A 41684-nucleotide genomic window follows, 5' to 3' on the forward strand; every position below is an offset into this window, starting at 1 on the left:
GGGGGGGGGCGCCCCCCCCCCGCCCCCCCCACGTCTCGCGCTTCGTGCATCCGGCCGTGGCGGAGGCGTTGCGCCTGCGCGTCCGCCGCGTTCCCTGACCCGACCCTGCAAGGAGGGCGTCATGGCCTGGTCGTGGTTCAAGCCGCTGGTCTACGACAACAGCGTACTCGAGGCGGCCCAGCTGCTGCAGATCTCCGAGTACGACTTCTTCGCCCTCGCCCACTGGCACCAGTTCCGGCGCATTGCCCGGCGCGAGGACCTGGACCGTCTCTTCGGGCTATACATGCGCGATCAGGACTGCACCCCACCGTGGGCGCGGGAACTGGCCCGGGAGATCATCGCCCGGGCCGACGAAGGGACCCTCGACCCACGGGACTACGGGGTGCGGGCCCCGGTCCCCAAGCTCGACGACCTGTTCCGGATGCTGCGCGACGTGTTCATCATCCTGCTGTTCATGACCCTGTTCGCCATCGGCCTGTGGCTGGGGCAGCCGGCGCTCTGAGCACGCTCAGCGCTGGCAGCGGGGGCAGAACCAGGTCCCGCGCTGCGCCACCCGGAGCTGGCGCAGCGCGCTGGCGCAGGACGGGCAGCTGGAGCCGCCGTAGACCGACAGATCGACGGCGAAATACCCCGGCCGCCCCGCGCCGTCGGTGAAGTCGCGCAGGGTGGTGCCACCGGCCGCCAGCGCCGCCTCCAGAACCTCCCGCACGGCCCCGGCCAGGCGCTCGTACCGCACCCGCGCGATGCGCCCGGCGGCGCGATCCGGGCGGATCCCGGCACGAAAGAGCGCCTCGTTGGCGTAGATGTTCCCGACCCCGACCACCACGGTGGCATCCATCAGGAAGGCCTTCACCGCCACCCGGCGCCCCCGGGCGGCGCGGTGCAGATACGCGCCGTCGAACGCCGGCCCCAACGGTTCGGGCCCCAGGCGGGAGAGCAGCCGATGGGCCTCGGGGTCGCCCTCGCCGAGGAGCAGGCAGCCGAAACGCCGCGGGTCGGTCAGCCGCAGGGCGCGGCCGTCGTCGAGCACCAGATCGACGTGGTCATGCCGCCCGGGCGCATCGGTCGCCGCCACCAAGCGCAGGCTCCCGGACATGCCCAGGTGCAGCAGCAGCCAGGGACCGCCCTCGAGCCGGATGAGCAGGTACTTGGCGCGACGCTCCAGGGCCACCACCCGGCACCCGGCCACCGCCACCTCCAGCCCCTCCGGCACGGGATAACGCAGCTGCGGCTGGCGCACCACGACGCGCCGCAGCACCCGGCCGACCAGGTGCTCCTGCAGGCCACGGCGGGTGGTCTCCACCTCGGGCAGCTCAGGCACGCGGCGGCTCCACCCGGATCAAGACGATGACGGCGGGCTGCGCCGGCGCAGGGAAGGGTGCCGATCGGCGTGCTCGGCCCGGGAGAGATGGGCCAGCCAGGCCCACTGGGCGTCCGCCCAGCGCAGCGCCTCAAGGTAGTGGTGATTGACCTGCAGCGGCTCGATACCGCTTCCGGCCAGGCGCTCCCAGTCGCCGCGCTCCTGGGCCAGCACCGCCGCGAGGATGCCGCCGTAAGGGCCTTCAAGCTCGAGCAGAGCCTGACGCACCTCGGTGCTCAGCGGCAACTCGGCACAGATGACCGACAGCGGCGCATCGAGCACCGCATCGAGCCCCGAGAACAGACCGACGGTGAACGCCGCTCCGGGGTCCGAGCCACCGTGGCGGTGCCGGACGAGCTGCTCGCAGGTGCGCGCACGCACCAGTAGGGCCACGATGCGCTCGGAGGGTTGATCGCCGTAGGAGGTCATGGCCAGCAGCACGGCCCAGTTGGCCAGCTGCCGCCGCCCCAGATAGAGCACGGCGGCACGGATGCTGTCGATATCCCGCGTGGGGAACAGCGGCGAGGCCAGGTAACGCAGGATCTTGTACGACAGCGAGACGTCCTGGCCGATGATCCGCTCGATCTCGCGGACATCCAGCTCCGGGCGCTGCAGCGAGGCGATCAGGCGCAGCAATGGCAGGCGGTTGTGCGGCACCGAGCGCCGCGAGAGGGTCGACGGCCGCGACAGGAAGAAGCCCTGGAAGTAATCGAACCCCGCGGCGCGGCAGAGCTCCATAACCTCCTGGCTCTCGATCTTCTCGGCGAGCAGGGCGGGCACCCCCTGGCGCTGCAGAGTCCGAGCGTGGCGGACGATCTCCTGCGGCGCCATACCGAGCACGTCCACCTTGACCATGTCCACGCAGGGCAGCAGGCGCTCCCGCCCCGAGCCGTCGAGCAAATAGTCATCCAGGGCAATGCGGTAGCCCTGCCGTGACAGCCGGCACAGCGCCCCCCTCAGCTCGGCGTCCGGCTCAATGTCCTCCAGGACCTCAAGGACCACCTCGTGCTGCGGGAACGGGACGGGCTGCTGCAGGAGGAATCGACGGGTGAGGTTGAGATACGCCGGCTGCCCGCCGGTGACCGCGCGGAGCCCGATCTCCATGAAGGCGTTGAGGATGACCGTGGCAGTGGCGGCGTCGCCGTCGACAAAACGGGCCGAGTCCTCGCGCCCGCCGCGGTAGAGGAGTTCGTAGCCGCAGACTCGCAGTTCGCGGTCGAACACCGGCTGACGAGCCAGGAAGACCTCCGACATGGCAGGGACTCTCCACGATGCAGCGTTGGGGGGCTGGCTGCAAGGGTCTTCGAGCCAGGCGGACCGGTCAAGCGCGATCGGAACCCCGAAACGACACGGGCCCGGTGCCGAAGGCAGCCGGGCCCGTTCGCCACACGGCGCATGGGGACGCCGTCGGTGTTACTTGAGCTTGGTCTCGCGGTAGGTCACGTGCTTGCGCACCACCGGATCGTACTTCTTCATCTCAAGCTTGTGCGGGGTGTTCCGCTTGTTCTTGTCGGTGGTGTAGAAGTGGCCCGTGCCGGCGCTCGACACCAGCTTGATCTTTTCGCGTGCGCTCTTCCCGGCCATTAGACCCTCTCCCCACGGGCCCGCATGTCGGCGAGCACCGCGTCAATGCCGCGTTTATCGATGATCCGCATGCCCTTGGCGGAGACACGCAGCCGTACCCAGCGATTCTCGCTCTCCACCCAGTAGCGGTGATCGTGCAGGTTGGGCAGAAAACGCCGGCGCGTCTTGTTGTTGGCGTGGGAAACGTTGTTTCCCGTACCCGGACGCTTGCCGGTGACTTGGCAGACCTTGGACATAACTACGCTCCTCAATCCCAGCTCGCCGGCAGCCGCCGGAAAAGGCGGTTTTTATACCAGCATCCGGCGGCCAACGCAAGGAGTGCTTGCCGCGCCCGACCAGACCCCCTACGATTGCCCTGCCCATCGCTCCAGGGATGAGGGGAGGAGATTATAATGACACAAAGCGTGACTGATTCGGCACGCGACAACATGATCCGCCGCCAGATCCGCCCGTGGAACGTGCTCGAGCCGCGGGTGCTGGAGGTGCTGGAGGAGATCCCCCGAGAAGCGTTCGTGCCGGAGCACCTGCGCGGGATGGCGTACAGCGACCTGCAGCTGCCACTGGGCAACGGCGAGGTCATGATGGAGCCCCGCCTGGAGGGGCGGATGCTCCAGGAACTGGACCCGGCCCCGGGCGAGAAGGCGCTGGAGATCGGCACCGGCAGCGGCTACGTCACCGCCTGTCTGGCCCACCTGTGCGGCCACGTAACCAGCGTCGAGCTCCAAGCCGACCTGCACCGGCAGGCGCAGCAGCGGCTCGGGGCCGCCGGGCTGGGCGAGCAGATCGAGCTGGCCCAGGGCGACGCTGCCAGCGGCTGGCACGATGGCCAGCACTACGACGTGATCGCCGTCACTGGCTCCCTGCCGGAGCTCCACGACGGCTTCCACAGCTCGCTGACCATCGGCGGGCGTCTGTTCGTCATCGTCGGCAGCGGCCCGATGATGGAGGCCCTGCGCATCACGCGCACCGGGCCCAACGCCTGGTCCACCCAGAGCGTCTTCGATACCGCGGTACCGCCGCTGCGCGGCCTGACCAAGAGGAACCCATTCAAGCTTTGAGCGACACCGTGACCGCCCCCAAGGGCCGACGCCGCGGGGCCCGGCCCACCCCGAAGGACGACCGCCTGCTGCAGCTGCGCTTCCTCCATCCGCGCTTCTGGGGGGTGTGGCTGCAGCTGGGTCTGCTGCGGGGCGTGGTGGCCCTGCCCCACCGGGCGCGCATGGCCATCGGCGCCGCGATCGGCGAACTCGCCTGGCATCTGGCGGGGGAGCGGCGCCGGCTGGCCCTGCGCAACCTGGAGCTGAGCTTCCCGGAACTCTCCGCCCAGCGCCGGCAGACCATCGCCCGGGAGAACTTCCGGCTGATGGGCATAGGCGTGGTGGAGACGGCCATGGGCTGGTGGCTGCCCATGGAGCGCATCGCCGAGCTCTTCGAGGTCCACGGCCAAGAGCATCTCGAGGCCGCACGCGACAGCGGTCGCGGCGTCCTGCTGCTGACCTGCCACATGCTTGGCCTGGAGCTCAGCGGCGCCCGGGTGCGTCAGATCACGCCGTTCAAGGCCCTTTACCGCGAGGACCGCAACCCGCTGGTGGCCACCCTGATCCGGCGCAATCGGCGCCGCCGCATCGAGGATGTGATCTCCAACCAAGACATGCGCGGCATGATCCGCGCGCTCAAGGGCGGCGACATCATCTGGTACGCGCCGGACGAGAACATCGCCCCGCGGCGCGGCGGCATCTTCGCGCCGTTTTTCGGCATCCAGGCGGCCACCACACCAGCCACCGCGCGACTGGCCGAGCGCACCGACTGCATCGTGCTGCCCTACTACCCGCAGCGGCTGCCGGGTGGGCGCTACCGGCTGGTCTTTGAGCCGCCACTGGAGGCCTTCCCCAGCGGCGACATCCACGCCGACACCGCGCGCATCAACCAACTGATCGAGCGATGGATCCGGCATCAGCCGGAGCAGTACTTCTGGGTACGTAAACGCTTCAAATCCCGACCCGAGGGTGAGCCCCCGCGCTACTGAACCGATGCTCAAACCCGTCTATACCGCCCTGCTCTACGGCCTGTCACCGCTGATCTGGCTGTGGCTGGTGCGCAGCACTCGCCAGCGCGGCGGCGCCCGCATGCGCCGCGAGCGCCGCGGATACTACGGACTGACCGAGGCGGACCAGCCGCTGTGGCTGCACTGCGCCTCGGTGGGCGAGGTGCGCACCGCAGCCCCGCTGGTCCACGCCCTCGCCGCGCGCCGACCCGGGCTGCCACTGCTGGTCACCACGGCCACCGCCACCGGCGCCGAGACCGCTGCCCACGTACTGCCCGCCGCCACCCGCCACGCCTACCTGCCACTGGACTGGCCCGGGGCGGTGCGCCGCTTTCTGGACACCTTCCAGCCGCGCGCGGCGGTGATCCTGGAGACGGAGATCTGGCCGAATCTCTATGCCGCCACCGCACGGCGAAGCATCCCGCTGCTGCTGGCCAACGCCCGGCTCTCCGATCGCACCGTCGAGGGGGCCGCGGTGATCCGGCGGCTGCAGGGCAAGGCCCTAGCCCACGTCGATCTCATCCTGGCCCGCAGCACCCTGGACGCCCGGCGCTTCGCCGGCTTCGGCGTCCCCGCCGAGCGTCTGCACACCCTCGGCAGCCTGAAACTGGCCCCGCCGATCACCCCACCCCCGGAGCCGTTCGCCTTCCGGCGCCCGGCGCTGGTGGCCGCCTCGACCCATGATGATGAGGAGATCCGCATCGCCAATTGCTGGGCCGAGGCGCGCAGGGAGCGGGACGTGCCGCAGCTGCTGGTCATCGTCCCGCGCCACCCAGAGCGCGGGCCGGCGATCCGTCAGTCGCTGCAGCAGGCCGGTTTCCGGGTGGCGCTGCGCTCGGCCGGCGAGGACTGGCAGTGGGCCGACATCTACGTAGCCGACACCCTGGGGGAGCTGGAGGCCTTTATGGCCGGCGCGGAGACGGTGATCATCGGCGGCTCGCTGATCCGCCGCGGCGGGCAGAACCTGGTGGAGCCGGCCCGGCTGGGCAAGCCCATCCTGTTCGGGCCGCACATGAGCAACTTTGCCGAAGAGTCGGAGCGGTTGCTGGCCGCCGGCGGGGCGCAGCGGTTCTTCGATGAGACCGACCTGCGCCACGCCATCGCCGAGCTGGCACAGGATCCCCGGACCCGCCGGGAGATGGGCGAGCAGGCGGCAGCCACGGTGCAGGCGGCGCAGGACACCGCCGGCCTCTACGCCGACGCCATCCTCGCCCACGTTGAGTCGCGCGCCGGAGCGCCGCCGACCGGGGACTAACCCGGCGGTTCGGCGCGGAACGGCGGGCAGCGCTGGGGGCGTAGTACCCCGCGGATACGCGGATAGCAGGGCAGTCCGCGCTCGAACGGCGGATAGTCCTCGCCCTCGATCAGCGGTCGCAGGTAGTCGCGACAGGCGGCGGTGATGCCGTAGCCGTCCGGCGAGATGAACGAGGGCGGCAACCCGCGCTCGATGCTCGCCACCTCCTCGAGCGGTACCCGGTCGATGGACCAGCGATACGGCTGGTCCGATTCACGGCGGATCACCGGCATGAAGCCATGCCGGCCGGCCACCACCCCTTCCACGGCAGCCCGCCCGACGGCGTAGGCCTGCTCGACATCGGTGCGCGAGGCCAGATGCCGGGCCGCCCGCTGAATGTAGTCCACCACCGACCAGTGCAGCTTGTGCCCCGTCTCCTGGCGGATGATCTCGGCGAGCCGCGGCGCCACGCCGCCGAGCTGCGTATAGGCGTAGATGTCATGGCTCTGCGCCACCGAGAACAGGGAGCCATCCGGGTTCTTCAGCCCCTCCGAGGCAACCACCACGCAGTAGCCGTGGGTGCGGATCGCCATCTGCAGCTGGGTCAGGAAGTCGCCCAGATCGAAGGGGCTCTCGGGGAAGAGGATCAGCATTGGCGGCCGGCCGTCATACTCCTGAGCCAGTGCCGCCGCCGCCGCCAACCACCCGGCGTGACGCCCCATCACCTCGAGGATGAAGACCCGGGTCGAGGTGGTGTGGGCCGACTCGACGTCGAGGCTTGCCTCGCGGACCACGGTGGCGATGAACTTCGCCGCCGACCCGAACCCAGGGCTGGTATCCGTCATGCCCAGGTCATTGTCGATGGTCTTGGGCACACCGACGGCGGTGATGGGGTAACCGAGTTCGTCGCCGATGCGCGCGACCTTGTGGGCGGTATCCATGGAGCCGCCACCGCCGTTGTAGAAGAAGTAGCCGATGTCGTGGGCGTGGAAGACCTCCACCAGGCGCTCGTACTGCGCCCGGTCCGCGTGGAGATCGCCGAGGTCGAAGCGGCACGACCCGAACGCGCCACCGGGCGTGTGGCGCAGCGCGGCGAGAGTCAGCGGATCCTCCTCGTCGAGGTCGATGATCTCCTCCTCGAGCACCCCGAGGATCCCGTTGCGGGCCGCATAGCAGGTGCCGAAATGGGCCGGATGGCCGCGCACCGCCTCGATGACGCCCCAGGCGCTGGCGTTGATGACCGCCGAGACGCCGCCGGACTGAGCATATAGTGCGTTCTTTGGCATGCGATCAGACTTGTGTGTTGACGCTTATGGGCTTGCGCACCAATGTACCGGAGGAATGCGCCGAACGCTTGCCGCCGCCGCGCCATCGGCGGCGGATGTCCTCGGTTGATATTAAAGAAGCCATGGAAACCGCACGCCAGGGGAGAAAACCATGCACATCGGTACGACTCTGACCAACTACATCATCGAGACGCAGCGCAACCTGCCGGAGGCCACCGGCGAATTCACCGGCCTGCTCAACGACATCTCCGTCGCCTGCAAGCGCATCGCGGACCTGGTCAACAAGGGCGACCTGGTCGGCATGCTTGGGTCGGCGGACTCGGAGAACGTCCAGGGCGAGACCCAGAAGAAGCTCGACGTGGTCACCAACGAGGTCTTCATCGAGGCCCTGACCCAGAACGGCCACATCGCCGGGCTCGTCTCCGAGGAGATGGACGACATCTACCCCCTGCCCAACCCGTCCCAGCGGGGCCGCTACCTGCTGCTGTGCGATCCGCTCGACGGCTCGTCGAACATCGACGTGAACGTCTCCGTGGGCACGATCTTCTCCATCGTCCGCGCCCCGCAGGGCAGCGAAAAGCCCTCGACCGGGGACTTCCTCCAGCGCGGCACGGAGCAGGTGGCCGCCGGCTACTGCCTCTACGGGCCGTCAACGATCCTGGTGCTCGCGGTCAAGGGCCAGGGCGTGCAGATGTTCACGCTCAACCGCGACTTCGGCGAGTTCATCCTTACCCGCAAGGACGTGCAGATCCCGGAGGACACCAAGGAATTCGCCATCAACGTCTCCAACCAGCGTCACTGGGAGGAACCGGTCCAGCGCTACATCGATGAGTGCCTCCAGGGCAAGGAGGGGCCGCGGGGCAAGGACTTCAACATGCGCTGGGTGGCCTCGATGGTCGCCGAGGTCCACCGCATCCTCTGCCGCGGGGGGGTGTTCATGTACCCGCTCGACGCCAAGATCAAGGCCAAGGGACAAAGCGGCCGCCTGCGCCTGATGTACGAGGCCAATCCCATGAGCCTCATCGTCGAGCAGGCCGGCGGCGCCGCGACCACCGGCCGGCAGCGGATCCTTGAGCTCGATCCGACCGACATCCACGAGCGGGCACCGGTGGTCCTCGGCTCCAAAAACGAGGTGGAGCAGGTTACCAGCTACCACCGGGAGGGCTGACGCGCGCCCGAACCGGACGCCCTGCGCCCCGCCCGGGGGCGCAGGGCGTTCACGCCCAGTCGCGGGGGACCAGATACGCCTCCGTCAGACGGGCCTCCGGGCTCCCGGGTTCTGGCTCAAAGCCGTACTCCCAGCGCACCCGGGGCGGCAGCGACATCAGGATCGATTCGGTCCGCCCCTCCGACTGGATCCCGAACCGGGTCCCGCGATCCTGCAGGAGGTTGAACTCCACGTACCGGCCCCGCCGGTAGAGCTGGAACTCCCGCTCGCGCTCACCGTAGGGATGGTCGCGGCGGGACTCGACGATGGGACCGTAGGCGTCCAGGAACGCCCCACCTACCGCCTGCACGAAGCGGAAGCTCGCCTCGAACCCCCAGTCGTTGAGATCGTCGAAGAACAGCCCGCCGATGCCGCGCTGCTCATCGCGGTGGGGCAGCCGGAAGTACTCGTCGCACCAGCGCTTGAACGTCGGATAGACGGTTTCGCCGAACGGCTCGCAGGCCGCCCGGGCCTGGCGGTGGAAGTGGCGGCAGTCGTCGTCGAAGGGGTAGTACGGGGTCAGATCGAAGCCGCCGCCGAACCACCACTGGGCGCCGCAACCCGGCTCGCCGGCGACGAACAGGCGCAGGTTAGCGTGGGTGGTCGGCACATACGGGTTCCACGGGTGCAGCACCAGCGATACACCCACCGCCTCGTAGGGCTGGCCGGCCAGATCAGCGCGTCGCTCGGTGGCCGTATCGGGCAGCGCATCGCCCCGGACGTGGGAGAAATTCACCCCACCCTGCTCGATCACCCGCCCGCCCTTGAGCACGCGGCTCTCGCCGCCACCGCCTCCGGGGCGCTGCCAGCGGTCGGCGTGGAAGGCACCGCGTCCGTCCCAGCTCTCGATGGCTCTGCAGACCCGCCCCTGCCAGGTCACCAGCCAATCGTGCACACGCTGCAGGCCGTCAGCCGGCATCGCATCCGTCATTCCACGCTCCGTTCCAGGCAGGCGTAGAAGAAACCGTCCATGCCCTGTTCGCCGGGCAGGATCTGGCACCCGGCGCCGGTGCGGCGGCCAACCGCCGGCAACGGCCCCCGCGAGGCGTCGGGCTGCTCGGCCAGGAACCCGGCCACCACCGCTTCGTTCTCTTCGGGAAAGATCGAGCAGGTGGCGTAGACCAGCCGCCCGCCCGGCGCCAGGACCCGCCAAAGGGCGTCGAGCAGCTGGCGCTGCGCCGGGGCCATGCGCGCCGGATCGTCGGCCCGGCGCAGCCATTTGATATCGGGGTGGCGGCGGATCACGCCGCTGCCCGTACACGGAGCGTCGAGGAGGATGCGCTGAAACGGCTCGCCGTCCCACCAGGCATCGGGATTGGCGGCGTCGGCGGCCACGCAGTGGGCCTCGTGGCCGGCGCGGGCGAGGTTGTCGCGCACCTGCCGCAGCCGGCGCACCGAGCGGTCGAGTGCGGTCACCGTCGCCGCCGGGGCGTGTTCGAGCAGGTGCACCGTCTTGCCGCCGGGGGCGGCACAGGCGTCGAGCACGCGATCGCCGGGCTGCGGGTCGAGCAGGGGGGCAGCGAGCTGCGCGGCCTCGTCCTGCACCGATAGCCACCCCTCGGCGAACCCGGGCAGGCGGGCCACAGGTACCGGATCGTCGAGAATCACCGCGGTGGGTGCGACGGCCCCGGGCTGTGCCGCGACCCCGCGCTCGGCCAGCGCTTCCAGGCACGCCGGGCGGGGGATACGGGCGCGGTCCACGCGCAGGGTCATCGGCGGGTGGGCATTGCCGGCCTCGGCCACCGCGGGCCAATCCTCCGGCCAGGCGCCACGCAGGTGCTCGGCCAGCCAGCCCGGGAGTGCGTACCGCGTGGCCTCGTCCGTCGGCAGGGGCGGAGTGGCCTTGTGCAGCTTGCGCAGTATGGCATTCACCATGCCGGCGGCCCGGGCCCGACGCAGCCTGCGCGCCGCGTCGACGGACTCCGAGACCGCCGCGTGGGCCGGTGTGGCAAGCCCCTGGGCCTCCCACGCACCAAGCACCAGCAGAGCGCGCAGCAGCGGATCCCGTCGCCAGTCATCGCGGGGGGTGAGGGTGGCCACCTGGGCCTCCAGCCGGGTCAGCCAGCGCAGCGCCCCGTAGACCAGCGCCTGGAGCAGCGGCCGGTCGCGCTCGGCAACGCGGGTGAACTGCCCCTCAAGGGCCTCGTCCAGGGTCTCGCCGCGCTCCAGAACCCGCTCGAGGACGTGCACCGCGGCCACCCGCGGAGGGGTACTCACTGAACGCGCTCTCCCGGCGCCAGGCGACGCCCGTTGAGGTAATCGGCAGCGCTCTGCTCACGGCCACCGGCTGGCTTAAGCCGCGTGATACACAGCCGCCCCTCGCCGGTGGCGACCTCGATGCCACTGCCACTGGCCGCCGCCACGGTACCGGCCTGATCGTCGGGGCGGCCGGGGCAAGCCCGCGCCGCCAGCACCCGCACCTGCGTCCCCCCCAGATGGATCCGCGCCCCGGGCACCGGCGCCAGTGCGCGCACGCGGCGTTCCAGCTGTTCCGCTGGCTCGGCGGGGTCGAGCCAGCTCTCGGCCTGGGTCAGCTTGGCGGCGTAGGTGGCGCCCTCCTCGGATTGGGGCTCCGGGGTGATGGCTCCGGCCAGGATGTCCGCCAGGTGCGCGACCAGCAGGTCGGCGCCGATCCGGGCCAGTCGATCGTGGAGGGACCCGGCGGTCTCGTCGGCGCTGATGGGAGTCCCCTCGCGGGCGAGCATCGGTCCGGTATCCAGGCCCTCGTCCATCTGCATCAGGGTCACGCCGGTCTGCTCGTCGCCGGCGAGCAGGGCGCGCTGGATGGGCGCCGCCCCCCGCCAGCGCGGCAGCAGCGAGGCGTGGACATTCACGCACCCGCAGCGTGGTGCATCCAGCACGTTGCGCCGCAGGATCTGGCCGTAGGCCACCACCACCATCAGGTCGGGTGCCAGCTCACGGATCCGCGCTGCCTCCTCGTAGCCGAGGCGCTCGGGCTGGTGAACGGTCAGCCCGTGCCGGTCGGCGGCACGCCTGACCGGCGGCGGCGTCAGCCGGCGTCCCCGACCGGCGGGGCGATCAGGCTGGGTGAAAACAGCCACCGGCGGCACGCCGGCCTCGACCAGAGCATCGAGGCCGGGCACCGCGAACTCCGGCGTTCCCGCAAAGATGATCCGTGCCGCCATCAGCCCGCCGCGCTGAACCGCTCACGCTTCTCCATACGCTTGCGCACCCGCTTGCGCTTGAGCTCGGAGAGGTAATCGATGAACAGCCGACCTTCGAGGTGGTCGATCTCGTGCTGCAGGCAGACGGCCAGGGTGCCCTCAGCCTCGTCCTCGACCACCCGGCCATCGCGCTCCAGCGCCCGGTAACGCACCCGCGTTGCCCGCGCAACGTCGTCGTAGTAGCCCGGAATGGACAGGCACCCCTCCTCGCCACTGGCCTCACCGGTGGCCTCGAGGATTTCCGGATTGACCAGCACCCGCGGCTCGTCGCGCTCCTCGGAGACGTCGATCACCACCACCCGCCGGCGGTCCCCCACCTGCGTGGCGGCCAGCCCGATGCCGCGAGCCTCGTACATGGTTTCAAGCATGTCGTCTGCCAGACGGCGGACGGCGTCATCGACCTCCGCGACGGGCTCGGCCCGCTCGCGGAGGCGGGGGTCGGGGTAAACAAGGATATCGAGGAGGGCCATGAGCGATGCTGCGCCTATTGTTGAGTGACGCATCGATTGTAACGCACCGGCGCTCGGAGGGCAGCCACAACCTGGAATGCTTCTACGGCGCATCCGAGAGCCGCTTCCGCAGCAACCCCGCCCTTGCGCCCGCCCGCCGCCGCCGGGCAACGTATCGGTCCCTTGCCAAGGACGGTGAGCAACGACATGGACGACGACACCTACCACGCCCTCGCCCTGGCGCGGGTTCCCGGCGTGGGCCCGCGCACCTGGTCCCGGCTGATGGCGGCCTTCGGCGGGCCGGAGGCGGTCTTCCGGGCCGGGCGCAGCGCCCTGCGCAGTCTGGGTCTCGACGCCACCACGGAGGCCGGTATCCTCGCCCCGGACTGGGCCGCCGCCCGGGCCGATGCCCGCTGGCTGGACGGCCCGGGGGCGCGCCACCTACTGCGCCTGGCGCGGCCGGGCTACCCGGGGCAGCTAGCCGAGATCCCCGACCCGCCACCGCTACTGTTCGTCGCCGGCGACCCGGCGACCCTGCACCACCCTCAGGTGGCCATCGTCGGCAGCCGCCACGCCACCGCCGCCGGGCGCGACCTGGCCCACGACCTGGCCGCAGGCCTGGCACGAGCCGGGGTCGCCACCACCAGTGGCCTGGCCACAGGCATCGATGCCGCTGCCCACCGCGGTGCCCTGGAGGCTGGCGGCACCACGCTGGCGGTCGTCGGCACCGGCCCGGACCGGATCTATCCGGCCCGCCACCGCCGCCTCCACGCCAGGATCCTCGCCTCCGGCGCCGTCCTCGGCGAGCTGCCCCCCGGCTGCGGACCGCTGGCGGCCCACTTCCCGCGGCGCAACCGCATCGTCAGCGGCCTGTCGCTGGGGGTGGTGGTCGTTCAGGCCGGCCGCCACAGCGGCTCGCTGATCACCGCCCGGCTCGCCGCCGAACAGGGCCGCGAGGTCTTCGCCGTACCCGGATCCATCCACGACCCGTTGGCCCGCGGGTGCCATGCGCTTCTGCGGGAGGGTGCCAAGCTGGTAGAATCGGTGGACGATATCCTGGAAGAACTCCCGGGCACGGTCGGCAGCGCCCCCGTGAACGCCCCCTCGGATTCGACCAGTCCAGCCGCGGATCCGGACGAGGCGCGCATCCTCGCGGCCCTCGGCCACGATCCGCTCACCCTCGACACCCTCCAGCAGCGGTCTGGATTGACGCTCGATAGGCTTTCATCCATTCTGCTAACCATGGAGCTGAAAGGCCTGGTGACTGCGATACCCGGGGGCCGGTATCAGCGGCGCGGGCCAGAGGGCTGAAGATGAAGCAGAACGTTTTCGAAGTCCTGATGTACCTGTTCGAGAACTACCTCTACAACGACGAGGAACCCGGCGATCGGGACTCGCTCGAGAGCGAGCTCCACGAGGCCGGCTTCAGCGCGATGGAGATCCGCAAGGCGTTCGAGTGGCTCGACGCCCTGGCCGACTCCCGCGTACTGCCGGCCGCCCCGTCGGGCAAGTCGTCGATCCGGTTGTTCGGCGAGCCCGAGCTGGCGCGCCTGGACACCGAGACGCGCGGGTTCATTCTCTACCTGGAGCAGGTCGGCATTCTCACCGCGGAAAGTCGCGAGCTGGTGCTCGACCGGATCCTGGCGCTGGATGACCACGAGGTGGATCTCGATACGGTCAAATGGGTCATCCTCATGGTCCTGTTCAATCGCCCCGGCGAGGAAGAGGCGTACAACTGGATGGAGAACCTGATGTTCGACGTCCCGACGCACCTCGTCCACTGACGACGGGTGGCCGCCGCGCCCCGGCGCGGCGGCCGGTTCCACGGCCCGGCACCGCCCTTCGGTCGCCACCCGACCGCCCTCCTCTACATACACGAACGGCTCTGCATGGGTAAAAGCCTCGTCATCGTCGAGTCGCCTGCCAAGGCGCGCACGATCAACAAATACCTGGGTTCCGATTACGAGGTCATGGCCTCCTACGGCCACGTGCGTGACCTCGTCCCCAAGGAGGGGGCGGTGGATCCGTCCAGCGGCTTCGCCATGAAGTACGCGCCCATCGACAAGAACCAGAAACACGTCGATGCCATCGCCAAGGCGGCCCGGAAAGCCGATGCCCTCTACCTGGCCACCGACCCGGACCGCGAGGGCGAGGCCATCTCCTGGCACCTGGTGGAGCTGCTCCGCGACAAGGGGATCCTGGACGGCAAGCCGGTCTACCGGGTGGTCTTTCACGAGATCACCAAGGGCGCCATCCAGGAGGCCATGGACCACCCGCGGGACATCTCCGAGGAGCTGGTCAACGCCCAGCAGGCCCGCCGCGCCCTGGACTACCTGGTCGGGTTCAACCTCTCGCCGCTGCTCTGGCGCAAGATCACCAGCGGCCTCTCCGCCGGGCGTGTGCAAAGCCCCGCGCTGCGCATGATCTGCGAGCGTGAGACCGAGATCGAGCAGTTCGAGCCCCAGGAGTACTGGAGCGTCGAGGCGGATGCGGCCAAGGCGCAGCAGCCCTTCGTGGCCAAGCTCTCGCAACTCCACGGCGAGAAGGTTCGCCAGTTCACCATCACCGACGAGGCCCACGCGCAGGAAGTGGACCGCACGCTGCGCGAGGCGGCCCGGGCCCAGGCGGACCCGTCCCGGCTGGGCCCCGTCGGCGATGGCGACACCGAGGTCATCGGGACGCTGCGGGTCGCCTCGGTGGAGCGCAAGCAGCGCCGCCGCAATCCGGCAGCACCGTTCATCACTTCGACCCTGCAGCAGGAGGCATCGCGCAAGCTCGGCTTCACCGCCAGCCGGACCATGCGCATCGCCCAGCAGCTCTACGAGGGCATCGACGTCGGCGAGGGCAGCGCCGTCGGCCTGATCACCTACATGCGGACCGACTCCGTGAACCTCTCCGGCGAGGCGATCACCGAGATGCGCCAGGCGATCACGGATCGCTACGGGGCCGACAGGCTCCCGGACAAGGCGCAGGTCTACAAGACCCGCTCGAAGAATGCCCAGGAGGCCCACGAGGCCATCCGGCCCACGTCGGCGGCACGCCACCCGGACGATGTGCGTGCCTACCTCAACGACGAGCAGCGCAAGCTCTACGACCTCATCTGGAAGCGGGCGGTCGCCTCGCAGATGAAGCACGCCACCATCCACACGGTGGCCGTCGACCTGGCCGCGGACGCCGACGCCCGCCACCTGCTGCGGGCCACCGGCTCCACGGTGGCCGATCCGGGCTTCATGGTCGTCTACCGCGAGGGCAGTGACGACGGCAAGGACGACTCCGGCGAGAAGTTCCTCCCGGAGCTCGAGGAAGGCGAGCAGGTGGAGCTACACGCCATCCGCGCCGAGCAGCACTTCACTGAGCCGCCGCCGCGCTACACCGAGGCGAGCCTGGTGCGCGCCCTGGAGGAGTACGGCATCGGCCGGCCGTCCACCTACGCCTCGATCATCTCCACGCTGCAGAACCGCAACTACGTGGAGATGGACGGCAAGCGCTTCATCCCCACCGACATCGGGCGCACGGTCAACAAGTTCCTCACCGAGCACTTTGACCGTTACGTCGACTACGACTTCACCGCCCGGCTCGAGGACGACCTGGACGCCATCTCCCGCGGCGAGCAGGACTGGGTGCCGGTCCTCGAGGCGTTCTGGGAGCCCTTCCGCGAGCGGGTCGAGGAGAAGAAGAACGTCTCGCGCCAGGAGGCGGTGCAGGCTCGCGAGCTCGGTACCGATCCGAAGACCGGCAAGCCGGTGACCGTGCGCATCGGCCGTTACGGGCCGTTCGCCCAACTCGGCTCCCGGGACGACGATGAGAAGCCGCGCTTTGCCGGCCTGCGCCCCGGCCAGAGCATCGACACGATCACCCTCGATGAGGCCCTGCAGCTGTTCAAACTGCCGCGGGATATGGGCGAGACCGAGGAGGGTGAGGACGTTCAGGTCAGCATCGGCCGCTTCGGACCCTACGTGCGCTACGGCAAGAAGTTCGTCTCCATCCCCAAGGACGAGGACCCGTACACCATCACCAAGGAGCGGGCCCACGAGCTGGTGCGCGAGAAGAAGCAGGCCGACGCCAACCGCATCATCCACGACTTCGGCGACGGGATTCAGATCCTGCGCGGGCGCTACGGCCCCTACATCACCAACGGCGAGAAGAACGCCAAGGTGCCCAAGGACCGCGAGCCGGACTCCCTCACCCACGAGGAGTGCCAGGAGCTGATCGCCAAGGCACCGGCCCGCAAGGGGCGCCGCGGCGGCGCCTCCAAGGGCGGCGGCCGCGGCCGCAGCAAGGCGACTACCTGAGCTCGGCCAGCGGCCAGCGCGGGCGCACGCTGAAGTCGAGGTCGTCGCGGTGGCCGGCCTCGAGCCGGCGTAGACCGGTGTAGGCGATCATCGCGGCATTGTCGGTACACAGCTCCAAGCGCGGGTAGTGGGCGGTGAAACCGTTCGCCTCGCCGGCCTCCGCCAGCCGCTCGCGCAGCCGGGCGTTGGCGCCGACCCCACCCGAGACCACCAGCCGACGCGCCCCCGTCTGCTCAATGGCCCGGCGGCACTTGATCACCAGGGTATCCACCACCGCCTCCTGGAAACCGTGGGCAATGTCCGCCCGCCCCTGGGGGTCGTCCCCGGCAGCCTCGACGGCATGCAGGACGGCGGTCTTCAGCCCGCTGAAGCTGAAATCGAGCCCCGGGCGGTCGGTCATCGGCCGCGGCAGGCGCACCGCGCCCGGGGTCCCTTCGGCGGCCAGGCGGGCGATGGACGGCCCCCCGGGATAGGGCAGGCCGAGCAGCCGCGCCGTCTTGTCAAAGGCCTCGCCGGCGGCGTCGTCCACCGACTCCCCGAGGACCCGGTAACGACCGAAGTCGGCCACCTGGACCAGCATGGTATGCCCCCCGGAGACCAACAGCGCGACCAGCGGCATGGCCGGCGGATCCGGCTCGAGCAGCGGCGCCAGCAGATGGCCCTCCATGTGGTGGACACCGATCGCCGGCAGCCCCCGGGCCCAGGCGAAGGTACGCGCGTAGGCGGCACCGACCATCAGCGCCCCGGGCAGGCCGGGACCGCGGGTCCAGGCGACGCCGCCCAGGTCCTGCGGCTCCAGCCCGGCGTCGCGCAACACACCGCTGACCAGCCCCGGGAGCTTGCGCACATGATCCCGCGAGGCCAGCTCCGGGACCACGCCGCCGTAGGCGGCGTGATCGGCCACCTGGCTGTGCACGGCGTGGGCCAGCAGCCCCTCGCGGCGGCAGTGGACCGCCGCGGCGGTCTCGTCACAGGAACTCTCGATACCTAATACACGCACCCGGGCAGTCTCCGATCCAGGGGATTGGTAAGCGTCGGCTCAGCAGCTCAGCGCCTCAGGAAGGCCCCGTTGCGACCGTCGCGGATGGGCGTCGGGCGCTCCAGCTCACCCAGACGACCGGGCACGAGGGCATCGATCCGCGTGCCGAAGTAACGGCGCACCTGGGAGGCGCTGCGCGCCGGCCGCCCCGCCGAGGGGTTGGCGCTGGTCGAGACCAGCGCCCCACCGAAGGCGCGGCACAGCTCGGCCGCCACCGGATGGGCGGTCACCCGCACGGCCAGGGTATCGCGCCCGCCGCTGACCCAGCCCGGTGCCTGCGCCGAGGCGGGCAACACCCAGGTCATCGGCCCCGGCCAGCTGGCGTGGATCGCCTCGGCCCAGGCTTGGGGCAACGGTGCCAGGAACGGCTCCAGCTGCTCCACCCCGGCGGCGATGAGGATGAGGCCCTGGCGCTCGGGCCGGCCCTTGAGGGTCAGCAGCCGGGCCACGGCCTCGCGCCGGCGCGGATCGCAACCCAGCCCCCAGACCGCCTCCGTGGGATAGGCCACCACCCCGCCGTCGCGCAGCATCGCAGCCGCGTGCCGGATCCGATAGGCGCTGGCCCCGGTCGGGCGCCGGCTCATGAATCCGAGGAACCGATGCGGTTTTCCTCCCCGGCGGCCAGGCGGACGATGTTCTCCCGATGGCGCCAGACGATGGCCACCGTGAGGATGGCGGTGGCCGCGGTGAGCACCGGCGAGGCCGACAGCCAGAGCATGTAGATCGGCGCCATGGCGAAGGCCACCACCGCCGCCAGCGACGAGTAGCGGAAGGCGCCGGCCACCGCCAGCCAGGTGACGGCGGTTGCCAGCAGCGCCAGCGGCGACCAGGCCAGGATCACGCCCAGCCCCGTGGCCACGCCCTTGCCACCCTGGAAGCGGAAATAGACCGGGAAGAGGTGGCCGAAGAAGGCCGCCAGGCCCGTTGCACTGGCCACCACCGGATCCTCGGTGGCCAGCCAGGCGAGCAGGACCGGGAAGGTGCCCTTGAACCAGTCACCGACCAGGGTGATGCCGGCCGGCCCCTTGCCGGCCAGGCGCAGGACGTTGGTCGCCCCGGGGTTGCCGGAACCGCCCTGGCGCGGATCGCCCAGGTTCATGACCCGGCAGACGACGATGGCCGAGGAGACCGAACCGATGAGATAACCGATGATGACGAGGATGACATCGAGCATGGCGCAAGTCTCTGTTGATCCTTCAGGCGTTGCAAGGGTCAGGCGGCGCGGCCGCCCCCCACCGTATACCGGAAACGCCGCGCCGACGATACGGCTTGTCACGCGGCGCATTGCCCCTGACACTCTCGGCCATGAGCCGATACGACCCCGACGACCTGGACCCGGCGGCCCGGGAGGCCAGCCGCCGCCTGTGTGAGCGCCTGCGCGCGGCCATGAACGAGTCCGGCGGCGCAATGCCCTTCGAGGCGTTCATGGACCGGGCCCTCTACGAACCGGGCCTCGGCTACTACCGCGGCGGTGCCGCGCGTTTCGGCGCCGGCGGCGACTTCGCCACCGCCCCGGAACTCAGCGCGCTGTTCTCCCGCACCCTGGCCCGGCAGGCCGCGGAAATCCTCGACCACCTGGGTGGCGGCGACGTCATCGAGCTCGGCCCCGGCACCGGACGGCTGGCCGCCGACGCGCTGGCCGAGCTCGAGCAGCTCGATCGCCTGCCCCGGCGCTGGCGCATGCTCGAGGTCAGCGCCGCCCTGCGCCAGGAACAGGAGCAGGCCCTGGCCTGCCGCGTCCCCCACCTGCTCGGGCGCGTCGAGTGGCTCGAGCGCCTCCCCGCCGATCCCCAACCGGCGGTGTGGATCGCCAACGAGGTCCTCGACGCCCTGCCGGTGCGCCGCTTCGTCAAGCGCGGCGACGGGGTCCGCGAATTGGGGGTGCGCCCCACCGGCGACGGCTTCACCTGGACCGAGTTGCCCGCCGACGACGGACTGCAGCAGGCCGTCGCCGGCATCGAGGCGCGCCTGGATGCGCCCCTGCCCGAGGGCTATGTCTCAGAGGTCTGCACCCGGCTCACGCCGTTCCTGCGGGGACTGGCGGACGCCCTGCCGCAGGGGGTGATGCTCTGGCTCGACTACGGTTACCCGCGCCGCGAGTACTACCTGAGCGAGCGCCACCGCGGCACCCTGCTCTGCCACTTCCGCCACCGCGCCCACGACGACCCGTTCTTCCTGCCGGGGCTGCAGGATATCACCGCTTTCGTCGACTTCACCGCCGTGGCCGATGCGGCCCTGGCCGGCGGCCTGGAGGTCCTCGGCTATACCCCCCAGGGGCCGTTCCTCATGGCAGCGGGCCTGGACCAACTCGCCGAGACAGAACTCGCCGGTGCCGATGCCGCCGGCCAGCTGGCGATCAGCAACCAGGTCCAGCGCCTGACCCACCCCGGCGACATGGGCGAGCGCTTCAAGGTGCTCGCCCTCGGCCGCGGCTACCAGGGCCCGCTGAGCGGGTTCACCCTGGCCGACCGGCGCGGCACGCTCTAGTCCCCCGCGGGGCCGGTGTGTACGCCACCCCGTCCCGGGCGGGGCACGCCGGCCACTGCCCTGCAGCGCGCCTCGCGCACGGCCTCGCCCACCTGCGGCCCACGCAGCCCCTGATCGACAAAGGCGCGCGCCGACACCCCACGACACGCCTCGAAGGCGGCGCGCAGGAAATCACCGGCAGGCCACGTCGCGCCCTCCCGCCCGGGGCGTCCACGCGCATCCGCCCGACAGGCGTCGAGGAACGGCTCCAGTCGCTCCGGGCGACGGAACAGATCCAGGCCCTCGAAGAGCTCCACCACGGTGCCCGGACGGAGCTCCAGGGCCCGGTGGGCGTGCAGGTGCCAGCGAGTGACCAGGATGGCGAGATCACGGCATGCCCGGGGGGCCTTCAGGCGTTCGCTGGCCTGCCGTGCCGCGGGTACCCCCGCCTCCTCATGCCCCGGGTGGTGGGGCAGCGCCTCCGCCGGGGTGAGGGCCTTGCCCACATCGTGGAGCAGCACGGCGAACCGTGCCTCCAGCGGCGCGCCGAGGGCCGCGGCGGCGTCCAGCGCCAGCAGGGTGTGGAGACCGGCATCCTCCTCCGGGTGGTAGGCGGTCGGCTGCGGCACGCCGAACAGCGCGTCCACCTCAGGCAGGACCCGGGCCAGCGCGCCGGCCTCGCGCAGGACCTCGATCATGCGCCGCGGCGCGGGCTCCATCAGGCCCCGAGCCAGCTCCTGCCACACCCGCTCCGGGACCAGGGCGTCAACCTCGCCAGCATCGACCATGCGCTGGCACAAGGCCATGGTGTCTTCGGCGACGACGAAACCCGCATCGGCGAAACGCGCCGCGAAACGCGCCAGGCGCAGGATGCGCACCGGGTCCTCGGCAAAGGCTTCGGTGACATGGCGCAGGCGCCGGGCCTCCAGATCCGCCCGGCCACCGAAGGGGTCGATCAGGTTGCCCGCGTCATCCTCGGCCATGGCGTTGATGGTCAGATCGCGCCGGGCCAGGTCCTGCTCCAGGGTCACATCCGGTGCCGCGTGGAACTCGAAGCCGTGGTAGCCGACCGCCGTCTTGCGCTCGGTGCGCGCCAGCGCATACTCCTCACCGGTCTGCGGGTGAAGGAAGACCGGGAACTCCTTGCCCACGGGCCGGTAGCCGGCAGCCTCCATGGCCGCCGGGGTGCTCCCCACGACCACCCAGTCGACTTCCTCCACCGGTCGCCCGAGCAACCGGTCACGGACCGCACCACCGACGCGATAGCATTCCACGGGCTAGCGGCCGGCCTCGCGCCGGGCCTGCTGGTACTGCGCCTGGCGCCCGGCCGTGCCCAGATAGGTCGGGGCGATGGCCTCGAGCGCATTCGCCTGGATGCCCAGTGCCGCCAGGCCATCCTCGGCGCAGCAGTTGGGGGTGGCACTGATGCGGTACTGATCCAGGGTATAAGGCCGGCCGGGCAGCAGACCCAGCCCCCGGGCGCTGAGCCGGGAGAGGCTGTCGGGCAGGCCGATGACCCGGCGGCGCAGGCCGCGCAGCTCGGCCACGTACTCGACCAGCTCGCGCAGGGTGTAGATCCGCGGTCCACAGAGCTCGTAGCCGCGCCCGGCGGTCCTCGGGTCCTCCATGGCGTTGATCGCCGCCTGGGCCACATCCCCGGCGAAAACCGGCTGGAAGCGGGCATCCGGCGTGGGCAGGAGAAAGAGCCCCGGGGCGAAGCGCAGCAGCCGGGCGAAGCGATTGAGGAGCCGGTCGCCACCGCCGAAGATCACCGACGGGCGCAGCACCGTGGCACCGATCTGGTCCGCGTCGGCGGCCAGCACCAGCTGCTCGCCCTCGCCCTTGGTGCGCTGGAACAGGCTCGCCGCGTCCGGGTGCGCACCCAGCGCGCTCAGGTGCACATAGCGCGGGACGCTGGCCCGGCGCGCGGCGGAGAGCACCCGCCGCGTCAGGTCCACGTGGACCTCGCGGTAGGCGTCCTCCCGCGGCCCACTGCGCCCGGTGTGCACGCCGGCCAGGTTGATCACCGCGTGGCAACCGCTGAAGTGGCGCACCAGCTGCCGCTCGTCGTGGACGTCGGCCTCGATCAGTCGCAGCCCGGGGAAGGGCAGCAGGTCGCGGCCACGGTAGTAGCGGCGGGTCAGCGCCCGTATCGCGTACCCCCGCCCGGCGAGCCGGTTGGCCACGTGCATCCCGACGAAACCGGTGCCGCCGACGATACAGACGGTCTTCGCGTCCATGAACGGTCTCCTGAAGAACCGAATAACGATCGCTACGGTGCGATACCGTGGCCTTTTATGCGCAACTTTTCAACGACGCCGGGCCACCCCTTGCACCGCGGGCTGATCCCGCCGACACTCGGCCGGTGCTCGAATTGCTGATCTACCTCGGTGCCGGCTGCCTGGCCGGCTTGACGGCCGGACTGTTCGGGGTCGGCGGCGGGATCGTGGTGGTGCCGGTCCTGCTGCTGGTCTTCGCCATGCTCGGCTTCGACCCGGCGGTGGCCACCCACTTGGCCATCGGCACCTCGCTGGCAACGGTGGTGGTGACCTCCGTAGGCTCGGCGCGCAGCCACTACCGACTCGGCGCCGTGGACCTGCCCCTGTTCCTGCGCCTGGGCACCGGCATGGCCGCCGGGGCCATCCTCGGCACGGTGCTGGCCGCCTACCTGGACGGGGCGGCCCTGCAGCGCCTGTTCGGGATCTTCCTGCTGCTGGTTTCGCTCTACATGCTCAGCGGCTGGCAGCCGCCGCGGCGCGGCGGTGGCGGGGGCAGCGGCGTGCTCGGCGGGGTCGGGGGCGGCATCGGCACGCTGTCGGCGATGGTGGGGGTCAGCGGCGGTACGGTCACCGTGCCGTACCTACTCTGGCGGGGCGTCCCCATGCACCGGGCGGTGGGCACTGCGTCGGCCACCGCCCTGCCCCTGGGGCTGACCGGAGCGCTCGGCTATGTGCTCGTCGGCTGGGGGCAGCCGCAGCTGCCTGCCGGCGCCACCGGGTACATCTACTGGCCGGCGTTCGCCGGGATCGTCGCCGCCAGCCTGCTCGCCTCCTCGGCTGCGGCCCGGCTGGCGCATCGCGTCCCGGCACGGCGGCTGCGCCAGGTCTTCGCCGGCGTGCTGCTGGTCATCGCCCTGCGCCTGCTGCTCACCTAAGCTAGAACTGGACCCGGACGCCCAGGTGGATATTGTTGTCCAGGTTCTGGTTGCTGTCGCTGGACATGTGCAGGCGCAGGTAGCGGTAGCCGAGGTAGGCGCTCGCCCGCGGCGTGAAATCGAGCTTGTAGCGCACCGAGCCCTCGAAGACGCGCTTGGCGCGGCCAAAGGCGGTGATGTTCGGCGCCACATGGCCGCGGATGACCAGCGCCTGGGGCACTTGGGCCGGTATGCTCAATCGCGCGGAACCGCCCAGAGCCAAGGCGCCGACGGTGCGTTCGGGCTCGTCGGCGTAGATGATGTAACCCTTGGCCCCGGCCCCGAACTGAAGCGGGCTGAACCCCTCGGCCGGCGGCCCGGTGACGTGGACGATGCCGCTGAGGGCGACATCCCCGTCGTCGTTGAAGAACAGGCTGCCGCCCAGATCGGCATCCTCGACGTACATCTCCTCGGTGGGCGGGAAGTAGAACCCGACCTCCGCGGCGTCGTCGTGAAGATTGATGTCCAGCTCCCGCGCCATCGGGGCTGTCGCCCAAAGTGCCAGGGCCGCCACCGCCGCGATCCGCTTGATCATGCTCGTCTCCCCGCTGAGGTCTGCCCGCCTGCGCCCATTACAGGGCGTCGCCGCACCGTGGTGCAAGCCTTAATCGAGGGCGAGCTTCTTCTCCAGATAGTGGATGTCGGTCCCGCCGGCGCGGAACGCGGCATCCCCGATGATCTCCTGCTGCAGCGAGATATTGGTGCCGATGCCGCTGACCACGATCTCGGATAGCGCCGTGCGCATGCGGGCCAGCGCGCTGTCCCGGCTCGGACCATGGGTGATCAGCTTGCCGATCATGGAGTCGAAGTACGGCGGCACGGCGTAGCCGGTGTAGACGTGGGAGTCCACACGCACCCCGGGGCCACCCGGGGCGTGGAAGTGGTCGATGGTCCCCGGGCACGGCATCAGGGTCTTCGGGTCCTCGGCGTTGATCCGGCACTCCACGGCGTGGCCGCGCACCTGGATGTCCTCCTGGCGCCAGCTCAGCGGCTCGCCCGAGGCGATGCGGATCTGCTCGGCGACCAGATCGCAGCCGGTGACCATCTCGGTGACCGGGTGCTCGACCTGGATCCGGGTGTTCATCTCGATGAAGTAGAACTCGCCGTTCTCGTAGAGGAACTCGAAGGTGCCCGCGCCGCGGTAGCCCATCTGCCGGCACGCCTCGGCGCAGCGCTCGCCGATATCCTGGCGCTGCTTTTCGGTGATCCCCGGCGCCGGCGCCTCCTCGACCACCTTCTGGTGACGCCGCTGCATGGAGCAGTCGCGCTCGCCCAGATGGATGGCGTTGCCGTGGTGGTCTGCGAGCACCTGCACCTCGATATGGCGCGGCTTCTCCAGGTACTTCTCCATGTAGACGGTGCCGTCGCCGAAGGCGTTCTCGGCCTCGCCGCGCGTCAGCGACACGGCATTGAGCAGCGCCGCCTCACTGCGCACCACGCGCATGCCGCGGCCGCCACCGCCGGAGGCCGCCTTGATCATGATCGGATAGCCGATCTCCGAGGCGATACGCAGCGTCTCGTCGGGATCGTCCTCGGGCACCGGACCGTTGGAGCCGGGCACACACGGTACGCCGGCCTCCTTCATGGCGCGGATCGCCGAGACCTTGTCACCCATGGTGCGGATGCTCTCGGCGCGCGGGCCGATGAAGACGAAACCCGACTGCTCCACCCGCTCAGCAAAGTCGGCATTCTCCGAAAGGAAGCCGTAGCCGGGGTGGATGGCGGTGGAGTCGGTCACCTCGGCGGCGGCGATGATCGCCGGGATGTTGAGGTAGCTGTCGCGGACGTTGTTCGGCCCGATGCAGACCGACTCGTCGGCCAGGCGCACGTGCTTGAGCTCGCGATCAGCCGCCGAGTGCACGGCGACACTGCGGATGCCCAGCTCACGGCAGGCGCGCAGGATGCGCAGCGCGATCTCGCCGCGGTTGGCGATGAGGATCTTCTGCATGGTGCTCACTCAGTCGGAGATCAGGAACAGCGGCTGGTCGTACTCGACGGGCTGACCGTTCTCGACCAGAACGGCGGTAATCACCCCGTCGCGGTCGGCCTCGATCTGGTTGAGCATCTTCATTGCCTCGACGATGCACAACGTGTCGCCGGCCTTGACCCGCTGCCCCTCCTCGACGAACGGCTTGGCCGTCGGCGACGGAGCCCGGTAGAAGGTACCGACCATCGGCGAGCGGATCGGCTCGCCCTCCGGCTCATCGTCGCCGGCCTCCTCGGGCTCGGCGGCGCCGGCGGCGGCCGGCGCCGCGGCTGCAGCCGCCGGCGGGGCCGCGGCGGGCGCCGGTGCCGGCGCAGCATACGCCGGCTGCGGCTGCGGCGGCGGGTTGGGCGCGTTGCGCGTGATCCGGACCGACTCCTCGCCCTCGGCGATCTCAATCTCGTGGACGCCGGACTCGTCGAGCAGCTCGATAAGACGTTTGATCTTGCGAATATCCATAGATCGACGAAACCCTGTATTCAGGCCTGCCCGCCCATGCGCCGGATGGCTGCACGGACCGCGAATTCATAGCCGTCCGCGCCGAGGCCGGTGACCACCCCCTCGGCGATGTCGGACAGAAAAGAGTGTTGCCGGAACGCCTCGCGGGCGTGGACGTTGCTCAAGTGCACCTCGATGAACGGCAGCGCGACGGCGAGCAGCGCGTCGCGCAGACCGACGCTGGTGTGCGTGAGGGCCGCGGGATTGATGACGATGAACTCGACGCCCTCGTCCGCCGCGGCGTGGATTCGATCGATGAGCTCGCCCTCGTGATTGGACTGGGCGCTGTGCAGCTGTACATCGGCCGCATCGCAGATGGACCGCAAGCGGGTTTCGATGTCCTGAAGCGTCAGCCGTCCGTAGCGTTCCGGCTCGCGGGTTCCCAGCCGATTCAGATTGGGCCCGTGGATTAACAGCAGCTTAGGCATCTGACGCGCTCACCCGACTCGCACCGTCCGCGATTCTGACTGAGCGCCGAAAGATTGTCCAGTTTTACGGCGATCGCAACACATTCGCCGCCGTTTCCCCGGGGATGGCTGCGACGTATTGCCCGCGCCGACCGGCGCTGAACCCTGCCGGCCGGCGCGGATTCCAAAGGAGCCGCGGGCCGGCCGATCAGCCGCCGAAGGCTTCGCGGGTGCGCTCAGCGAACGCCTCGGCATCCTTGAAGCCGGCCACCCGATGCTCCGAGCGCTCCTCGCCCTCGCCGTCATAGAAGAGGATGGCCGGAGGCAGATAGACGCCGTACGCCTCCATCAGCTCGCGGTCCGCGTCGCTCATGTCGGTGACGTCGATGCGCACCTTCTCGGCGCCCTCAAGGGCCTCCTGTACCCGCTCATCCGGGAGCGTGCGTTCCTCGAGCTGGACACAGTAGACGCACCACTCGGCCGAGAAGTCGATGACCACCGGCCGGCCATCCTCGCGGGCCTCGGCGAGCAGCGCCTCGAGTTCGTCGAGGGTCTCGACGTGGTGCCACTCCTCCAGCACGCGAGCCCGGGCCTGGGCGTACGGATCGCCGGTGATCCCGACCCAGGGCCGCAGCGGATCGCCGGCACCGGTAGCCGCCCCCAGGACCTGCGCCCCGCCGGCCACCGCCAGCAGAACGGCCAACGTGGCCCCCGCCGCCCGGATGGGCAGCGAACCGCCCCCACCACGGCTGCGCAGCAGGCGCCAGACGAGCCACGCGGCGGCGGCCAGCAGCAGCGCCGCCCAGCCGGCCAGCACCAGCCAGTCCGGCATCAGACGGGCGGACATCCACCAGGCCACCCCCAGGAAGATGAAGCCGAAGACCTGCTTGACCGACTCCATCCACGGCCCGGAGCGCGGCATCCAGCGCCCCGCGGCCGTGCCCACGGCCAGCAGCGGTGCCCCCATGCCCAGCGCCATGACATAGAGCGCCCCGGCACCGAGGACCACCTCGCCGGTGTTGCCGATGAACGCCAGCGCGGCTACCAGTGCCGGCCCTGAGCACGCGCCGACAATCAGCGTGGAGAGCACACCCATGGCCGCCACTCCGGCCGTCTGCCCGCCCGGCAACCGGCTGGAAGCGGCCTGCAGCCGGCCCTGGACCGAGGCCGGCATCTGCAGGTTGTAAAGCCCGAACATGGCCAGCGCCAGGGCGACGAACAAGGCACTGAAGGCCACCGTCACCACCGGCCCCTGCAGGTCGGCCTGGATGGCGCGCCCGGAGAGCCCGGCCAGGGCGCCGGCCAGCGCGTAGGTAATCGCCATGCCTTGGACGTAGACGAAGGACAACCAAAGCGCGCGCCCGGTACCGGGCCGGCCTCCGCCGGGCTGACTGCCGACGATCAGCCCCGAGAGGATCGGGATCATCGGGTAGATGCAGGCGGTGAAGGCGAGCAGCAGCCCGGCGACGAAGAATCCCCCGAGGATGGCCCAGAGGTTGCCGCCGCCGAGCAGCGCCTGCAGGTCCCCCATGGGCCCCTGACCACTGCCGGCCCCGCCGGCGGGGCCGCCGGAGCCATCACTGTACTGCACGGCACCGGAGCCGAGGTCGGCCTCCAGGCTGCTTGGCGGGTAGCAGAGGGAATCGGGCTCGTTGCAACCCTGGAACTCGGCGTAGAGCTGCGCCCCCTCGCCGATCGGCTCCGCGGTCTCCAGGTGCACCTGCAGCGTGCCCCGGTAGATGACCACATCGCCGAAGAACTCGTCGGAGAACGACTCGCCGCTCGGGTACGCGACCTCGACGATCTCGTTATCACCGTCGCGCAACTCGAAGTCGAAGGCGTGGCGGTAGAGGTAGTGGTCCTCAGCCACGTCCCAGCGTGCGACCAGGCGATCCTCGCCCACCTGTTCGACGGTGAACGGGAAGATCTCCTGCTGATCCACCATTCCCTGTGCCGGGGCGGCCGCAATCAGCAGACCCAGCGCCAGCCACAGCGCCGCGATCAGACCGCCTCGGTCGTAACGCATCCTGCCCTTCATCGGCTTACACCCTCCTACCGGGTTTCATCGCGTATCCAGTCCAGGAAGCCTGCCAGGCCCTTGTCGATGCCGACCGCGATGACCTCTGGAAGTTCATACGGATGCCGCTCCACAAGCATCCCCTCCAATCGGGTGTAGGCAAAATCCGATGTCTTGATCACCAACAGGCACTCGGTCTCCGCCTGCGCCTCTCCCTCCCAGTAGAAGACGGAGGTCACCCCCGGGACGATGTTGACGCAGGCGGCCAGCCGCGCCTCCACCACCTCGCCGGCCAGGCGCCGGGCGGTCTCCTCATCGGGGCAGGTGCACAGGACGACCAGTTCTCGACTCGACATGGCTGCACCTCCTCGGTCGTTGAACAGGGGTTGAATTCTACCATCGGCGTCCTCATCCACCGGGTACCGGCAGGGAACGTCACCCGAAGCAGGTGTCGGAAGCCCTTGACGGAGAAGAACCGAACGATATGATTAGCACTCACGGTTACCGAGTGCTAACAGCTAGCAGGCCGCGGGAAGCGCGGCGAACCAGATCCCAGAGTCCACGACCAAAGAGAGAGGGAGAGAGGACCGATGAGCATCCGTCCCCTGCACGACCGAGTGGTCATCCAGCGCCTTGAAGAAGAGCGCACTTCCCCGGGCGGCATCGTTATCCCGGACACCGCGGCCGAGAAGCCGATGAAGGGCAAGGTCATCGCTGTCGGCAACGGCAAGATGCTCGACAACGGCGAGCGTCGCCCCGTCGAGGTGAACGTCGGCGACCAGGTCCTGTTCGGCAAGTACGCCGGCACCGAGGTCAAGATCGACGGCCAGGATTACCTGGTGATGCGCGAGGACGACATCATGGCCGTCTTCGAGGGCTGACGCAGCGCCGACTGCCAACGCGCAGCGAGCCAGACACCCGAGACCCGAACACCGAATCGAGCAGAGGAGCCAACCATGGCTGCGAAGGAAATCCGTTTCTCCGATGATGCGCGCCAGCGCATGATGAGCGGCGTCAACCAGCTGGCCAACGCCGTCAAGGTCACCCTCGGCCCGCGCGGCCGTAACGCCGTCCTCGAGAAGAGCTTCGGCGCCCCCACCGTCACCAAGGACGGCGTCTCCGTCGCCAAGGAGATCGAGCTCGAAGACCACTTCGAGAACATGGGCGCGCAGATGCTCAAGGAGGTCTCCTCGCAGACCTCGGACGTCGCCGGTGACGGCACCACCACCGCGACCGTCCTGGCCCAGGCCATCCTGCGCGAGGGCATGAAGTCCCTGGCCGCGGGCATGAGCCCGATGGAGCTGAAGAAGGGCATCGAGAAGGCCACCGAGACGGCCTCCAACTACCTGGCCAACGAGCTGTCCAAGCCCTGCGAGGACGACAACTCCATCGCCCAGGTCGGCACCATCTCCGCGAACTCCGACGAGGCCGTGGGCCGGATCATCGCCGATGCCATGGGCAAGGTCGGCAAGGAAGGCGTGATCACCGTCGAGGAGGGCTCCGGCCTGGAGAACGAGCTGGATGTCGTCGAGGGCATGCAGTTCGACCGCGGCTACCTCTCCCCCTACTTCGTCACCGATCAGCAGACGATGAAGGCGGAGCTCGAGGACGCCGCGATCCTGCTCCACGACAAGAAGATCTCCAACATCCGCGATCTGCTGCCGCTGCTCGAGGGCGTGGCCAAGCAGAACCGCCCGCTGCTGATCATCGCCGAGGAGGTCGAGGGCGAGGCCCTGGCCACGCTGGTGGTCAACAACCTGCGCGGCATCGTCAAGGTCGCCGCGGTCAAGGCGCCCGGCTTCGGTGACCGCCGCAAGGCCATGCTCCAGGACATCGCCATCCTCACCGGCGGCACGGTCATCTCCGACGAGGTCGGCATGACCCTGGAGAACGCCACGGTCGACGACCTGGGCACCGCCAAGAAGGTACAGATCTCCAAGGAGGAGACCACCATCGTCGGCGGCGCCGGCCGTCACGACGACATCATGGCCCGCGTCGAGCAGATCCGTGCGCAGATGGAGGAGTCCACCTCCGACTACGACAAGGAGAAGCTCCAGGAGCGCGTGGCCAAGCTGGTCGGTGGCGTTGCCGTGATCAAGGTCGGCGCGGCCACCGAGGTCGAGATGAAGGAGAAGAAGGCCCGCGTCGAGGACGCCCTGCACGCCACCCGCGCTGCGGTGGAAGAGGGCATCGTCCCCGGCGGCGGCACGGCCCTGATCCGCGCCCTGGCCGCCCTTGAGGGCCTGAGCGGCGCCAACGAGGAGCAGACCCAGGGCGTCGCGCTGGTCCGCCGTGCCATGGAGGAGCCGCTGCGCCAGCTGGTGAGCAACGCCGGCGAGGACGCCTCCGTGATCGTCAATAAGGTCAAGGAGGGCAGCGGCAACCAGGGCTACAACGTGGCCACCGGCGAGTACGTGGACCTGGTGCAGGCCGGCGTCCTCGACCCGACCAAGGTCACCCGCTCGGCCCTGCAGAACGCCGCCTCCGTGGCCGCGCTGATGCTGACCACCGAGGCCATGGTCGCCGACCTGCCGAAGAAGGACGACGAAGGCGGTGGCGGCGACATGGGTGGCATGGGCGGCATGGGGGGCATGGGCGGCATGATGTAAGCCGTCCGGTTCCCGGCGCCCTGACGCCGTAACCGACCCCCGTCGGGCCTCGCCCGGCGGGGGTTTTTTCATGGCTACGGGGGCAGCTTGCGAGCCGGCCGCCAGCGGCCCAAACTACGCCCCGAGCCGCCCCATTCACCCGCAAAGAGCACGGATCCGCTGGTGAGCGATAAGAAAAAACGCCGCAAGGGCCGGAAGAAGAAACCGCCGACCAACCTCCTCCACCCCGCCTACTGGCCGACCTGGCTGGGACTCGGTCTGCTGCGCCTGCTGGCGCTGCTGCCCATCCCGCTGATCGGCCGACTCGGGGATGGGCTCGGCATGCTCCTTTGGGCGATCGTCCCCAGCCGGCGTCACATCGTGCGCACCAACCTGCGCCTGGCCTTCCCAGAGCTGGGCACACGCGGCCGGCGCCGCCTGGAGCGAGCCCACTTCCGCTCGGCGGCCCGCGGCATGCTGGAGGGCGCACTGGCCTGGTGGGCCCCCATCGACCGCTTGGCGCCTTACTATACGATCGAGGGTCTTGAGAACATCGACGCAGCCCGAAAAGACGGCCGGGGTGTGATCCTGCTCATGCCGCATTACACGACCATGGAGATGTGCGGCAAGATCATCGGTCACCACGTGCCGGACTTCCACCCCGTTTACAAGCCCACCAAGGACGCCGCCTTTAACACGGCCATGGTCCGCATCCGGAGTACCGGGGTCGCCGGGTTGCTGACCAACGATGACATGCGCGGGATTCTGCGGGTGCTGCGCAACGGTCAGACCATCTGGTATGCGCCTGACCAGGATTTCGGCCGCCGGGGGTCCGTCTTTGCCCCCTTCATGGGCGTTGCCACCAGCACTCTGACCACCACGGCCCGCCTGGCAGCGCGGTCCGGTGCTCCGCTGGTCCCACTACACTGCGAACGGCTGACGGGAAACCGATGGCACGTGCGGATCGAGCCCGCCCTCGAGGACTTCCCCAGCGGCGACGATGTGGCCGACGCCACGCGGATCAATGCGGTCATCGAGGCCCAGGTGCGCCGGGCCCCGGAGCAGTACCTGTGGCTGCACCGCCGCTTCAAGACCCGCCCGGACCCGGATGCCCCCAACCCCTACGCCCGGCCCGGGCGAGAGGCCTAGTCGGCCAGGGGCACGGACCGGCGGATGGAGGGGTGGCCGGTGAAACCGGCCCAGAGATCGCGGAAGCACTCCCCGTTGACCGGGTGGCGGGCCTCGGGGGCCAGCTCGGCCAGGGGGCGGAGGACAAAATCGAAGCGGAGGATCTCGTCCCGGGGCAGGGTCACCGGATCGCCGTCGAGGACCGCGTCGCCCCACAGCAGCAGATCCAGATCCAGGGTCCGCGCGGAGAACTTCGCGCCGGCCCGATGCCGGCCGTGGGCATCCTCCAGCTCGCGAAGAGTGTCCAGGACGTTTTCCAGCGGCTCCTCGGCCCGGAAGCTCGCCACCAGGTTGTAGAAATCCTCGCCCTCGAAGCCTACCGCTGCGGTCTCATACACGGTGGAGAAGACCATGTCCGGCCAGCGCGTGCGCAGCTCCGCCATGGCGGAGCGGATGTTGCGGTCGCGGTCGATGTTGCTGCCGATGCTCAGATACGCCTGTCTCAAATCCGCTCGCCTCGCTCGATGGTCACGCCCACATCGTCCGCGCCGCGCAGCGCGCCGGGCTTGCTCACCGAAAGCCGCAGCCACGCCACGCCGAATTCGTCGCGAACGATCTTCGCCACTTCCTCGGCCAGCGTCTCCACGAGCAGGAACTCACTCTCCCCGACGAACCCAATGATCCGCTTGCCGATGGCCTTGTAGTCGAGGGCGTCGTCGATGGAGTCGGTCGCTGCAGCCCGGGCGATATCGGCGGACATCTCCAGGTCGATGCGCACCCGCTGGCGGATGCGCCGCTCCCACTCGAAGATGCCGATAACGGTCTCGACCTGCAGGCCGCGAATGAAGACGGTATCCATGGCCGCCTAGTCTCCGGGCGCCGGTGGCATCTTGCAAGCCAGCCCGCACGGGGGCGGCTAGAAGCGATCCGGCGACAATGGTAGGCTTCCCGCCAATTCGGATACTTGGCTGGCAGCACGGCATGAATCTCCATCCCCAGAGTCTCTACAACTCCGTCGTCCACGAGCGGCACAAGGCGCGGCAGGCCCTCGGCATCCTGCTGCTGATCGTCATCGTCGTGCTCAGCGCACCCACCGTGGGCTGGCTGTACACCCTCGGCGCGATCATCGCCGGTGCCGGCATCCTCTTCCGCCTGTGGGCGGCCGGCTACCTGAGCAAGGACAAGGAGCTGGCCCAGGACGGCCCCTACGCCCTGGTCCGCCACCCGCTTTACGTGGGCAACTTCCTGATCATCGGCGGCTTCCTCATGGCCGGCCAGGTCTGGTGGCTGGTGCTCGTCGCCCTCGCCTTCGCCATCCTCTACTATCCGCCGGCGATCCAGAAGGAAGACGCCAAGCTGCGCAAGAAATTCCCCGAGCAGTGGGAGCCCTGGTACGCCAAGACCTCGGCGCTGATCCCGAAGCTCAACCCGGATCGCCCGCTGAATGTCACCAGCTGGTCGTTCCGCCAGAGCCTCCAGCCCAACGGCGAGCCGATCATCGCTACGCTGCTGACCATCGGTCTGATCATCATGGGGCTGCGCCTCGGCTGACGCCCCGCAGCCATGGCCGAGCCCCCCGCCGACGCGACGCCCCCGCTCACCGAAGAGCGCATCGCCGCCCTGCTGCGCAGCGGCGGCGATGCGCCTCGGGGGACCACCGCCAATCAGAGTCAGGTCCATATCTTCGCGGACCACGACCCGCCGTTGGTGATCAAGACCCCACGCCCCGGGCTCGCCTACTGGCCGAGCCGCTGGGCGATCCGGCGCGAGCACCGCATCTACCAACGCCTGGCGGGCGTGCCCGGCGTCGCCCACTGCTACGGCCTGTACGCCGACGCCTGGCTGGTCCTGGCCTACCAGCCGGGACGCAAGATCCGCTTCCCCTACGTGCGCACCCCGGGCGCCGCCACACCGAGCCCCGCCGTGGCGGGCCTGCGCCGGACCATCGCCGCGATGCACGCCCGCGGCGTGGCCCATGCCGACCTCAAGCGCCACGACAACATCATCCTCACCGCGGAAGGTAAGGCGGTGGTGATCGACTTTGGCACCGCCCTGCTCCGCGACCCCGGGCGCCGAGGCGGACCGCTGTGGCGCTGGGCGGCGCAGCAGGATTGGAACGCCTGGGCGCGCTACGGCTGGGGCAAGGATCCGGCGCAGATGCCCGCCGCCGTCGCGCAGCTGCAGCGGCGCACCCTCATCGAGCGGGTGGCCAAGGCACTGCGCCGTTTGGGCGGCTAAGACTGGACACCACCCCGACCCGAGCCGGAAACTGCGGGCATGGATGCCCTACCCGATTCCCTGCACGAGCTCACCGAGCGCCAGCTCGACACCCTGCGCCAGGCCGACGCGATCCCCGGCGATGGGCGCGTCGCCGAGAGCCTGCCCCGGGTCGTCGCCGCCAGCGACTTCGTCGCCCAGGCCGTCGCCGAACGGCAGCCGGAGCTGCTCCACGACCTGGCCGAAAGCGGCGACCTGTTCACCGCTTACGGCGAGAGCGGACACCGGCAGCGCCTGCGCCCATGCCTCGACGCCGCCACCGAAGAGGCCGAGCTCTACCGCAGCCTGCGCCGCTTCCGGCGCCGCGAGATGGTGCGCATTGCCTACCGCAGCCTGGCCGGCTGGGCGGAACTGGAAGAGACCCTGGAGGAGACCAGCGACCTGGCCGAGGCGTGCATCGATCTGACCCTCGGCTGGCTTCACCGCGCCCTGGCCGAGCGCTGGGGCACGCCGCGCGGACCCGACGGTGAACCCCAGCACCTGGTGGTGCTGGGCATGGGCAAGCTCGGCGGCCGTGAGCTGAACTTCTCCTCGGACATCGATCTGATCTTCGCCTTCCCCGAGACCGGAGAGACCGATGGCGACCGGCGGCGCAGCAACGACGAGTTCTTCGTCAAGCTCGGCCGACAGCTGATCGGCGCGCTCAGCGAGATCACCCCCGACGGCCAGCCCTACCGCGTCGACATGCGCCTGCGCCCCAACGGCGACGCCGGCCCGCTGGCCCTACCTTTCTCCGCCGTCGAGACCTACTACGAAAGCCAGGGGCGGGAGTGGGAGCGCTACGCCATGATCAAGGCGCGCTGCGTCGGCGGCGACTACACCGCCGGCGACGAGCTGACGCGCAGCCTGCGCCCCTTCGTCTATCGCCGCTACCTCGACTACGGGGCCCTCGAGCAGATCCGCGAGATGAAGGGCATGATCGCCCGCGAGGTGCAGCGTCGCGGGACGGCACGCAACATCAAGACCGGCCTGGGCGGCATCCGCGAGGTGGAGTTCGTTACCCAGGCCTTCCAGCTGATCCGCGGCGGCCGCGATCCGGCGCTGCGCTCGCGGCGGCTGATGACCACCCTCGAGACCATCGCCGATCAGCAGCTGCTGCCCGAGCACGCGGTCGAGGAGCTGCGCGGCGGCTACCGGTTCCTGCGCCGGGTCGAAAACGCCGTGCAGATGCTCGCCGACGAGCAGAGCCACACCGTGCCCGAGGACCCCATCGGCCGTACCCGGGTGGCGCTGGCCGCCGGTTACGACGACGCCGACACCTTCGAGGCGGAGCTCGAAACGACCCGGCGGCACATCCACGACCACTTCGACCAAGTCTTCGCCGCCCCGCAGGCCGAGGACGCCGAGGGCGACGAGGACCCCGCCGAGTTGCTGTGGAACGGCCACCTGGACCCCGATGAGGCCGCCGAACGGCTTCACGGTCTTGGCTTCCCCGAGCCCGGACACCTCGCCCGACGCCTTGAGCGCCTTCGCGAGGGCGCCGAGGTGCGCGCGCTGTCGGCCCGCGGCCGCCACCGCCTGGACCGGCTGATGCCCCTGGTCGTCAACGCCTGCGTGCGCGCCCGCCGCCCGGATCTGGCCCTGGAGCGGATCCTCGACCTGATCGAGACGGTGGCCCGGCGCACCGCCTACCTGGCCCTGCTGGTCGAGCACCCCATGGCGCTCTCGCAGCTGGTCCAGCTCTGCGACGCCTCGGCGTGGGTGGCGCGCTTCCTGGCGGCACACCCGCTGCTGCTCGACGAACTCCTCGACCCCCGCACCCTCTACGAGCCCCTCGGGCGCGAAGCCCTGGAAGCGGACCTCGACGCCCGGCTGCGGCGTGTCGCCGAGGACGATCTTGAGCAGCAGATGGAGGCGCTGCGCCAGTTCAAACAGGCCAACCAACTCAAGGTGGCGGCCGCCGATGTCTCCGGCGCCGCACCGCTGATGGTGGTCAGCGACTACCTCACCCAGATCGCCGAGACCGCCTTGGAGCGAGCGGTATCCATCTGCCGCGCCCACCTGGTCCACCGCCACGGCCGGCCCATGTGCACCGATGACGGCAAGCGCCGCGAGGCCGGGTTCGCCGTGGCCGGCTACGGCAAGCTCGGCGGCCTGGAGCTGGGCTACGGATCCGACCTGGATCTGGTCTTCCTCCACGACAGCCGCGGCGAGGCGCAGCATACCGACGGCGAGCGGTCCATCGACAACCAGGTCTTTTTCGCCCGATTGGCCCAGCGCGTGGTCCACGTCCTCAACACCGTCACCCCCGGGGGCATCGTCTACGAGGTCGACACCCGACTGCGCCCGTCGGGCAATGCCGGACTGATGAGCACCACCCTGGACGCCTTCCGCCAGTATCAGCACGAGGGTGCCTGGACGTGGGAGCACCAGGCCCTGGTGCGGGCCCGCGGCGTCGCCGGCGACCCCGGACCACGCGAGGCGTTCGAGCGGATCCGCGCCGAGGTGCTCTGCCAGGGACGCGACACGGCGGCGTTGCGCGAGGCCGTCGCCGGCATGCGCGAGCGCCAGCGCAAGGAGAAAGGCAGTCGCCGCGCCGGGCGCTTCGACCTCAAGAACGACCGCGGCGGGCTGACCGATATCGAGTTCATCGTCCAGTACGGCGTCCTCGACGCCGCCCACGACCACCCAGAGCTGACCCGCTACCCGGACAACATCCGCTTGCTGCGCGAGCTCGCCCGGGCCGGTCGGCTGGACGAGGCGGACGCCAACCGCCTGGCCGGCGCCTACCGCGCTTACCGGCGCCGCGTCCACCAGCTCGCCCTGCAGGATCAGGACGCCGCGGTCGACAGCGAGGAGCTCGCCGACGAGCGGGCGGCCGTAAGCGGAATCTGGGAGCGGATCATGGAGGGTTAAAGGCGCCTTCGCGCCGGCAGCGGGCGGCATCGGCCGGGCAAGTATGGCAAACTGCGGCGCTGCACCCAGGTCCCGATGACTACCGACGGAGATTCATTCCATGTCCTTCGCCGATCGCGACGGTTCCATCTGGCTCGATGGTGAGATGCTGCCCTGGCGCGAGGCCCGGGTCCACTGCCTGACCCACACCCTGCACTACGGCATGGGCGTCTTCGAAGGGCTGCGGGCCTACACCACCGATCAGGGGCCGGCGATCTTCCGCCTGCACGAGCACACCCGGCGGCTGTTCAACTCCGCCAAGATCCTCGGCATGGAGATCGCCCACACGCCCGAGACGATCAACCAGGCGTGCATCGATGCGGTCCGCCGCAACGGCCTGTCCAGCGCCTACATCCGGCCCATGTCCTTCTACGGCTCCGAGGGGATGGGGCTGCACGCCGACGGGCTGCGCACGCACACCATGGTCGCCGCCTGGGAGTGGGGCGCCTACCTCGGCGACGAGAGCCGGGAGCGGGGCATCCGCGTCCAGACCAGCTCGTTCACCCGCCACCACGTGAACATCGCCATGTGCCGCGCCAAGGCCAACGGCAACTACATGAACTCGATGCTTGCCGTGCAGGAGGCCGCCCGCGCCGGCTGCGATGAGGCCCTGCTGCTCGACGTGGACGGGTTCGTCTGCGAGGGCTCCGGCGAGAACTTCTTCATGGTCCGCGATGGCGTGCTCCACACCCCGGCGCTCACCTCGGCGCTGGAGGGCATCACCCGGGACACCATCCTGCGCCTGGCCGCCGAGGAGGGCATCGAGGTGCGCGAGCGGCGGATCACCCGCGACGAGGTCTACATCGCCGACGAGGCCTTCTTCACCGGCACCGCCGCCGAGGTCACACCGATCCGCGAGCTCGACGGCCGCACCATCGGCCCCGGGCACCGCGGCCCCATCACCGAACGCCTGCAATCACGCTACTTCGATTTGGTAGAGGGCCGCGATTCGACGCACACGGACTGGCTCACCTTCGTCTGAGCCTGCGATCGCCGCCATGCCGGAACAACCCGAAGTCATCTGGCACCCCACCCGCATCCTGCCCGAGGACCGCGCCGCGGCCCTCGGGCAGCGGCCTGTGGTGGTCTGGCTCACCGGCCTTTCCGGGTCCGGCAAGTCGACCCTGGCCAACGCCCTGGAACAGGCCCTGCACCAGCGCGGCCACCACAGCTTCCTGCTCGACGGCGACAACATCCGCCACGGCCTCAACCACGACCTGGACCTCTCCCCCCAGGGGCGTCGGGAGAATATCCGGCGCATCGGCGAGGTCACCCGCCTGCTCCTCGACGCTGGACTGATCGTGGTCACGGCCTTTATCTCCCCGTACCGCGAAGACCGCCAGCAGGTTCGCGAGACCGTCGGCCCCGAGCGCTTCTTCGAGGTCCACGTGCGCGCCACCCTGGCCACCTGCGAACAGCGCGACCCCAAGGGCCTCTACGCCCGCGCCCGGCGCGGCGAGATCCAGTACATGACCGGCATCGACGACCCCTACGAGGCGCCGGACGACCCGGACCTGATCATCGACACCGACCGGGACAGCGTCGAGACCGCCACCGAACACCTCCTGCAGGCCCTCCGGCAGCGCGGGGCGATCTAGTCATGGGCTGGGAGGCGTACCTGACGGCCGTGGTCGTCGTCGCCCTGCTGACCAGCCTGATCACCACCCGCCTGGCACCGGATATGGCCTTCCTCGGGGCGGTGACCGTGCTCCTGGTCAGCGGCGTGATCGGGCCCAGAGAAGCCTTCGAGGGCCTCTCCAACCCGGGCGTACTGACCGTAGCCACCCTCTACGTAGTGGTCGCCGGCATCCGCGAGACCGGCGGGGTGCAGTGGATCAGCACCCGCATGCTGGGCCGGCCGCGTTCGCTGTTCGACGCCCAGCGCCGCCTCACCCTGCCGGTGGCCGGCTTCTCGGCGTTCCTCAACAACACCCCGGTGGTGGCCATGCTCATCCCGGCGGTGGGGGATTGGGCACGCAAGCACAACCTGGCGGAGTCGAAGCTACTGCTGCCGCTTTCCTACGCCGCCATGCTCGGCGGCACCTGTACCCTGATCGGCACCAGCACGAACCTGGTGGTCAACGGCGCCCTGGAGGAGCGCACCGGCGACGGCCTGATGCTCTTCGAGCTGGCCTGGGTAGGCGTGCCGGTGCTCATCGCGGGGCTGGCCTTTATGTTCGCCACCAGCCGCTGGCTGCTCCCGGATCGTCGCCCGGCCGCAGAGGCCCTGGAGGATCCACGCCAGTACACCGTCGAGATGATCGTCGAGGCCAACGGTCCCCTGGTGGGCCGGACCATCGAGCGCGCTGGCCTACGCCATTTACCCGGGTGCTACCTGATGGAGATCGACCGCGGCGGCGAGATCCTCCCGGCGGTCTCACCTCGCGAGAAGCTGCACGGCGGCGACCGGCTGGTCTTCGTGGGGGTAGTGGACTCAGTGGTGGAGCTACAGAAGATCCGCGGCGTGAAGCCGGCCACCGACCAGGTCTTTAAACTCGATGGCCGACGCTCGGACCGCCGCCTGGTCGAGGTGGTGGTCTCGGAGACCTGCCCGGTGGCCAATCGCACCGTACGCGACGGCCGCTTCCGCACCCGTTACGACGCCGTGGTCATCGCCGTCGCCCGCAATGGCGAGCGGGTCGACGGCAAGATCGGTGACATCGTCCTGCGCCCCGGCGACACCCTCCTGATCGAGGCCGGCGAGGGCTTCGTCGAGCGCCAGCGCAACGCCCGTGACTTCCTCCTGGTCCGCGCCATCGAGGGCTCCGCCGTGCCCCGCCACGACCGGGCCTGGGTGGCGCTGGGGATCCTCGGCACGATGCTCGGTGTCGTCGGCGTCGGCTGGCTGTCCATGCTCGAGGGCGCCCTGGCCGCCGGCGCGGCACTGCTCGCCACCCGCTGCCTGACCATCAACACCGCCCGACAGGCCATCGACTGGTCGGTGATCCTGACCATCGCCGCCGCCTTCGGCATTGGCGCAGCCATGGAGCAGACCGGCCTGGCCCACACCGTCGCCGGCGCCCTACTGCAGCTCGCCGGCGACGGCCCATGGCTGAATTTGGCGGTGATTTACCTGGTCACGGCGCTGTTCACGGCGGTGATCACCAACAACGCAGCAGCGGTGCTCATGGTGCCCATCGCCGGCTCCGTAGCCGGCGACCTGGGGGTGAGCATCATCCCCTTCGCCGTGGCCATCATGCTGGCCGCCTCGGCGAGCTTCGCCACTCCCATGGGTTACCAGACCAACCTGATGGTCTACGGCCCCGGCGGCTACCATTTCACCGACTACCTGCGCGCCGGCCTGCCGCTGAACCTGGTCACCGGCGCCGTAGCGCTGGCCGTGATCCCGTGGGTGTGGCCCTTCTGAGCCGACCTCACGCCGGCCGCGCTGTCCCAACGCCCGCCGCTCGCTGGTCATATACTGCTCCTATGACCACTCGCAAGATCGGCACCGCTTCGGCCCCTTTGCCGGCGGCGGCCCACGAGCAAAGACGGGTCACGCTCTTCTACGACGACCGGGTGCTGCAGCACCACCCGGACGTCGGGGCTGCGTTCCTGCCCGGACGGCTTGATCGCCGGGTGCGCGAGCTCCTCGGCGGCTCGGGCCTGAAGTGGGCCTACCCGGAGCACCCGGGGCGTGTCCGCGCCGTCCTGGACGCGCTGGAACACGCCGCAGTGCCCGGACTCCACTTCCAGGCCGGCCGTGCCGCCACCCTGACCGAACTGGGTCGTGTGCACACCGCCTCTTTTCTGGACACCATCACCGGACTGCGCGGCCAGAACGCATGGGTGGACGTGGATACCACGGCCGTCTCACCGGGCAGCCTCGAGGCCGCCATGGTCGCTGCCGGCACCGCCACCGCTGCCGTCGAGGCAGTGGTACGCGGCGAGACCCGCAGCTCATTCGCCCTCGTCCGCCCGCCCGGGCACCACGCCGAACCGACCCGCGCCCGCGGCTTCTGCCTCTTCAACAACGTCGCGGTCGCCGCAGCGCACGCCCAGGCAGAACTCGGCTGCAACCGCGTACTAATCATCGACTGGGACGCCCACCACGGCAACGGCACCCAGGAGATCTTCTTCGCCGATCCGGATGTCATGCTCTTCGACACCCACCGCTCCGCCCCCTTCTACCCGGGCAGCGGCAACCTCGCCGAGGTGGGCGCAGGGCTGGGCGAAGGCACCATCGTCAACGTCCCGTTGCCGGCGGGCGCCGGTGATGCGGCCCTGATCAGCGCTTTCAACGACATCCTGGTGCCGGCAGCGGACTGGTTCCAGCCGGACCTGGTGCTGGTCTCGGCCGGCTTCGACGCACACCAGTTCGACCTGGCCCTCAACGCCACCTTCGCCGGCTTCGGCGCCCTGACCGGTGTGGTTCAAGGGATCGCCGACCGGCACTGCGAGGGCCGACTGACCTTTGTGCTGGAGGGGGGCTACCACCTGGAAGCCCTCGCCGGCGGCGTCCGGACCGTCCTGGAGGTGCTCGCCGGCGCCCCGCCCCCGATCCCCAGGGAGTGCGGCCTGCAGGAGGTCTCCGAGGCAGCGGCGTTCCAC

42 protein-coding genes are annotated in these 41684 nt (G+C 70.0%); 20 read left to right on the forward strand and 22 right to left on the reverse strand.

Annotated features, from left to right (window positions below; translation table 11 throughout):
- Positions 1–121: 121 nt before the first annotated feature.
- Positions 122–502: a hypothetical protein gene (locus LRA98_RS10865; RefSeq protein ID WP_238633287.1), complete on the forward strand. Its 381-nt coding sequence runs from the start codon at positions 122–124 to the stop codon at positions 500–502.
- Between the two features lie 6 nt (positions 503–508).
- Here LRA98_RS10865 and mutM read toward each other — a convergent pair whose 3' ends face one another.
- The 4 genes from mutM to rpmB form a co-directional block, all read right to left on the reverse strand.
- Positions 509–1321 (reverse strand): bifunctional DNA-formamidopyrimidine glycosylase/DNA-(apurinic or apyrimidinic site) lyase, encoded by an 813-nt coding sequence (gene mutM, locus LRA98_RS10870; RefSeq protein ID WP_238633288.1) that lies wholly within the window; start codon positions 1319–1321, stop codon positions 509–511.
- A gap of 18 nt (positions 1322–1339) precedes the next feature.
- On the reverse strand, positions 1340–2614 hold the full coding sequence (locus LRA98_RS10875; RefSeq protein ID WP_238633289.1) for an EAL and HDOD domain-containing protein: 1275 nt from the start codon (positions 2612–2614) through the stop codon (positions 1340–1342).
- Between the two features lie 159 nt (positions 2615–2773).
- The gene (gene rpmG, locus LRA98_RS10880; RefSeq protein WP_011815098.1) at positions 2774–2944 is read right to left on the reverse strand and encodes a 50S ribosomal protein L33; all 171 of its coding nucleotides are present in this window, start codon (positions 2942–2944) and stop codon (positions 2774–2776) included.
- Positions 2944–3180 carry a 50S ribosomal protein L28 gene (rpmB, locus tag LRA98_RS10885; RefSeq protein WP_201173302.1) on the reverse strand — a complete coding sequence of 79 codons (237 nt, stop codon included), beginning with the start codon at positions 3178–3180 and terminating at the stop codon, positions 2944–2946. The genes rpmG and rpmB overlap by 1 nt, the downstream gene beginning before the upstream one ends.
- A gap of 156 nt (positions 3181–3336) precedes the next feature.
- Here rpmB and LRA98_RS10890 point away from each other — a divergent pair, with 156 nt between their 5' ends.
- The 3 genes from LRA98_RS10890 to LRA98_RS10900 are packed head-to-tail and all read left to right on the forward strand — an operon-like array spanning position 3337 to position 6243.
- Positions 3337–4002, forward strand: coding sequence for a protein-L-isoaspartate O-methyltransferase family protein (locus LRA98_RS10890; RefSeq protein WP_201173305.1), 666 nt, complete (start codon positions 3337–3339; stop codon positions 4000–4002).
- Positions 3999–4970, forward strand: coding sequence for an LpxL/LpxP family Kdo(2)-lipid IV(A) lauroyl/palmitoleoyl acyltransferase (gene lpxL, locus LRA98_RS10895; protein WP_201173309.1), 972 nt, complete (start codon positions 3999–4001; stop codon positions 4968–4970). The genes LRA98_RS10890 and lpxL overlap by 4 nt, the downstream gene beginning before the upstream one ends.
- Positions 4971–4974: 4 nt before the next feature.
- Positions 4975–6243: a 3-deoxy-D-manno-octulosonic acid transferase gene (locus tag LRA98_RS10900; RefSeq protein ID WP_201241829.1), complete on the forward strand. Its 1269-nt coding sequence runs from the start codon at positions 4975–4977 to the stop codon at positions 6241–6243.
- Here LRA98_RS10900 and LRA98_RS10905 read toward each other — a convergent pair.
- On the reverse strand, positions 6240–7508 hold the full coding sequence (locus LRA98_RS10905) for a 6-phosphofructokinase (protein WP_201173325.1): 1269 nt from the start codon (positions 7506–7508) through the stop codon (positions 6240–6242). The genes LRA98_RS10900 and LRA98_RS10905 overlap by 4 nt on opposite strands.
- A gap of 151 nt (positions 7509–7659) precedes the next feature.
- On the opposite strand from LRA98_RS10905, the gene LRA98_RS10910 reads away from it, so the two are divergent.
- A complete protein-coding gene (locus LRA98_RS10910) occupies positions 7660–8676 on the forward strand; it encodes a class 1 fructose-bisphosphatase (protein WP_201173327.1) in 1017 nt (338 codons plus the stop codon).
- Positions 8677–8725: 49 nt separating this feature from the next.
- Here LRA98_RS10910 and hemF read toward each other — a convergent pair whose 3' ends face one another.
- Genes hemF through def form a run of 4 tightly spaced genes read right to left on the reverse strand, consistent with a single transcriptional unit; the run spans position 8726 to position 12370 of the window.
- Entirely contained in the window at positions 8726–9646 is a 921-nt protein-coding gene (hemF, locus tag LRA98_RS10915; RefSeq protein WP_238633290.1) for an oxygen-dependent coproporphyrinogen oxidase, read from the reverse strand.
- Complete coding sequence (gene rsmB / locus LRA98_RS10920; RefSeq protein ID WP_238633291.1) at positions 9643–10932, reverse strand: 16S rRNA (cytosine(967)-C(5))-methyltransferase RsmB; 1290 nt, start codon at positions 10930–10932, stop codon at positions 9643–9645. Before rsmB ends, hemF begins: the two co-directional genes overlap by 4 nt.
- Positions 10929–11861, reverse strand: coding sequence for a methionyl-tRNA formyltransferase (gene fmt, locus LRA98_RS10925; RefSeq protein WP_238633292.1), 933 nt, complete (start codon positions 11859–11861; stop codon positions 10929–10931). The genes rsmB and fmt overlap by 4 nt, the downstream gene beginning before the upstream one ends.
- Positions 11861–12370: a peptide deformylase gene (def, locus tag LRA98_RS10930; RefSeq protein ID WP_201173335.1), complete on the reverse strand. Its 510-nt coding sequence runs from the start codon at positions 12368–12370 to the stop codon at positions 11861–11863. The genes fmt and def overlap by 1 nt, the downstream gene beginning before the upstream one ends.
- 174 nt (positions 12371–12544) lie before the next feature.
- On the opposite strand from def, the gene dprA reads away from it, so the two are divergent.
- From dprA to LRA98_RS10945, 3 genes are all read left to right on the forward strand, one after another.
- The gene (gene dprA, locus LRA98_RS10935; RefSeq protein WP_370641510.1) at positions 12545–13660 is read left to right on the forward strand and encodes a DNA-processing protein DprA; all 1116 of its coding nucleotides are present in this window, start codon (positions 12545–12547) and stop codon (positions 13658–13660) included.
- Positions 13661–13662: 2 nt separating this feature from the next.
- A complete protein-coding gene (locus LRA98_RS10940) occupies positions 13663–14133 on the forward strand; it encodes a DUF494 family protein (protein ID WP_011815110.1) in 471 nt (156 codons plus the stop codon).
- Positions 14134–14238: 105 nt separating this feature from the next.
- Positions 14239–16641 carry a DNA topoisomerase I gene (locus LRA98_RS10945; protein ID WP_238633293.1) on the forward strand — a complete coding sequence of 801 codons (2403 nt, stop codon included), beginning with the start codon at positions 14239–14241 and terminating at the stop codon, positions 16639–16641.
- Here the strand turns inward: LRA98_RS10945 and tsaD are convergent.
- Genes tsaD through plsY form a run of 3 tightly spaced genes read right to left on the reverse strand, consistent with a single transcriptional unit; the run spans position 16634 to position 18854 of the window.
- The gene (gene tsaD, locus LRA98_RS10950) at positions 16634–17641 is read right to left on the reverse strand and encodes a tRNA (adenosine(37)-N6)-threonylcarbamoyltransferase complex transferase subunit TsaD (protein ID WP_238633294.1); all 1008 of its coding nucleotides are present in this window, start codon (positions 17639–17641) and stop codon (positions 16634–16636) included. The two genes, LRA98_RS10945 and tsaD, sit on opposite strands and share 8 nt — an antisense overlap.
- Before the next feature lie 47 nt (positions 17642–17688).
- Complete coding sequence (locus LRA98_RS10955) at positions 17689–18264, reverse strand: L-threonylcarbamoyladenylate synthase (protein WP_238633295.1); 576 nt, start codon at positions 18262–18264, stop codon at positions 17689–17691.
- Entirely contained in the window at positions 18261–18854 is a 594-nt protein-coding gene (gene plsY, locus LRA98_RS10960) for a glycerol-3-phosphate 1-O-acyltransferase PlsY (RefSeq protein WP_238633296.1), read from the reverse strand. The genes LRA98_RS10955 and plsY overlap by 4 nt, the downstream gene beginning before the upstream one ends.
- A 131-nt stretch (positions 18855–18985) precedes the next feature.
- Here plsY and LRA98_RS10965 point away from each other — a divergent pair, with 131 nt between their 5' ends.
- Positions 18986–20167, forward strand: a complete 1182-nt coding sequence (locus LRA98_RS10965) for a class I SAM-dependent methyltransferase (protein WP_238633297.1) — start codon at positions 18986–18988, stop codon at positions 20165–20167.
- Here LRA98_RS10965 and LRA98_RS10970 read toward each other — a convergent pair.
- A complete protein-coding gene (locus LRA98_RS10970; protein WP_238633298.1) occupies positions 20164–21420 on the reverse strand; it encodes a multifunctional CCA addition/repair protein in 1257 nt (418 codons plus the stop codon). The genes LRA98_RS10965 and LRA98_RS10970 overlap by 4 nt on opposite strands.
- 3 nt (positions 21421–21423) lie before the next feature.
- Positions 21424–22386, reverse strand: coding sequence for a complex I NDUFA9 subunit family protein (locus LRA98_RS10975; RefSeq protein ID WP_238633299.1), 963 nt, complete (start codon positions 22384–22386; stop codon positions 21424–21426).
- Positions 22387–22433: 47 nt separating this feature from the next.
- On the opposite strand from LRA98_RS10975, the gene LRA98_RS10980 reads away from it, so the two are divergent.
- Complete coding sequence (locus LRA98_RS10980) at positions 22434–23300, forward strand: sulfite exporter TauE/SafE family protein (protein WP_238633300.1); 867 nt, start codon at positions 22434–22436, stop codon at positions 23298–23300.
- A gap of 1 nt (position 23301) precedes the next feature.
- On the opposite strand, the gene LRA98_RS10985 is transcribed toward LRA98_RS10980, so the two are convergent.
- The 6 genes from LRA98_RS10985 to cutA form a co-directional block, all read right to left on the reverse strand.
- The gene (locus LRA98_RS10985; protein ID WP_238633301.1) at positions 23302–23874 is read right to left on the reverse strand and encodes a YfaZ family outer membrane protein; all 573 of its coding nucleotides are present in this window, start codon (positions 23872–23874) and stop codon (positions 23302–23304) included.
- Between the two features lie 69 nt (positions 23875–23943).
- Positions 23944–25287: an acetyl-CoA carboxylase biotin carboxylase subunit gene (gene accC, locus LRA98_RS10990; RefSeq protein WP_201173387.1), complete on the reverse strand. Its 1344-nt coding sequence runs from the start codon at positions 25285–25287 to the stop codon at positions 23944–23946.
- 9 nt (positions 25288–25296) lie between these two features.
- The gene (gene accB / locus LRA98_RS10995; protein WP_238633302.1) at positions 25297–25782 is read right to left on the reverse strand and encodes an acetyl-CoA carboxylase biotin carboxyl carrier protein; all 486 of its coding nucleotides are present in this window, start codon (positions 25780–25782) and stop codon (positions 25297–25299) included.
- A gap of 20 nt (positions 25783–25802) precedes the next feature.
- Positions 25803–26249, reverse strand: a complete 447-nt coding sequence (gene aroQ / locus LRA98_RS11000) for a type II 3-dehydroquinate dehydratase (RefSeq protein WP_201173403.1) — start codon at positions 26247–26249, stop codon at positions 25803–25805.
- A gap of 187 nt (positions 26250–26436) precedes the next feature.
- Positions 26437–28266: a protein-disulfide reductase DsbD gene (dsbD, locus tag LRA98_RS11005; protein WP_201173408.1), complete on the reverse strand. Its 1830-nt coding sequence runs from the start codon at positions 28264–28266 to the stop codon at positions 26437–26439.
- Between the two features lie 14 nt (positions 28267–28280).
- A complete protein-coding gene (cutA, locus tag LRA98_RS11010; RefSeq protein ID WP_238633303.1) occupies positions 28281–28601 on the reverse strand; it encodes a divalent-cation tolerance protein CutA in 321 nt (106 codons plus the stop codon).
- Positions 28602–28835: 234 nt separating this feature from the next.
- Here cutA and groES point away from each other — a divergent pair, with 234 nt between their 5' ends.
- The 3 genes from groES (at position 28836) to LRA98_RS11025 (ending at position 31982) form a co-directional block, all read left to right on the forward strand.
- Positions 28836–29126 (forward strand): co-chaperone GroES, encoded by a 291-nt coding sequence (groES, locus tag LRA98_RS11015; protein WP_201173410.1) that lies wholly within the window; start codon positions 28836–28838, stop codon positions 29124–29126.
- 75 nt (positions 29127–29201) lie between these two features.
- Positions 29202–30854, forward strand: a complete 1653-nt coding sequence (gene groL, locus LRA98_RS11020) for a chaperonin GroEL (protein WP_238633304.1) — start codon at positions 29202–29204, stop codon at positions 30852–30854.
- Between the two features lie 162 nt (positions 30855–31016).
- A complete protein-coding gene (locus LRA98_RS11025; RefSeq protein WP_238633305.1) occupies positions 31017–31982 on the forward strand; it encodes a lysophospholipid acyltransferase family protein in 966 nt (321 codons plus the stop codon).
- Here LRA98_RS11025 and folK read toward each other — a convergent pair.
- Complete coding sequence (gene folK, locus LRA98_RS11030; protein WP_238633306.1) at positions 31979–32467, reverse strand: 2-amino-4-hydroxy-6-hydroxymethyldihydropteridine diphosphokinase; 489 nt, start codon at positions 32465–32467, stop codon at positions 31979–31981. The genes LRA98_RS11025 and folK overlap by 4 nt on opposite strands.
- Entirely contained in the window at positions 32464–32820 is a 357-nt protein-coding gene (gene folB / locus LRA98_RS11035; protein WP_201241397.1) for a dihydroneopterin aldolase, read from the reverse strand. The genes folK and folB overlap by 4 nt, the downstream gene beginning before the upstream one ends.
- A gap of 122 nt (positions 32821–32942) precedes the next feature.
- Between folB and LRA98_RS11040 the strand changes: the two genes are divergently transcribed.
- From LRA98_RS11040 to LRA98_RS11070, 7 genes are all read left to right on the forward strand, one after another.
- Positions 32943–33512 (forward strand): methyltransferase family protein, encoded by a 570-nt coding sequence (locus LRA98_RS11040; RefSeq protein WP_238633307.1) that lies wholly within the window; start codon positions 32943–32945, stop codon positions 33510–33512.
- 12 nt (positions 33513–33524) lie between these two features.
- Positions 33525–34199, forward strand: coding sequence for a lipopolysaccharide kinase InaA family protein (locus tag LRA98_RS11045; RefSeq protein ID WP_238633308.1), 675 nt, complete (start codon positions 33525–33527; stop codon positions 34197–34199).
- A gap of 39 nt (positions 34200–34238) precedes the next feature.
- Complete coding sequence (gene glnE / locus LRA98_RS11050) at positions 34239–37094, forward strand: bifunctional [glutamate--ammonia ligase]-adenylyl-L-tyrosine phosphorylase/[glutamate--ammonia-ligase] adenylyltransferase (RefSeq protein WP_238633309.1); 2856 nt, start codon at positions 34239–34241, stop codon at positions 37092–37094.
- A 100-nt stretch (positions 37095–37194) separates the two neighbouring features.
- The gene (locus LRA98_RS11055) at positions 37195–38115 is read left to right on the forward strand and encodes a branched-chain amino acid transaminase (protein WP_238633310.1); all 921 of its coding nucleotides are present in this window, start codon (positions 37195–37197) and stop codon (positions 38113–38115) included.
- 16 nt (positions 38116–38131) lie between these two features.
- The gene (cysC, locus tag LRA98_RS11060; RefSeq protein WP_238633311.1) at positions 38132–38731 is read left to right on the forward strand and encodes an adenylyl-sulfate kinase; all 600 of its coding nucleotides are present in this window, start codon (positions 38132–38134) and stop codon (positions 38729–38731) included.
- Positions 38732–38733: 2 nt separating this feature from the next.
- A complete protein-coding gene (locus LRA98_RS11065) occupies positions 38734–40500 on the forward strand; it encodes an SLC13 family permease (RefSeq protein WP_238633312.1) in 1767 nt (588 codons plus the stop codon).
- Positions 40501–40562: 62 nt separating this feature from the next.
- Positions 40563–41684: histone deacetylase family protein (locus LRA98_RS11070; RefSeq protein WP_238633313.1), on the forward strand; the 1122-nt coding region annotated here is incomplete at its 3' end.

It is taken from the genome of Halorhodospira sp. M38, from assembly GCF_022227985.1.
Lineage (GTDB): Bacteria > Pseudomonadota > Gammaproteobacteria > Nitrococcales > Halorhodospiraceae > Halorhodospira > Halorhodospira halophila_A.

What these genes read in the sequence shown, in the direction of transcription:
- LRA98_RS10865 (WP_238633287.1), top strand. Translation starts at nt 122, where the DNA reads ATGGCCTGGTCGTGGTTCAAGCCGCTGGTCTACGACAACAGCGTACTC.
- LRA98_RS10875 (WP_238633289.1), bottom strand. Translation starts at nt 2,614, where the DNA reads ATGTCGGAGGTCTTCCTGGCTCGTCAGCCGGTGTTCGACCGCGAACTG.
- rpmG (WP_011815098.1), bottom strand. Translation starts at nt 2,944, where the DNA reads ATGGCCGGGAAGAGCGCACGCGAAAAGATCAAGCTGGTGTCGAGCGCC.
- rpmB (WP_201173302.1), bottom strand. Translation starts at nt 3,180, where the DNA reads ATGTCCAAGGTCTGCCAAGTCACCGGCAAGCGTCCGGGTACGGGAAAC.
- LRA98_RS10890 (WP_201173305.1), top strand. Translation starts at nt 3,337, where the DNA reads ATGACACAAAGCGTGACTGATTCGGCACGCGACAACATGATCCGCCGC.
- LRA98_RS10900 (WP_201241829.1), top strand. Translation starts at nt 4,975, where the DNA reads ATGCTCAAACCCGTCTATACCGCCCTGCTCTACGGCCTGTCACCGCTG.
- LRA98_RS10905 (WP_201173325.1), bottom strand. Translation starts at nt 7,508, where the DNA reads ATGCCAAAGAACGCACTATATGCTCAGTCCGGCGGCGTCTCGGCGGTC.
- LRA98_RS10910 (WP_201173327.1), top strand. Translation starts at nt 7,660, where the DNA reads ATGCACATCGGTACGACTCTGACCAACTACATCATCGAGACGCAGCGC.
- hemF (WP_238633290.1), bottom strand. Translation starts at nt 9,646, where the DNA reads ATGACGGATGCGATGCCGGCTGACGGCCTGCAGCGTGTGCACGATTGG.
- fmt (WP_238633292.1), bottom strand. Translation starts at nt 11,861, where the DNA reads ATGGCGGCACGGATCATCTTTGCGGGAACGCCGGAGTTCGCGGTGCCC.
- def (WP_201173335.1), bottom strand. Translation starts at nt 12,370, where the DNA reads ATGGCCCTCCTCGATATCCTTGTTTACCCCGACCCCCGCCTCCGCGAG.
- LRA98_RS10940 (WP_011815110.1), top strand. Translation starts at nt 13,663, where the DNA reads ATGAAGCAGAACGTTTTCGAAGTCCTGATGTACCTGTTCGAGAACTAC.
- LRA98_RS10945 (WP_238633293.1), top strand. Translation starts at nt 14,239, where the DNA reads ATGGGTAAAAGCCTCGTCATCGTCGAGTCGCCTGCCAAGGCGCGCACG.
- LRA98_RS10955 (WP_238633295.1), bottom strand. Translation starts at nt 18,264, where the DNA reads ATGAGCCGGCGCCCGACCGGGGCCAGCGCCTATCGGATCCGGCACGCG.
- plsY (WP_238633296.1), bottom strand. Translation starts at nt 18,854, where the DNA reads ATGCTCGATGTCATCCTCGTCATCATCGGTTATCTCATCGGTTCGGTC.
- LRA98_RS10965 (WP_238633297.1), top strand. Translation starts at nt 18,986, where the DNA reads ATGAGCCGATACGACCCCGACGACCTGGACCCGGCGGCCCGGGAGGCC.
- LRA98_RS10975 (WP_238633299.1), bottom strand. Translation starts at nt 22,386, where the DNA reads ATGGACGCGAAGACCGTCTGTATCGTCGGCGGCACCGGTTTCGTCGGG.
- LRA98_RS10985 (WP_238633301.1), bottom strand. Translation starts at nt 23,874, where the DNA reads ATGATCAAGCGGATCGCGGCGGTGGCGGCCCTGGCACTTTGGGCGACA.
- accC (WP_201173387.1), bottom strand. Translation starts at nt 25,287, where the DNA reads ATGCAGAAGATCCTCATCGCCAACCGCGGCGAGATCGCGCTGCGCATC.
- accB (WP_238633302.1), bottom strand. Translation starts at nt 25,782, where the DNA reads ATGGATATTCGCAAGATCAAACGTCTTATCGAGCTGCTCGACGAGTCC.
- aroQ (WP_201173403.1), bottom strand. Translation starts at nt 26,249, where the DNA reads ATGCCTAAGCTGCTGTTAATCCACGGGCCCAATCTGAATCGGCTGGGA.
- dsbD (WP_201173408.1), bottom strand. Translation starts at nt 28,266, where the DNA reads ATGAAGGGCAGGATGCGTTACGACCGAGGCGGTCTGATCGCGGCGCTG.
- cutA (WP_238633303.1), bottom strand. Translation starts at nt 28,601, where the DNA reads ATGTCGAGTCGAGAACTGGTCGTCCTGTGCACCTGCCCCGATGAGGAG.
- groES (WP_201173410.1), top strand. Translation starts at nt 28,836, where the DNA reads ATGAGCATCCGTCCCCTGCACGACCGAGTGGTCATCCAGCGCCTTGAA.
- groL (WP_238633304.1), top strand. Translation starts at nt 29,202, where the DNA reads ATGGCTGCGAAGGAAATCCGTTTCTCCGATGATGCGCGCCAGCGCATG.
- folB (WP_201241397.1), bottom strand. Translation starts at nt 32,820, where the DNA reads ATGGATACCGTCTTCATTCGCGGCCTGCAGGTCGAGACCGTTATCGGC.
- LRA98_RS11040 (WP_238633307.1), top strand. Translation starts at nt 32,943, where the DNA reads ATGAATCTCCATCCCCAGAGTCTCTACAACTCCGTCGTCCACGAGCGG.
- LRA98_RS11045 (WP_238633308.1), top strand. Translation starts at nt 33,525, where the DNA reads ATGGCCGAGCCCCCCGCCGACGCGACGCCCCCGCTCACCGAAGAGCGC.
- glnE (WP_238633309.1), top strand. Translation starts at nt 34,239, where the DNA reads ATGGATGCCCTACCCGATTCCCTGCACGAGCTCACCGAGCGCCAGCTC.
- LRA98_RS11055 (WP_238633310.1), top strand. Translation starts at nt 37,195, where the DNA reads ATGTCCTTCGCCGATCGCGACGGTTCCATCTGGCTCGATGGTGAGATG.
- cysC (WP_238633311.1), top strand. Translation starts at nt 38,132, where the DNA reads ATGCCGGAACAACCCGAAGTCATCTGGCACCCCACCCGCATCCTGCCC.
- LRA98_RS11065 (WP_238633312.1), top strand. Translation starts at nt 38,734, where the DNA reads ATGGGCTGGGAGGCGTACCTGACGGCCGTGGTCGTCGTCGCCCTGCTG.